Origin of the sequence: Rhizobium leguminosarum bv. viciae (assembly GCF_012276115.1) — a bacterium.
Classification (GTDB): domain Bacteria; phylum Pseudomonadota; class Alphaproteobacteria; order Rhizobiales; family Rhizobiaceae; genus Rhizobium; species Rhizobium leguminosarum_T.
Genome location: NZ_WIEU01000009.1, coordinates 1 through 57,671, shown reverse-complemented (window position 1 = coordinate 57,671; position 57,671 = coordinate 1). Strand labels below are relative to the sequence as shown.

The window sequence follows — 57,671 nt, the reverse complement described above, 5'->3', positions numbered from 1 at the left end:
TCAGCACCGTCGCCGACAACATCGCCAACGTTAACACCACCGGTTACAAGGCTGTGTCGACGAGCTTCTCGTCGCTGGTTCTGCCCTCCTCGGGCGGCAATTACAATTCCGGCGGTGTTCAGACCTCCGTCCGCCAGGCCGTCTCCGACCAGGGCGATATTTCCTACACCACGTCGAGCACCGACCTTGCAATCTCAGGCGACGGCTTCTTCATCGTCCAGGGGCCTGACGGCACCCCGGTTCTGACCCGCGCCGGCGACTTCACCAAGGACGACGAAGGCAATCTCGTCAACGCCGCCGGCTTCATGCTGATGGGCTATTCCTACGATTCCGGCGCTCCTGCCGTCGTCGTCAACGGCTTCGATGGCCTCGTTCCCGTCAATGTCAACCAGGATGGTCTGACCGCCATCGCCTCGACCTCAGGTATCTTCAAGGGCAACCTCGATTCCAACGCCAAGATCGCGCCGGTCGCTCCCGCGACGGCTCCAAGCGCCAACCTCGCCACGACGACGACCGATACCAAGAAGGTCTCGATGGTCGCCTACGACCGTCTCGGCAACAAGGTGATGTACGATTTCTACTTCACCAAGTCCTCAGTCGCGGCAGCGCCGCCGCCGGCACCTCCTGCTACCGCTGCCACCTGGGAAGTGGCGATGTTCCGCAACGCCGATGCTGCGGTCGGCGGCGCGACCTCCTTCCCTTACTCCACCGCCGCTGTCGGCACCGGAGCGCTCACCTTCGACCGCGATGGCAAAATGACCTCGACCGGCGCCGTTAACATCGTCGATCCGGTGACTGGCCAGACGATTGCCATGGATTTCTCCGCCTTCACACAGCTCGGTGCCGATTTCTCCGGTACCGGTACGCCGAACGGCCAGGCAGCGACCCCGGTCAAGGACGTTACGGTTGACGGCGACGGCATCGTCTACGCGAAATACGAAGACGGCAGCACTAAGCCGCTCTATCGCATTCCGCTGGCCAATGTCGCAAGCCCCGACAAGCTGACGCTGATGAGCGGCAACGTCTACAGCGCCAACGGCCAGTCTGGCGTCACCGTCACCGGCTTCCCGCAGACCAATGGTCTCGGCACGATCAAATCAGGCGCTCTCGAAGGCTCGAACGTCGACCTCGCCGGCGAGCTGACCGAGATGATTGAATCGCAGCGCAGCTATACCGCCAATTCCAAGGTGTTCCAGACGGGATCCGACATTATGGACGTTCTCGTCAACCTCAAGAGATAATCAAGGTACCGGGTAAGCCATGTCGCTCACGTCAGCACTTAATACCGCGCAGAACATATTCAACAATACGGGCACTCAAAGCAGTGTCGTATCGAACAATATCTCGAATGCGGGCAACAAAGATTACGTGCGCCGGCAGGCGATGCTCACCACGTCCTTGAATGGCGCGCAGGTCGTCAAGATAGATCGGGCGCAGGAAGAGGCGCTGCTGCGCCAATACCTGAAGACATCCTCTCAGGACAGTGCCCAGCAGGCATTGCTCGGCGGTCTTGAGGACCTCAAGTCGATCGTGGGTGGCAACGACTACGAAACGTCGCCATCCACCTATCTCGGTGTTTTCCAGCAGAAGCTTCAGGCATTCCGCACGACGCCGGGCAGCACCGTCGCCGCTCAGGGCGCCATCACCGCCGCGCAGGACGTCGCCAACTCGCTGAACAATGCCTCGCAATCCGTTCAGAACGTCCGCGCCACCGCCGACAAGCAGATCGCCACCGACGTCGATAAGCTGAATACGCTTCTCAGTGACTTCGAGAAGGCCAACAATGCGGTGAAGACCGCCACGGCCTCGGGTGCGGATGCATCCGGCGCCCTCGACGAGCGTGAAAAGGCTCTCAAGCAGATTTCGCAGATCGTCGGTGTCAACACAACGACGCGCGATAATAACGACATGGTGCTGAGCACGTCTGACGGGACGATCCTCTTCGAGACAATCCCGCGCAAGGTGACGTTCAAGTCTCAGGACGTCTATACCGCGACCATCGCCGGCAATTCGGTCTATGTTGACGGCGTGGCACTTCCGCGCGGCAGCGGATCGACGACGACGGGGCAGGGAAGCCTTCAGTCTCTCCTCCAAGTGCGCGACGAAATCGCCCCCAATTTCCAGAAGCAGCTTGACGAAGTCGCCCGCGGCCTGGTCTCTCTCTTCAAGGAGCAGAACACGGCAGTCGGCCCGGCCTATGTGCCTGGCCTCTTCACCTGGAGCGGCGGCACGGTCGATACCGGCGCCACCGCGGTTGCCGGCATGGCGGCGACCATCACGGTCAGCAGTCGCGTCATCACCTCGCAAGGCGGCGATCCGATGCGCCTGCGCGATGGTGGCATCAACTTGACCGGCCTCGTCCTGAACACGTCAGGCGCCAGCGGTTATACGACTGAACTCGATCGCCTCTATACCGCATTGGGCGCCGACATCGATTTCGACCCGGCAGCGCCGACGGTCGGTTTCGACGCCACGACAGGCATCGATTCGAACGTCAGCATCATGGAATTCGCCACAAATTCCCTCGGCTGGCTCGAGCAGTACCGCAGCAATGCCACGACGGCGGCGGAAAATACCTCGGCGGCGCTGTCACGCTCCGACGAAGCCTATTCCAACGAGACGGGCGTCAACCTCGACGAGGAGCTGACGCTGCTCCTCGACATAGAGCAGTCCTATAAGGCGGCGACCAAGATCCTGAACGCCGTTGACGAAATGTTGAAGTCATTGCTGGATATTGCGAGTTAAGCCATGAAGAGCTCATTTATTTCAAGTTCGGCCATTCAGAATGCGATGCGGTTGACGATCCGTCAGGCGCAGAACCAGATGACGAAGGCGACGATGGAAGCGACGACGGGAGTCTATGCCGATATCGGTGTCTCGCTCGGCGGCAACGCCGCCAGGAGCGTGGACTTCAGCCGCGAGGTCGACAGAATAGCCTCGATCAAATCTAGTAACTCGCTTGTCACTGCGCGCATGGAATCCTCGCAGCTCGGCCTTTCCAAGATGAAGGACGTCGGCGACGGCCTCGTTTCGAAGCTGACGGCGCTTCAGGGCAGCCACGACCCAGGCAGCATCACCGTCGCCATTCAATCGGCGACCAGCGCCCTCTCCACGATGATGGATACGGCCAACACCATGGTAAACGGCGAATATCTGTTCTCGGGCATCAACACCGATGTGCAGCCGCTGACCGACAAGACGGCCGCGACGAGTGCCGCCATCGTCACGCAGTTGAATGCCTACGCCGCAGCTCTTGTCCCACCGAAGGCGGTCAAGGACCTGACCGGCGCCGAAATGAGCACCTTCATCACCACGACGGTGGAGCCAATGTTCAACCAGGCAGCCTGGACCGACCCGACGACCGGTTGGTCGCAGGCATCGAACCAGAACATGACGAGCCGCATCAGCAACTCCGAAGTGATCGAATCCTCGACCAATGCCAATTCCGAGGGCATGCGTTACTTCGCGCTCGCCTCGGTGATGACCTCGGCACTGTTGGGCCAGGGCCTCAGCAGCGATGCGATGAGCACGGTCTCCAAGCAGGCGATCAGCTACACGACGAAGGCGACCAGCGGCCTCGTGACCCAAGCAAGCCAGCTCGGCCTTTCCCAAGAGCGCGTCAAGAAATCCAACGACGCTCTCGACGCTCAATCGAACATCATCAAGAACAAGCTCGTCGATCTGCAGGGTGTCGATCCTTACGAAGCCTCGACGCTCGTCAAGACTTTGGAAACGCAGCTTGAAACCGCTTACACGATCGTCTCGAAGATCCAGCAGTTGAGTCTAGTAAACTACCTTTGATGAGCAAAGGCGCGCAATAAAGAAGGATGCATGAATGTATCAGTTCTCATATGCCGAAGTCATGCAGGACTCGGTGGCCGACGCGAAAGAGCGGGAATGGCAGGTTCTTGACCGGTCCATAGATCTGCTGGCGGCGGCGCGCGAAAAGGAAAAATACGGCCGGGAAGCCATTGAAGCCCTGTTTTATACCCGCCGGGTCTGGATCAGCTTCATCGAGGATCTCAAACATCCCGACAACCAGCTGGAGATCGGGCTCAGGGCCAACCTCATCTCGATCGCGATCTGGATATTGAAGGAATGCGACAGGATCAGAAAACGTCAGTCTAATAACTACCAAGGCATTATCGACGTTACCACCATCATCAGGGATGGACTTAAATGAAAAGCACACTTCGCATTTCTCTGAAAGCCGGAGAAAGAATCTTCATCAACGGCGCCGTCCTGCGTGTCGACCGCAAGGTCGCGCTGGAATTCCTGAATGATGTGACGTTCCTTCTCGAAAACCACGTCCTCCAGCCGGAAGGCGCCACGACGCCGTTGCGTCAGCTCTATTTCATCGCACAGATGATCCTCATCAACCCTGAGGGCAAGGACCACTCGACGGCGTTGTTCCGCAAGTCGATCACCATGCTGCTCTCCTGCTTCAAGAACGAGGAAATCCTCGCCGAACTGAAGCGCATCGATGCGCTCGTCTCGACAGGCCGTGCCTTCGACGCACTCAAGGCGATCCGCGGCCTCTACGCGATCGAAGACAATATCCTCAACAACCACGAAATGCCGCCGACGATGGTCGAGCAGATTCGCAGGGAGATTGCACCATGGCGGTAGATGCAACATCGAACGTGGCCAAAACGAGTTCGACGACCACAACGAACACGGCCCAGCAGAAGGCGACGCTGAACTACGACAATTTCCTTCAGCTGCTCATCGCCCAGATGAAGAACCAGGATCCGACTGATCCTGTCGACGCCAGCGAGCAGATGTCGCAGCTGGCGAGCTTCTCGCAGGTCGAGCAGACGATCCAGACCAACACCAAGCTGGACACGCTGCTCGCAAGCTCGAGCCTCACCCAGGCCAGCAGCTACGTCGGCAAATACATGGAAAGCGCCGACGGCACCGTCAAAGGCACCATCGAATCCGTTAAGGTTTATTCCGACGGAATCATAGCGACGACCACGGCTGGCGGTAATATACTGGTGCAGGCGGGAATCACTATTGCCGACAAGGCGCCGACCAGCGATACCTGATACTCACGGCGCGCCGGTGCGCCGCATCACTCGGGTGATACCAATCAATGGCGGTCCGGCCACGGCGGGGCCGCTTCAAGGCGATATGAGGTTGCCTTCGGATGAATGAAGCTGATGCATTGGATCTGTTCCAGGCGGCGATCTGGACCGTCTTGATTGCCGCCGGCCCCGCCGTCATCGCGGCGATGGTGGTGGGCCTCGTCATTGCCTTGATCCAGGCGCTGACCCAGGTGCAGGAAGCGACACTGACCTTCGTGCCGAAGATCGTCGCGGTGCTGATCACCGTCGGGGTCACAGCACCCTTCGTCGGCTCGCAGATCTCGATTTTCACCAATCTGGTCTTCTCGCGCATCCAGTCCGGCTTCTAGAGCAATTCCAGCAAAAGTGCGCAGCGGTTTTGGCAGGCAAAGCGCGAAGCGCTTTTGCCGGGGGATTGCGTAGAAACAAAAGGTTAGAGCGGTTCTACGCTTCCATGAAAAGCTGAACCGCCCCGAGCCACCTTCGCGCAAGCTTCGCCATTTAACTCTCGATCCGAATTGGGCGGGCTGCATGTCCGCCTCCTCTCATGAAGAGACGGAATCGTCATGGCGCAACCACCTGCACTCCCCCTTCCAAAAGTCGCCCCCAACCTGCGCGATGTCGGATTTGCCCTCGGCATCATCGGCATTATCTGCATTCTCTTCCTGCCGATCCCGCCGTTCCTGATCGATATGGGACTGGCCTTCTCGATCGCCTTCTCGGTGCTGATCCTGATGGTCGCGCTGTGGATCCAGAAACCGCTCGATTTCTCGTCTTTCCCGACCATTCTGCTGATCGCGACGATGACCCGGCTGGCGCTGAACATCGCGACAACACGCGTCATCCTGTCCCACGGAAATGAAGGCCATGACGCAGCGGGCGGCGTCATCGCCGGTTTCGCGAGCCTGGTGATGTCCGGCGACTTCGTCATCGGTCTGATCGTCTTCCTGATCCTCATCACCATCAACTTCATCGTCATCACCAAGGGCGCCACCCGTATCGCCGAAGTCGGCGCGCGTTTCACCCTGGACGCCATTCCCGGTAAGCAGATGTCGATCGACGCCGATCTCTCGGCCGGCATCATCGACGAGAGGGAAGCCCAGCGCCGGCGCCGGGAACTCGAGGAGGAAAGCTCGTTCTTCGGTGCGATGGACGGTGCGTCGAAATTCGTGCGCGGCGATGCCGTCGCCGGCCTCATCATCACCTGCATCAACATCTTCGGCGGCATCATCATCGGCTACTTCCGCCACGGCATGCCGATCCGCGAAGCCGCTGACGTTTTCGTCAAGCTCTCCGTCGGCGACGGCCTCGTCTCGCAGATGCCGGCCCTCATCGTTTCGCTCGCCGCCGGCCTTCTCGTCTCCCGCGGCGGCACCACCGGCTCCACCGACCAGGCGGTCGTCAACCAGTTGAGCGGTTATCCCCGTGCGCTTTCCGTTTCGGCGGTGCTGATGTTCATCCTGGCTCTGATGCCGGGTCTGCCGTTTATCCCCTTCGTGGTCCTCGGCGGTCTTCTCGCCTTCGGCGCCTGGTTCATCCCACGTCAGGTCGAGGCAGAGAACATGCTTCGCCGCGAGCAGGAAGAAAAGAAGGTCGTCCAGAACAAGGAACTGGAAAAGGATTCGGTCAAGGCAGTGCTGCGGACCTCGGAGATCGAGCTCGCACTCGGCAAGATGGTCTCGACGCGCCTGCTCGGCGCCCACCAGGAGCTTGCCTTCCGCGTCGGCAAGATGCGCAAGAAGTTTGCCACGCAATACGGTTTCGTCGTACCCGAGATCAAGGTGACGGACGATATAGCCATTGCCGAGAAGTCCTACCAGATCCGCATCCATGGCACGACGGTCGCCTCCAACTTGCTGCGCGTCGGCGAAGTCCTCGTCGTTACCGGCGCCGGCCGCCGGCCGAGCATTCCTGGCGACGAAATCCGCGAACCCGCTTTCGGCATGCCTGCCGTCTCCATCCTCGAAAACTTCGCCGACGACCTGAAACGCGAGGGCTTCCAGCCGATCGACAATGTCTCCGTCGTGCTCACCCATATGAGCGAGGTCATCCGCAACAACCTGCCGCAGCTGCTGTCCTACAAGGACGTCAAGGTGCTGATCGATCGGCTCGACCCCGAATACAAGAAGCTCGCCGACGAGATCTGCTCGTCGCATATGTCCTATTCCGGCCTGCAGGCGGTGCTCAAGCTGCTGCTTGCCGAACGTGTCTCGATCCGCAACCTGCACCTCATTCTCGAGGCGGTGGCCGAGCTCGCCCCGCATGTCAGGAAAACCGAGCAGATCGTCGAGCATGTCCGCATCCGCATGGCCCAGCAGCTTTGCGGCGACCTCGCTGATAACGGCGTGCTGCGCGTGCTGCGGCTGGGCAGCAAATGGGATCTGGCTTTCCATCAGGCGCTGAAGCGCGACGCCAAGGGCGAGGTGATCGAATTCGACATCGATCCGCGCAGCCTGGAGGAGTTCAGCGAGCAGGCCACCAAAGTTATCCGTGAGTTCATGGATCGCGGCCTGCCATTCGCACTTGTCACGTCGCCGGAAACACGCTCCTATGTGCGCATGATCATCGAGAGGCTGTTCGCCACGCTCCCGGTCCTGTCGCATGTCGAACTGGCCAAGGGCATCGAGATAAAGATTTTGGGCTCTATTTCATGATAACAGACCCGCAAGGGACCGTTCTCGCGCTGTTTCTGGTTTTCTGCCGGATCGGTGGCTGTGTGCTGGCTCTTCCGGGTTTTTCCTCGGCGCGCGTGCCCCAACAGCTGCGCGTCTTCATCGCCGGCGCGCTCTCGATCGCCGTCATGCCGCTGCTCTGGGATACCGTCTATCCGGCCGTTCACACCGGTGCTGGAACCTATATCGGCCTGATCTTCAGCGAATCGCTGATCGGCGTAATGTATGGCATGCTGGCGAGGATCTACACGCTCGGCATGCAGTTCGCCGCTTCGATCACCGCCATGATGGTCGGCTACACCCAGCCGGGCTCCGCCGACGTCATCGAAGATACGCCGGAGACCAGCCTGTCGGCCTTTATCACCTTTGCCGGCATGATGATCCTCTTTATCATGGATTTTCATCACATCGTCTTCCGCGCGCTGATCGATTCCTACACGACGATGCCATTCGGCGGCATGATGCAGATGCGCGCAACGCTGATCTCCTTTACCGATACGCTGGAGCAGACCACCTACATCATGCTGCGGCTGGCGAGCCCCTTCCTGATCTACGGCCTGATCTTCAATGTTTCGATCGGTTTCATCAACAAGCTGGCGCCGCAGATCCCGGTCTACTTCATCTCCACGCCCTATCTGCTGATGGGCGGGCTCTTCCTGATCTATTTCTCGATTGCGGCGATGGTCAGCCAGTTCGGCCAGTCCTTCGGCTCGATCTATATCGGGCGATGAGGCTGATATGATCGAAAAGAAGCGCTCTCAGAAGCTCAAGCGGCTGCTCTCGGTGCAGCGGCATATCGAAAGAATAGCCGAGAACGACCTGGCCGAAACCAGCCGCCAGCGTGTCGAGGTCAATGTGGCGATGGACGACGTCATCCTCGCGCTCGGCTCGATGGACCCCGTCCACCACGCCTTCTCGCAGAATTACGCCGACCGATTCGGCAGGCTCACCATCAAGGACCAGCAGCTGACCGGCATGCAGCAGATCCACGAGATGCGGCTGACGCGCGAGCGCGCCAAGGGCGACCGCCTTGAAGACGGCATGAAGGAAGCCCTGGAAGTCGAGCGCCGCGAGGCCGATGACAATGCCGTCTACGATGTCATCGATCAGCAATTCGCAACGCCAGCCTCCAGCAAGCTTCAAAAACCATAGTCGTTACGATCTTAAATTCAGAGGATTGTAACGTGGCTATTTCGCCCCCCAGTGATCTGGTCCTGGACGTTGTCAAAGCTGCCGACCCCATGGAGGTTCAGGCGGCCCAGGAAAAGTTGAAGGCAAATCGTGCGGCCTTTGCCGCAACGAGTCTCGCTGAAAATGGCAAGGGCTTCTCCAACACGGTCGACGTTCTCGATCATGTCGGCCAGAAGAGCGGCCTCGCCAACATCCAGAACCGCACCAAGACTGAGGAAGCTCCGGAAAGCTACCGGAAGTTCGAGGCCATGGTCCTGCAGAATTTCGTCAAGTCCATGCTGCCGAGCGAAAGCGAAGAGGTCTACGGCAAGGGCGCGACCGGCGATATCTGGAAAGGCATGATGGCCGAACAGCTCGGCAACACCATGGCCAAGGGTGACGGCATCGGCATTGCCAAACAGATGTACAGCGAACTTCTGCGCCGGCAGGAAGGCAAGATCGTCAATGCCTCCACAGACGACGATGACCGCAACACCGCGCTCAGCATGATCGACGACTTCCAGCGTAAGACCTTTGGCACGCCGACCGCCGAAGCCAAGACCGATAGAACAGGATGATCCTAGGCCGGTTGGCCAAAAATCCGAATCCCGTTCCAGTTAACATTTAGAGCATGCTGTTGTCCGAAAACCGCGTACGTTTTTCGCATCATGCTCTAAGCGAAGCATAACCGAGGGTACCATGGAAATAATTTCGAACGAATACAGGATCAAATCCGTTCTCGGACGCCTCGAAATGATCATCGACAATGAGAACACCCGGATCGGCAACGACCCGCAGTTCGATCTCAAGGTCTCCAATGCCCATAAGAGCCGCTGCCTCTACGAGCTGTCGATGCTTTTCCGCGACACCGATCCGGCCGAGCTTGCCGCTGCCCATCTCGATCAGCTGCACGGCCTGAAGAAGAAGCTGGTTCTCAATGCCCGTCGCGTCGAGGCGCATCTCGAAGCGGTTCGCGCCGTCGCCGACCTGCTGAAGAACGCAGTTCAGGACGCCGACGCCGACGGCACCTATTCCCAGGAACAATTCGCCGCGCGTGGAAACTGATGATCAAGCTCGCCCTCACCGGTGTCTGGGTTTGCGCCATCACCTTGGCATCGGTCTATTTCTCGGTGTACCTGGCGACTGCGCCGGCGCCCGCAGCAACGGATTCCAAGCAGAGCGCGCTTGAACTGGTGAAAGGCGAAACGATCACGGTGCCGATCATCGGCAACGGTGCGATCACCGGTTATTTCCTCGGCCGCGTTTCGTTCATGATGAACAAGGACATGCTGAAAGGCGTGACACTGCCGCTGGCCGAGATGACGACGGACGAGCTTTTCAGCCTGCTCGTCGGCAACAAGATGGTCGATATCGCCCACATCAAATCCTTCGATCCGAAGGCTTTCCGCGAGGAGATCAAGAAGGGCATGAACGAGCGCCTCGGCGGCGAATACGTCGCCGACGTGATGCTGGAGCAGCTCGACTATCTCTCCAAGGAAGAGGTCAAGGAAAGCTCCGCCGGTCAGCCGAAGAAGGTGGGCGCACCCGTCAAGATCGTCGAGACCGCACCGGCCGCTGAAGCACCGGCGTCAGCGGCCCATTAACGACTATCATATCATTGACGGCAAACGGCGCCCTCGGGCGCCGTTTGCCGTTGGCGCGCGTGGTTAATAAACCACTTATGCGAGCATGGAAATTCAAGGAATTTTCCTAAGGGTTGTTTGAAACCGTCCTGTTATATGAGGTGTCACAGCTTGGCATGCGTCGCTTATCCGGGATCGGAGCGACGCCCACCCGGCGGGACGCGACCGGTCCTTTCGAGACCTCCGGTGCGGAAATTTGGGCTTGTTTTCCGGGATGTCGGGCGCATGCAGCACCCTCGGCAGGAGGTAGGAATGAATCTGATTGCAAACTTCGCGGTGCTCGCATCGCGGCGGACGATCTTCGATCTGCCGGTCTGCGATCTCGGCTGGGACGACGCCCTCGTTTTCATCAACGAGCTGGCCTCCATTCCCGTCGGCCAGACCGTGGTTTGCTTCGTCAACGCCCATAACATGCTGACGACGCTACGCGACGACGAATATTACCGGATCATGTCGCACAATTTGGTGCTGCCGGACGGTATCGGCCTCAACATCGCATCGCAGATCGCCCATGGCGCGCCGTTTCCCGCCAATCTGAACGGCACCGATTTCGTGCCGGCCTTCCTGACCTTCATGGAGGCTCCGCGCCGCATCGGTCTCATCGGTGGCAAGCGCTCGGTCGTCGAGGCGGCGGCGGAAAATTTCCGCAGACACACGCCCTGGCACGAATTCGTCGTCGTTTCCGACGGCTACTTCGACAAGGTCGATTCCACTGAGGTCATCGAGGAGCTCGAGCACCAGAAGCTCGATATCCTGATCGTCGGCATGGGAACGCCGCTGCAGGAGAAATGGGTTCACAACAATATCCGCGCCGATCATGCGCGCCTGGTGCTGACCGTGGGCGCGCTCTTCGATTTCGTCTCCGGTGCCGTCCCGCGTGCGCCGAAGACGGTGCGGATGATGCGCCTGGAATGGGCCTATCGCCTGCTGCAGGAGCCGACGCGCCTCTGGCGCCGTTACATCGTCGGCATCCCGGTCTTCCTCTTCCATGTCCTGCGCTACCGCTTCCGCCGGCGCGAAAGGATCCTCAGCTATCCGGAAGAGCACGGCAGCGCGCTGCAGGCGCGATCGGACCATAAGAAGGCGAGCTGAGCTTATAGCGCCGCGTGTCTGACAGGATGCGCGGCTTGGCAATTCTTGCCCGCTGCGGTTAACCATTTCTTTGCCATGAATATTTAGAGTCGTTTAATCATCTGCATTCGTGCGGATGAGCGAACTCGGCCATCATGTGCATGAGATGTGGCGCAAATGTACGATATCAGGGCCAGAAACAGCTTCCAGGATCGCGCAGCCGCAGGGCCGCGCCCCCATGACGATTCCTATGCTCCGCCCCGGTCGAGCCGGCCTGATATCGCGCCGCCCGAGGTCGAATTACTGCGCGCCATCGGCCGCGCGCTGGAAGAACAGCGCGCCAGAGCGGCGCGCACCGCACCACTGGTCGACCGCATCGAAACCATCCTCGGCAACCGCCTCCGGGCCGCCAACGACGTCGGCCATCCGCTTCCTCAGGAGCCGGCGGGCGATGAAGAGCTGGGCGTTCCGGCCGACGAGCCGATGATCTCACCCGAACCGCTGGCCGCGGTCCGTGAAGGACCCGCCGAGCCCCGGCCGGTAGCGCCGCGGCGTCGGGCGACCGGGATCGGCCTTGCGATGATTGTGGCCGCTGCGACGATCATCGGCGCGGGCCTACCGGCGCTGATGCCAGCTTCGACGGCCCTTTACCGTGCCGAGGCGACGCTTGCGGTGAAGAGTGATGCCGCAAGCCGCGCTGCCTTCACCCAGGCCGCGGCAAAAGGGCTGCTGGCGGCGCGGGTGGTTGCTTCGACGGTTGCCGCCCTGAAACTCGATCATGATCCCGAATTTGCCGGCGCCAGCGCCAATGCGCTCGGCGTCGCGCTCGATCTCCTCTCGGCGACCGGTGCTGCTGCCGATCCGGCCTCCCGCGCCGAGGCGACACTGAAACATGCGGTCGAGATACTACCCGATGCCGCCGCCGGCACCATCCTCGTCAGGGTGACGACCGGCGACAGCGGAAAATCCATGCGCATCGCCGCAAGGCTTGCCGAAGCGGTTTCCGCAGCAGACGGAGCCGGCGGCAACGTCGAGACCGATGCCGCCTTGCGTAAAACCTATGACGAGGTCAAGGCGGAGCTTGCCGCCTTCACAGCAAAGAGCGGCGAGGGCAACGTCAAGGTGGCGATCAATCTTCGCCGCCAGATCGACCGGCTCGATGCCGATCTGAAAGAGGCCGACCAGAACATCCTTGCCGCCAAGGCGCAGGCCGACCGGCTCAAGGCCGCAAAACTTGCCGAAGTGCTCGACGGTTCGCTCCCCTCCGATATGCTTTCGCCGGCGCTGCAGGACTGGCGCGAAAAATATGCCGTCGCCAAAACGACGCTTGCGCAGCTTTCGGCCGAGCTTGGCCCGCGCCATCCGCGCCTCTTGCAGCAGCAGGCCGAAACGGACGGTCTGAAGGAGAATATGGGCAAGGAGCTGACCCGTCTTGCCCAGACTGCCAACCTCACTACTAAGGCCGCCGTCGATGCGCGCAAGGGCCTGAACGATCGCCGCAACAGGCTGATCGCCCAGAGCCGGGACACCGGCGTCGATTTGTCACGCCTGACCGAACTCAGCGAAAAGGCGAATGCCGCCCGCTCGCGCCTCGACGAGGCGACGTCCGCAGCGGTGGAAACGGCCGCCGACGGTCGTATCGTTCTCCTGAAGCCGGCGTTGGCAACCGCAGTATCGGGAAGCGATGGTCTGATTGGCCGCGCGCTGGCCGGCGCCGCGGCGGGCTTTGCGATAGGCCTTGCTGCGGCTTTCCTGCTCCGGCTGCGTAGGCCTGTCGCCGATTCCGCAACCGAGAAAATGCGGGTATCCCGGCCGCAGGTCCCACTGCCATCGATGCCCGTGCCGGCCCCTGCGCCGGTCGACGAAATGGAGCTGCTGCGCTCCGAAATCTCCGGCCTGCGTGACCGGCTTCGTGTTCATGCGCTCGAAGCGCGGCAGCCGCTGCGTTGAGCGAACATTTCCTTGCATTTTTGATATTGCATTGCTGCTTTCCGACAGGATAGGGCGTTAGCGAGCATTTCAAGCTCGTCAACTATCCATAGATTGACGCGAAACAGGGCGGAGAGACGCGTGACGACAGTAATCGACGGAAAGTACGTAGCTGCATCGGTCATTCAGACAGTCAAGAGTGCGACGGCGGCGTTGGAAAAGAGCAGCGGCGTCACCACCGGCCTCGCGGTCGTCATCGTCGGCGATGACCCGGCAAGCCACGCCTATGTCGGCTCCAAGGGCCGCATGGCCAAGGAATGCGGCTTCAAATCCGTTCAGCACACGCTGCCGGCCGAAACGAAGCAGGAGGATCTGGCAGCTCTCGTCGCCACCCTCAACGCCGATCCGTCGATCCACGGCATTCTGGTGCAACTGCCCTTGCCGAAGCCGCTCGACAGCGAGGCGATCATCCAGTCGATCCTGCCGGAAAAGGATGTCGACGGCCTGAGCGTCGTCAATGCCGGCAAACTCGCCACCGGCGATCTGAAGACCGGACTGGTCTCCTGCACCCCGGCCGGCGCCATGGTTTTCGTCCGCCGCACTCATGGCGAGGATCTCTCCGGCCTCAACGCCGTCGTCATCGGCCGCTCCAACCTGTTCGGCAAGCCGATGGCGCAATTGCTGCTCAACGCCAATGCGACGGTGACGATTGCGCATTCCAGGACCAAGAACCTCGCCGAGGTCTGCCGCAACGCCGATATCCTAGTGGCCGCCGTCGGCCGGCCGGAGATGGTCAGGGCCGATTGGGTGAAGCCCGGTGCGACAGTCATCGACGTCGGCATCAATCGGGTGGCAGCCCCCGAAAGAGGCGAGGGCAAGACCCGGCTCGTCGGCGACGTCGCCTTCGAGGAGGTCTCGGCGGTCGCCAGCACCATCACCCCGGTTCCCGGCGGCGTCGGACCGATGACCATCGCCATGCTGATGGCCAACACGGTTATCGCCGCCCACCGCACGGCAGGGCAGACGCCGCCGCAGTTTTGATTAGAACTTCGGCGCAGGGCCGGTCGAGGCCCTGACGATCAGCTCGGTCTTCCAGAGCTCCTGGTCGGGGAAGGGGCCGGCCTGCTTCACGGTGCCGATCAGCCGCTGCGCGATGCGAACGCCCGCCGCCCGCAGTGAAGAGCGCGTCGTCGTCAGCGGCACGGAAAAGCTTTCCGGTTTCAGCAGCGGCAGCACGTCGTCATGGGCGATCAGCGAGATATCCTCACCGAGCCGCAATCCGGCCTGGTTGACCGCGCGGATCGCGCCGAGCGCCAGCACCGTGCTGGAGCAGAGGATCGCCGTCGGCCGCTCCGGCAATTGCAGGAAGTGTTCCATCGCCAGCAGGCCTTGCTCGTCCGTCATCAGCGCGTGGCTCATGCAACCCTCCTCGAGCGCGAGCCCGCGCTCGGCAAGGGCTGATATGACGCCGTTCTTCCTGCGGATGGCGAAATCGAGATGCATCGGTCCGTTCATCAGCGCAAAGCGCGTATGGCCGAGTTGAAGCAAGAGCCGCGTCGCATCGTAGAAGGCGCCTTCATTGTCGATGTCGAGATAGGGATAGTCCGGCTCCGAACCGAAGGAACGGCCGTGTACGACATAGGGCATGGAGAGCGATCTCAGCATAGCGAGCCGCGGATCGTGGCCGCGCATATAGGCAACGAACAGGGCATCGACATTGCCGCTGATTGCAAGGCGGCGCAGCGCCGCCACCTCGTCATCCGGGTCGGCCGGCATGATGACGAAGTGGAAGTCGTGGCGCACGGCCTCTTCGCCGAGCCCGGCCAGGAATTCACCGAAATGAACGTCGGACTGGTGGCCGGGCGCCGTCGGCATGACGAGGCCGATCGAGCCGGCCTTGCCGGTCGCAAGCCGCTGCGCCGCCTTGTTCGGCCTGTATCCGGTTTCCTTGACAGCCTGAAGCACGCGCTCCCGGGTCGCCTCGTTGACCTCGGGATAGCCGTTGAGCGCCCGGCTCACCGTCGTCTGAGACAGCCCCAGCAATTCCGATAGCTGTTTGAGATTCACCTGCTATGCTTCCTCCCAGCCCGCCCGTCAGCCGTCTTGAAAAGGCCTGCCGCCTCCCAGTGGCATCCAAAGCGCTTTCAATTATGTATCATCTGGCGCGCTTGACTCAAGAAAAATCGCTCCATATTTCCCGATAGGCGCTGTTGCGCCGCGATATGCCGCGATATCCGGCGTATTCACAGCGGGTTTTCGCGAATTGACTTGACTCCATTCCACCGAAAGTGGAATGAGTTGGGTGTCAAAGCGCTTTGAAATTTCTTTTATTGAGGGAATTCGGCGCGGTTGGGATTGTGATGGGAGGTTGATCACATGAAAAAGTCATTTTTGATGGGCGTTGCCGTGGCAGCGCTTTTTGCCGGTGCTGCGTCCGCGGCCGATTTGAAATTTGCCCCGGGACAGGATTCCAAGTTCAACTGGAAGAGCTATGACGAGTTCAAGGCTGCTCATGCCGATCTGAAGGGTCAGCCGCTGACGATCTTCGGGCCGTGGCGCGGCGAGGACGAGGCGTTCTTCATGAGCGTGCTTGCCTATTTCACCGAAGCGACCGGCATCGATGCCAAATACTCCTCTTCCGAAAATTACGAACAGCAGATCGTCATCGACACGCAGGCGGGCTCGCCGCCGAACATCGCCGTTCTGCCGCAGCCCGGCCTCCTGGCCGATCTCGCCAGCAAGGGCTTCCTGACGCCGCTCGGCGACGAGAATTCCAAGTGGATCAAGGACAATTACGGCGCCGGCGACAGCTGGGTCGGTTACGGCACCTACAAGGGCAAGGACGGCAAGGAAGCCTTCTACGCCTTCCCCTACAAGGCTGACGTAAAATCGCTGGTCTGGTATGTTCCGGAGAACTTCGAGGAAGCCGGTTACAAGATCCCGACGACCATGGAAGAGCTGCATGCCCTGACCGACCAGATCGTCAAGGACGGCGGCGTACCCTGGTGCATCGGTCTCGGTTCCGGCGGCGCCACCGGCTGGCCGGCGACCGACTGGGTCGAGGACATCATGCTGCGCATGCAGCCGCCGGAAGCTTACGACAAGTGGACGACCAACGAGCTGAAGTTCACCGATCCGGCCGTCGTTGCCGCGATCGACGAGTTCGGCAAGTTCGCCAAGAACGCGAAATACGTCGATGGCGGCGTCGCAGCCGTGGCCTCGACCGATTTCCGCGACAGCCCGAAGGGCCTCTTCGCGGTTCCGCCGAAGTGCTACATGCACCATCAGGCCTCGTTCATCCCGTCCTTCTTCCCTGAAGGCACGAAGCTCGGCCAGGATGCCGACTTCTTCTACATGCCGACCTTTGCTTCGCATCCCGAACTCGGCAAGCCGGTTCTGGGCGCCGGCACGCTCGTCTCGATCGCCAAGGACTCGAAGGCTGCTCGCGCTTTCATCGACTTCCTGAAGACCCCGATCGCCCATGAGGTCTGGATGGCGCAGTCGAGCTTCCTGACGCCGTATAAGGGGGTCAGCACCGAGGCCTATGCCAACCCGCAGATGAAGAAGGAAGGCGATATCCTGACCTCCGCCACCACCTTCCGCTTCGACGGTTCCGACCTGATGCCGGGCAAGATCGGCGCCGGCGCCTTCTGGACGGGCATGGTCGATTTCGTCGGCGGCAAGTCCGCTGAAGAGTCCGCTGGCGAAATCCAGAGCGCCTGGGACGGCATCAAGTAATCCTTCAAAATGATGCCGCGGGCTTGCCGGCGGCATGGCTTGCATGACTGGCCGGGCTCGCAAAGAGCCCGGCCATCGCAGCATATATTGTGATCAGGCAATCAAAGAGATTGACGGTGACCGGGGTCGACCCGTCAGAATTAAAAACCGGTCGGAATAAGATCAGGGGAAGCAGGGGAGGGACGAAATGCTGTCGCAGATAGTGTCCGCTTTGGGTGTCGTGGTCGCCGCCGTGATCGCGTGCTCGGCCTATTTCTATTTTTCGAACAAGATCCTGGATATGGCTCTGCCTGTGAAGGACGGCGACATCCGCGCCGCATCGCGGAACCTCAACCGCCGCGCATTGATCCGGCCATGGTTGTTCATCGGCCCGGCGCTGTTCCTGCTCATCGTCTACCTCGTCTATCCCGTCGTTGCGACCTTCATCCTCTCCTTCTACGACCGCGCCGGTCTGCAGTTCGTCGGCCTCGCCAACTACAAATGGGCGCTCGGCGACCGCGAATTCCGCCAGTCGATCTTCAACAACATCCTCTGGCTCGCGGTGGTGCCGGCTGCCTGCACCTTCTTCGGCCTCGTCATCGCCGTGATGACCGATCGCATCTGGTGGGGCAATATCGCCAAGAGCATCGTCTTCATGCCGATGGCGATCTCCTTCGTCGGTGCCTCGGTCATCTGGAAATTCATTTATGAATATCGCGGCGGCAACGACGTCCAGATCGGCCTGCTGAATGCCATCGCCCAGACCTTCGGCGGCACGCCGGAGGTGTGGATCTCCATTCCCTTCTGGAACAACTTCTTCTTGATGATCATTCTGATCTGGATCCAGACCGGTTTCGCCATGGTCATCCTGTCGGCGGCTCTTCGCGGCATTCCGGAAGAGACGATCGAAGCGGCCGTCATCGACGGCGCCAATGGCTGGCAGATCTTCTGGCGCATCATGGTGCCGCAGATCTGGGGCTCCATCGCAGTCGTCTGGACGACGATCACCATCCTCGTCCTCAAGGTCTTCGACATCGTGCTGACCATGACCAACGGCCAGTGGCAGACGATGGTGCTGGCGAACCTGATGTTCGACTGGATGTTCCGCGGCGGCGGCGATTCCGGCCGAAGCGCGGTCATCGCCATCATCATCATGCTCGCCGTCACGCCGATCATGGTCTGGAACGTGCGCCGCGCCAATCGCGAACTGAAGGGGCACTGAGATGACCGCTATCGGAAGCTACTTCAAGATCGGCCCCGCCCGGCTCTTCGTTCACGCAGCCGTTCTGTTGATCGTCATCATCTGGCTCATCCCGACGCTGGGCATCTTCGTCAGCGCCTTGCGCGACAAGGACCAGATCGTCGTCTCCGGCTGGTGGACGGCCTTCGTCGGCTCGACGCAGACCGTCGCCGTGCGCTTGGGCACGCCGGACCAGCAACGGCAGGAAGGCACCACCTACGTCATCTCAGGTAATGTCCTGGAAGGCCAGACCGGCCGCGCGGTGAAGGCCTTCGGCAACCGCGTGCAGCAGCCGGCCGCCTTCAAGGCCGGTGAGACCGCCGATCTCGGCGACGGTGAAACCCTCCAGATCAACAGCGACGGCAGTTATCGCTATGTGAAGAACGCCGCCTTTTCGCCCGACCAGCGCCCGCGGCGCATCTATGCATCCGTCTCGGCACCGCCGGAATTCACCATGCAGAACTACAACACGGTTCTGACCGGCGAGGGCATCGGCCAATCCTTCATCAACTCGCTGACCGTGACGATCCCGGCGACGATCATCCCGATCCTGATTGCCGCTTTCGCCGCTTATGCCCTGAGCTGGATGGAGTTTCCCGGCCGCGCGCTGCTGATCGCGCTCGTCGTCGGCCTCATCGTCGTGCCGCTGCAGATGTCTCTGATCCCGCTGCTGCGTCTCTACAACGAGATCGGCAACATGCTCGGCCAGCCGTCGAAGACCTATCCCGGCATCTGGCTGGCTCATACCGCCTTCGGCATGCCGCTCGCCATCTATCTCTTGCGGGCCTATATCGCCGGCCTGCCGAAAGAGATCATCGAATCCGCCCGCGTCGATGGCGCGAGTGATTTCGAGATCTTCGTCCGCATCGTTTTGCCTCTATCCTTCCCGGCACTCGCCTCCTTCGCCATTTTCCAGTTCCTGTGGGTATGGAACGACCTGCTCGTCGCCATGGTCTTCCTCGGCACCGACAAGGACCACATCGTGCTAACCGGCAGCCTGAACGCGCTGCTCGGCTCGCGCGGCGGCAATTGGGAGATTTTGACGGCGTCAGCCTTCGTCACCATCATCGTGCCGCTGCTCGTCTTCTTCGGGCTGCAGCGTTACCTGGTGCGCGGTCTGCTGGCGGGTTCGGTCAAGGGAGGCTGATCATTCCCGAACGTGACTTCAAACAGGATATTCCATGAACGTGGCTTCCCAATCGATCTCGACCCCTGACAAGGACTGGTGGCGCGGCGCGGTGATCTACCAGATCTACCCGCGCTCCTACCAGGATTCGAACGGCGACGGCATCGGCGACCTGAAGGGCATCACCGCCCGCCTGCCGCATGTGGCAAGCCTTGGGGTCGATGCGATCTGGATCTCGCCCTTCTTCACCTCGCCGATGCGTGATTTCGGTTATGACGTTTCCGACTACGAGAATGTCGATTCGATCTTCGGCACGCTGGTGGATTTCGACACGATGATATCAGAGGCCCATCGCCTCGGCATCCGCGTGATGATCGACCTCGTCATCTCCCACAGCTCGGATCAGCACCCCTGGTTCGTGCAAAGCCGCTCCAGCAAGACCAACGCCAAGGCCGACTGGTATGTCTGGGCCGACGCCAAGCCGGACGGCACGCCGCCGAACAACTGGCTGTCGATCTTCGGCGGCTCGGCATGGGCGTGGGATCCGACGCGCATGCAATATTACATGCACAATTTCCTGACCTCGCAGCCGGACATGAACCTGCATAACCCTGAGGTGCAGGACCGTCTGCTCGATGTCGTGCGCTTCTGGCTCAATCGCGGCGTCGACGGCTTCCGCCTGGACACCATCAATTTTTATTTTCATGACACGCAGCTGCGCGACAATCCGGCGCTTGCCCCCGAACGCCGCAACGCCTCGACGGCGCCGGCGGTCAATCCCTATAATTTCCAGGAGCATCTCTACGACAAGAACCGGCCCGAGAATCTTGCGTTCTTGAAGCGCTTCCGGGCCGTTCTCGAGGAGTTCCCGGCGATCGCCGCCGTCGGCGAAGTCGGCGACAGCCAGCGCGGCCTCGAAATCGTGGGTGAATACACCTCCGGCAACGACAAGATGCATATGTGTTATGCCTTCGAGTTCCTGGCGCCCGATCCGCTGACGCCGGAGCGGGTCGAGGAGGTGATGCAGGATTTCGAAGCTGCCGCACCCGATGGCTGGGCCTGCTGGGCCTTCTCCAATCACGACGTCATGCGCCATGTCAGCCGTTGGGGCGGGCTGGTCGCCGATCATGACGCCTTTGCCAAGCTTTATGCCTCGTTGCTGATGACCATGCGCGGCTCCGTCTGCCTCTATCAGGGCGAGGAGCTGGCATTGACGGAGGCCGATCTTGCCTATCAGGATCTCCAGGACCCCTATGGCATCCAGTTCTGGCCGGAATTCAAGGGCCGCGACGGCTGCCGCACGCCGATGGTCTGGGACAGCCAGGTCGCCCAGGGCGGCTTCTCGACGGTCAAGCCCTGGTTGCCGGTGCCGGTCGAGCATATCCTGCGTGCCGTCAGCGTCCAGTTGGGCGACGAAACTTCCGTGCTGGAGCACTATCGCCGCTTCATCGCCTTCCGAAAGCTGCACCCGGCTTTTGCCAAGGGCGAGATCGAATTCGAGGAAACACAGGGCGATACGCTGGTCTTCACTCGTGAATACGGCAATGAGAAGCTGCTCTGCATCTTCAATATGAGCCCTGCCGAGACCGGCGTCATCTTGCCGGCGGGAGAATGGCAGGCATTGACGGGCCACGGCTTTACCAGCAACAACTATGGCGACAAGATCGATATTCCGGCCTGGGGGGCGTATTTCGCCCGTCTCGCCTAACACAGGCCAAGGAACACAGGGGAGAGAGAAATGACTGGACTGACGCTGAAGGATATCCGCAAATCCTACGGTTCCGTGGACGTTCTCCACGGTATCGACCTCGATATCAAGCAGGGCGAATTCATCGTCTTCGTCGGTCCGTCCGGCTGTGGCAAATCCACGCTTCTGCGCATGATCGCCGGTCTGGAGGCGATCACCGGCGGTGAGATGTATATCGACGGCCATCTCGTCAATGACGTGCCGCCCTCCAAGCGCGGCATCGCCATGGTCTTCCAGTCCTATGCGCTCTATCCGCACATGACCGTGTTCGATAACATGGCGTTCGGCATGAAGATCGCCGGCGAAAGCAAGCAGGAAATCGATCGCCGCGTCAAGGCGGCGGCCGAGAGCCTGCAGCTGACACAATATCTCGGTCGCCTGCCGAAGGCGCTTTCCGGCGGCCAGCGCCAGCGCGTGGCGATCGGCCGCGCCATCTGCCGCGATCCGAAGGTCTTCCTGTTCGACGAACCGCTCTCCAACCTCGATGCCGCGCTGCGCGTCGCGACCCGCATCGAGATCGCCCGTCTGAACGAACAGATGGCCGATACGACGATGATCTACGTCACCCATGACCAGGTCGAGGCGATGACGCTCGCCGACCGCATCGTCGTACTCTCCGCCGGCAATATCGAGCAGGTCGGTGCGCCGCTGGACCTCTACGAGCGCCCGGCAAACCTCTTTGTTGCGAAATTCATCGGCTCGCCTGCGATGAACATCATCCCCGCGACGATATCAGGGACTGGAAGCCAGACGACGGTGACGCTGACCGGCGGCATGTCGGTGACGCTCGATATCGCGACCGATGCGTCCGAAATGGGCAAGCAGGCAAGCTTCGGCGTTCGTCCGGAGGATCTCGGGGTTGCCGACGGCGCCGACTACCTTTTCGAAGGTGAGGTGTCGATCGTCGAAGCGCTCGGCGAAGTGACGCTGCTTTATATCGAGGGCCTGGTTCCCGGCGAGCCGATCGTCGTCAAGCTGCCCGGCATCTACGATGTGAAGAAGGGCCAGAGGATGCGGTTTGCCGCCGACAGGCAGAAGTTGCATCTCTTTGACGCAACCGGTCATACCTACCGGAAATGAGGCGGCCATTTTTGGGGTGATCACCCCAGGAATTGTGCAGGACGGGCCGAATTCTCACTTTCTGTTAAAGATCGGCTGCTACCTTTTCCTCGTCAATTTATGAGGGGGATAAGCACGTGGCCGCTTCCAATCCGTCACAGCCAAAATCTCATTTCCTGAGCAAGGAAGAATCCTTCATGTACGACCGCGAGGTGCGGTTCAAGATGGAGGACACGATGAATGCCGCGCGCATCGAATATACGGAAAAGGGCGTCATGCATGCGGCTTCGCGCCGCTGCGACATTGTCCGGATCTCGATGAGCAGCGCGACACTCGCGATCCTGACCCAGTTCAGCCTGCCGAAGCAGTTCTATCTGGATATTCCGGATGCCCGCATCACCAAGGTCGGCTGCCTGCTGATGAAGGTCAACGCCAACAATACGATCGACGTCCGCTTCTTGCGCCTGCTGACGCAGAAGGAGCTGAACAAGATCTTCGTCTACAGCACCCATCCGGCCCACCGTGACTACGTTCTCGACGTCCGAGCCTGAGGGACCATCCGACTGAAATCAAAAACCCACGGGGTGCTGCGCGCGCCCCGTGGGTTTTTGTCTGTCTCCAGTGACCACGCTCAGTGGTGGAAGAGCACGCTCGCACCCTGGTCCGAAGGTCCGACGGCGCGGCGGAACGGTGCGAAGAGCTCGCGGCCCATCCCGAATTCATTGTCGGAGAGATCGACGACGACAGGTTCACGCTCGGCCATGTCGGCCGCATCGACGAGCAGCTCGAGCGTGCCCTTGATCGCGTCGAGGCGAATGATGTCGCCCTCGCGGATGCGGGCGATCGGACCGCCGTCGACCGCTTCCGGCGTGACGTGGATCGCCGCCGGCACCTTGCCGGATGCACCGGACATGCGCCCGTCGGTCAGCAGCGCCACGCGGAAGCCGCGATCCTGTAGCACGCCGAGCGGCGGCGTCAGCTTGTGCAGTTCTGGCATGCCGTTCGCCTTCGGGCCCTGGAAGCGCACGACGGCGATGAAATCGCGGTTGAGCTTGCCTTCCTTGAAGGCATCCTGCAGCTCCTGCTGGCTGTGGAAGATGATTGCCGGCGCCTCGATGATGTGGCGCTCCGGCTTGACGGCCGATATCTTGATGACCGCCTTGCCGAGATTGCCGCGCAGCATCTTCAACCCGCCATTCGCCTGGAACGGCGTCTCGATGCTGGAGAGAACTTTGGGATCGACGCTTTTTTCCGGCGACGGCTCGCGCAGGACGGCGCCCTTTTCGCCGAGACGGGCATCCACCGTATAGGCTGCAAGACCCTGGCCGAAGACGGTGCGCACGTCGTCATGCACCAGACCGTGCTTCAACAGTTCCTTGATCAGGAAACCCATGCCGCCAGCCGCCTGGAAATGGTTCACGTCGGCCAGTCCGTTCGGATAGACGCGGGCAAGCAACGGGACGATTTCCGAAAGCTCGGCGATGTCCTGCCAGGTGAGCTGGATGCCGGCTGCCCGCGCCATGGCGACGAGGTGCAGCGTATGATTGGTCGAGCCGCCGGTCGCATGCAGGCCGACGACGCCGTTGACGACCGAGCGTTCGTCGATCATCTCGCCCGCCGGCGTGAATTCGTTGCCGAGCGCGGTGATCGCCAGCGCCCGCTTGGCAGCTTCGCGCGTCAGCGCTTCGCGCAGCGGCGTGCCGGGATTGATGAAGGAGGAGCCCGGCATGTGGAAGCCCATGATCTCCATCAGCATCTGGTTGGAATTGGCGGTGCCGTAGAAGGTGCAGGTGCCGGGGCCGTGATAGGATTTCGATTCCGCTTCCAGCAGTTCGGCGCGTCCGACCTTGCCCTCGGCGAACAGCTGGCGCACGCGCGACTTCTCGTCGTTCGGCAGGCCTGTCGTCATCGGGCCGGCCGGAACGAAGATCGACGGCAGGTGCCCGAAGGACAGGGCTGCGATCACCAGGCCTGGCACGATCTTGTCGCAGACGCCGAGGAAGAGGGCGGCATCGAACATGTTGTGCGACAGGCCGACGCCCGCCGACATGGCGATCAGGTCGCGCGAGAACAGCGAGAGCTCCATGCCCGGCTGTCCCTGGGTGACGCCGTCACACATCGCCGGCACGCCGCCGGCCACCTGCGCCACGCCGCCTGCTTCGGCGGCTGCCTCGCGGATGATCGCCGGATAGGTCTCGAACGGCTGGTGGGCCGAAAGCATGTCGTTATAAGCGGTGATGATGCCGAGATTGGCGATGCGGTCGCCGGCAAGCGCATCCTTGTCGGCGGGGGAACAGACCGCGAAGCCATGGGCGAGGTTGGCGCAGCCAAGCACCGAGCGCTGCACGCCCTGCGAGGCGGCCGCGCGCAGGTGTTCGAGATAGCGTTCGCGGGTGGGTTTCGAGCGTTCGACGATGCGATCGGTGATCGCAGAAATGCGTACGTGAGCGGACATGGAAAATCCCTGCCTTGTTCGTTGTCTCTATCTGTTTCGGCGGCTCCGGCCTAAATCTGAATTTCAGATCTGCGGCGGATCAGGGAGCCCAGTAGATCTCGACCGGGGAAGTGGCCCGGCGCAGAATGGCGCGGATCGGCATTTCTGCCTCTTCACCGCTGCCTTCCGCCTTGGCGAGAACGTCTTTTTTGCCTTCGCCCTCGATATGGAGAACCAGGAGTGCGGCATCCTCAAGACTGGAGAAGGTGAAGGTCAGGCGCGGCTCGCCGGCCCCTTCCGCTTCCATGGTGATGATGCCGCGCGGCGTCGATGCGTCGAGCGCCTTGGCAAGATTGCTGCCACCGGGAAAGAACGAGGCGGTGTGGCCGTCGCCACCCATGCCGAGGATGACGATGTCGAAGGGGATGCCGATCTCGGCGCTTTTTGCCGTCGCAAGTCTTGCAGCTTCCTCGACGGAAGGTGCCGGCTGGTAAAGCGGCACGAAGCGCGCCGCCTTTGCCTTGTTTTGAAGAAGATTGGCGTCGACCAGCAGATGGTTCGAGCGCGGATTGTCGGCCGGCACGAAGCGTTCGTCGACAAGCGTGATCGTCACTTTTTCCCAGGCAATGTCGCGTGTCGAAAGCGCCTGGAAGAAGGCCTTCGGTGTGGAGCCGCCGGAAACGGCGATGGACGCCGTTCCGCGTGCGGCGATCGACGCCGAAAGCGTATTCGCGACCTTATCGGCGAGGCTGCCGGCGAGATCTGCGGCGCTAGCGAAGGAATGCAGGGTCGATGTCATCGATGTCGTCCTAGATATCGTCATGCCAGGTGCGGCCGTCGCGCTCGATCAGCGCGATGGCCTGGCTCGGGCCCCAGGTGCCGGCCGTATAGCCCTGCACCTGCTGGCCGGTCGTTTCCCATCCCTTGAGGATCGGGTCGACCCATTTCCATGCAGCTTCGACTTCGTCGCGGCGCATGAACAGCGTCTGGTTCGAGCGGATCACGTCCATCAGCAGGCGCTCGTAGGCGTCGGGATTGCGGACGTTGAAGGCCTGGGCGAAGCTCATGTCGAGCGAGACATTGCGCAGGCGCATGCCGCCCGGACCCGGATCCTTGATCATCAGCGACTGCTTGACGCCTTCGTCCGGCTGCAGGCGGATGATCAGCTGATTGGCAACGATGCGGCCGGCCGCCTGATCGAAGATCGCATGCGGGATCGGCTTGAAGGTAATGACGATCTCGGACATGCGCCCGGCAAGGCGCTTGCCGGTTCTTATATAGAAGGGAACGCCGGCCCAGCGCCAGTTATTGATCTCGGCCTTGATGGCGACGAAGGTCTCGGTGTTCGAGACGCCGCCTTCCAGCTCTTCGAGATAGCCCTTGACCGGGCCGCTGCCCGATGCGCCGGCGCGATACTGGCCGCGGACCGTCGCCTGCTCGACGTTGGAGGCATTGAGCGGCTTCAGCGCGCGCAGCACCTTCAGCTTCTCGTCGCGCACGGCTTCGGAGTCCATCGACGAGGGCACTTCCATCGCCGTCAGGCAGAGCAGCTGAAGAATGTGGTTCTGCACCATGTCGCGCAGCGCACCCGCCGTATCGTAATAGCCGGCGCGGCCTTCGAGGCCGACCGATTCAGCCACGGTGATCTGCACGTGGTCGATGTAGTTGGCATTCCAGAGCGGCTCATAGAGCGCATTGGCAAAGCGCAGCGCCATCAGGTTCTGCACCGTCTCCTTGCCGAGATAGTGGTCGATGCGGAAGATCTGCTCTTCCTTGAAGGCACGGCCGATCGTGTCGTTGAGCTGCAGCGCAGAAGCGAGATCGCGGCCGATCGGCTTTTCGACGACGATGCGGGTCGACTTGGTGATCAGCTTATGGTCTGCGATTTTCTGCGAAATATCGCCGAAGATGCCGGGCGCGACCGCGAGATAGAAGGCGCGCACACGGTCCTTGCCCTCGTCGAGCAGCTTCTTCAGCTGATCCCAGCCGGTATCCGTGCGGGCATCGACCGAGACGTAGTAGAGGCGGGCACAGAACTTCTCCACCTCAGCCTCGTCGTATTCGCCCTTCTTCAGGTGTTCCTTCAGCGCATCGCGGGCAAAATTGCGGTATTCCTCGTGGGTCAACGGGCTGCGCGAGGCGCCGATCACGCGGGTCGGTTCGCTGAACTGGCCTTCGATCTGGCGATGATAAAGGGCGGGCAGTAATTTGCGTTCGGCAAGGTCGCCGCTGCCGCCGAAAACGACGTAATCAAAAGGCTCAACGGGAATGATTTGGCTGCTCATGAGCTTGTCTCTCAATCAGGCTTGGTTGACGGCTCTTTTAATCTAATCGATTTAAAAAAGCCAGTGTGCAGTGCAATGAATCTCTCAGGCACCGGTTTTAGAGCGAATTTCCGGAAGATGAAATCCGCAATCGGACTAAAACTTGTCGCGAAGCGCAAACCACGACAAGGCGAGGAAAAGCAACGGCGCCCGCATGCGCGCACCACCGGGAAAGGCTGGAATATCAAGCGATGTGAAGAGGTCGAGATCGCGAGATTTTCCAAGCACCGTGTCCGCGTAGAGCTTGCCACAGTAGTTTGACAGCATGACGCCATGGCCGGAATAACCGCCGATCGAGATGACGCCGGGCATGACCTCGCGCACGAAGAGCTGGCGTGGCATGGTGATGCCGACGTTGCCGCCCCAGGCATGGGTGATCTCGATGTCCTTGAGGTCCGGGTAGATCTCGGCAATCTGCCGGCGGATGTGCAGCGAAATGTCCCGCGGATTGTCGGAGGTATAGGCCTCGCGTCCGCCGAACAGCAGACGGCCGTCGCCGAATTTGCGGAAGTAGCGCACGACGAAGCGCGAATCGGCCACAGCCTCGCCCCCGGGCAGCACATCCGGATGCCCGTCGAGCGGCGCGGTGGCACCGATGAAGGAGCGGATCGGCATGACGTGGCTTGCCGTCACCGGTTCGAGGCCGTCGATATGGCCGTCGCAGGCGATCAGCGCGCGCTCAGCGGTGATCGTTCCCCTTTCGGTTTCGATCGTCACCTTGCCGCCGCTTTGGCGGATCGCCGTTGCCGTGGTCATCTCGAAGATTTCAGCACCGGCATTGGCGGCGACCCGCGCCAGCCCGACCAGCAGCTTCAGCGGATGGATATGGCCGGTGCCGACATCGCGCACGCCGCAATGGAAACGCTTCGAGCCGAGCCTCTCTTGCGTTTCCTCCTCGTCCATGAAGCTGAGATGCGGATAGCCGTAGCGTAAGGCGGCGATTTCGGCATTCTCGTAATAGTCGCGTTTGTAGCTTGCCTTGTGTGCGACATTGAGCTGGCCGGGCACATAGTCGATCTCGATCTGATGCTCGCGGGCGAAATCGATGAGATGGCGCTTGGCCGCTTCGGCAAGATCGAACAGCGCCTTCGAGCGTTCGTAGCCGATCTTCTCCTCGAGTTCTTCCGGCCACCATCGCTGACCGGTGCCCAGTTGGCCGCCATTGCGTCCGGACGCCCCGTCGCCGAAGCGGCAGGCGTCGATCAGGACCACCGAAATGCCTGACTTGGCAAGATTATAGGCGGCCTGCAGGCCGGTATAGCCGCCGCCGACAATCGCGACGTCACATGTTCTCGATCCGTCAAGAGCGGGGTAGGTGGGCCGCTCCCCGACGGTTGCCTGATACCAGGACAGCCCGGGCGCGATCGGGCTCTGCCATGTCTCCTGCGATGCCATGATGGTCCCTCACACGTTGAGCAGAAGGAATTCCCGCTCCCAAGGGCTGATCACCTGCATGAAGGTTTCGAACTCGCCGCGCTTGACGCCGGCATAAAGGCCGATGAACTGCTTGCCGAACATCTCCTCGAAGGCGGGTTCGTCCTCGAGCAGCGCCACGGCCTCCAGCAGGCCGCGCGGCAGGTCGATCGAGCCCTCATTGGCCGAATCCTCCGTCGGCGCCGTCGGCTCGATCTCGTTCATGATTCCGAGCAGGCCGGAGGCGAGCGAGGCGGCGAGTGCGAGATAGGGGTTGGCGTCCGAGCTCGGCAGCCGGTTTTCCACGCGCCGCGCTTGCGGATCGGAAACTGGCACGCGGAACGCCGTCGTCCGGTTGTCGTAACCCCAGGCATTGTTGACCGGGCAGGACATATCGGGCTGCAGGCGCCGGTAGGAATTCACGTAGGGCGCCAGCATCGCCATCGCGCTCGGCACGAATTTCTGCATGCCGCCGATGAAATGGAAAAATTCCTTCGAAGCCGATCCGTCGGGATTGGAGAAGATGTTCTTGCCGGTCTCGATATCGACCACCGACTGATGGATATGCATCGCCGAACCCGGCTGGCCCTGCATCGGCTTGGCCATGAAGGTCGCGTAGATGTCGTGTTTCAGCGCCGCCTCGCGGATCGTTCGCTTGAACAGGAACACCTGGTCGGCAAGTTCGATCGGATTGCCGTGGCGCAGGTTGATCTCCATCTGCGCCGGTCCCTCTTCATGGATCAGCGTATCGATCTCCAGCCCCTGCTTCTCCGAGAAATGATAGACGTCGTCGATCAGCTCGTCGAACTCGTTGATGCCGGCGATCGAATAGCCCTGGCCGCCGAGGATCGAGCGGCCGGACCGGCCTTTCGGCGGGTGCAGCGGATAGTCGGGATCGTCGTTCTTGGCGACGAGGTAGAATTCGATCTCGGGCGCCACGATCGGCTTCCAGCCGCGCTCATGATAGAGGCTCATGATCCGCTTCAGAACGTTGCGCGGCGTATAGGGGACTTCCCCACCGTCCGAATCGACGATATCGCAGATCACCTGCGCCGTCGGGTCGGTCTCCCAGGGCACGACGGAAAGCGTCGAAAGGTCTGGCATCAGCTTCAGGTCGCTGTCGCGCGGCTCATAGCGGAAGCTCTCCGTCTCGTCGGGATATTCGCCCGAAATCGTGTGCCGGTAGATCGCCGAAGGCAGCGCCAGCGAGGTGTTGGAGGTGAATTTCGAACTCGGCATCATCTTGCCGCGCGCAACGCCGGCAAGGTCCGGCGTGATGCATTCGATGTCTTCGATGCCCCTGTCCCTCAGCCACCGCGCTGCTTCCTTCCAGTTCGCAACGCCGCGTAGGGATCCGGGCTCCGGGGGAGTTTTTTTCGAGGCGGGTACGTTTCTGGCAGGCTTCAGCGTCGTCTTTTTTGGGGACATGACACACCGGTTTGCGTTGATCGTGGCGCCATCATAACCAGACTTTGCCAATTGGCGAGGGGTTGAGAACGTTGACTTTCGCCCTTTGATGGAAAAAGAAGACGCGGGTTTGATCGGGGAAACGGGTTTGCAGCGCAAAAGCGACGTTATCGTCATCGGCGCCGGAGCGGCGGGCATGATGGCCGCCATCCGTGCCGGAAAACGCGGCCGCTCGGTCGTCATCCTCGACCATGCCAGGGCGCCTGGCGAGAAGATCCGCATATCAGGCGGCGGCCGCTGCAATTTCACCAATATCCATGCCGGACCGAAGAATTTCCTCTCCGCCAACCCGCATTTCTGCAAGTCGGCGCTCGCCCGTTTCACGCCCGCCGATTTCATCGCCATGGTCGACCGCCACGGCATTGCCTGGCACGAGAAGACGCTCGGCCAACTTTTCTGCGACGATAGCGCCAAAGACATCATCCGCATGCTGCTGGCGGAGATGCGCGCGGCCGGTGCAGCGCTGCATCTTGGCACCGAAATATCAGGTGTCGAAAAGACCGAAGCCGGCTTCCGGGTATCGACCGGCGAAGGTCACTGTGAAGCATCGTCGCTGATCGTTGCCACCGGCGGCAAATCGATCCCGAAGATGGGCGCCACCGGCTTTGCCTATCGCCTTGCCGAGCAGTTCGGCTTGGCCGTGCTCGAAACCCGACCCGGCCTCGTGCCGCTGACGCTCGATCCCGGCCTGCTGGAAAGCATCGCGCCGCTCGCCGGCATTGCCGCCCCGGCCGAAATCCGCCACGGCAGGACTGGCTTCCGCGAAGCGCTGCTCTTCACCCATCGCGGGCTGAGCGGCCCCGCCATCCTGCAGATCTCCTCCTACTGGCGCGAAGGCGACGAGATCGTGGTTGCGATCGAGCCGGATATCGACATTGCCGCGCATCTGACGACGGCAAAGCAGATCAATGGCCGTCAGTCGCCGCAGACGGCACTCGGCGATATCCTGCCGAAGCGGCTGGCACAATTTCTCGTCGAGCGCGAAAAGATCTCCGGCAACATGGCCGACCTGCCCGACAAGGCGCTGCTGCGTCTTGCCGCCGGCGCCCAGAACTGGGCGGTCAAACCGTCCGGCTCGGAAGGCTACCGCACCGCCGAAGTGACGCTTGGCGGCATCGACACGGCAGCGCTCGATTCCCGCAGCATGGAAGCAAAAGCCGTGCCCGGCCTCTATTTCATCGGCGAATGCGTCGACGTCACCGGCTGGCTCGGCGGCTATAATTTTCAGTGGGCCTGGGCTTCCGGTTTTGCCGCCGGCGAATGCGTCTAAAGCTCTTTGTTTTGATGCATGTCGTGGGCCCAAAACCGCTGCACATTTTTTGACATGCCTTGGAAATATCTGGAGATACCGATTCAAGACTTCTTAATAGAGGTGCGCCATCCTGTCTCAATTGGCGGTTTGTAAGGTCGTCCCTAAATTAAGCTTTACCGGCAAGCCGATTTGTTGGATTGTTGTTGTGTTAGAGAGAAGTGAGGTTTCGCCCATGAACAGAAACGCACGACGCGCCCGCGCCATCGCAATTGCCGAGGCAAAGCCGAACGCTCGAATGGTCGCCCTGCGCTATCTGATGCTTGCAGCCGGCGCCACCGCCGCCTGCCTCGCGCTGCTGCTCTCGCACTTCATCTGATCCTTTCAGCAGACCTGGAATCAACGTTGCGACATGCTAGTTGTCGCACCGCGGCATCGCGGTCCATAATTTGTAACTATTTCACTGCCTTGGCTTAACCCGCCATAACCGCTTATCCGAAAATTAATATCTAATCTGACACAATTGCTCGCGAATATTTGGGCATCTCCAAGTTGTTTGGACATGAACTGGCAATGACTGCCGCCTGGCCTCCGGGTTCCCCAATGTAAAATAAGAACAGCTCGATGTGCACCCGGCTGGCGCCATGTGGCCGCCTGCGGGAGGAGTGGTGTATGAAAGGCCCGGAACGCCATGTTGATTGACAAGATTCTTTCCCGCTTCAGGATCAAGACCAAGGTTCTGATCTTCGTTCTGCCTTTCGTCGTCACCATTTCGGCGGTGGGCCTGACGGGTCTCTATGCTTCCGGACTTCTGCAGGGCCGCATGGAAATATCCAACAGCGTGTTGCAGTCGCTGAGCGGCTTCAAAGATCTCTATGGCTCGATGGACGATTTCCTGCGCGTCACCAGCCCTGAGGCGCGCGACAAGCTGATCGCGGATCTGAAGACCCAGCAGGGTGTGCTCGACCAGACGCTGAACCAGGTTGGTGACGAGGCCGCCGGCCGTGACAGCCTTGCGGAGGCATCGCGCCGCACCAAGGAAATTTCGGGCGTCGTCGACAAGCTGTGGGCGCTGCACGAGCAGGAGAAGGCATTGCATGAGCAGATCGACGCAGCGCAAAAGAGCGTGATCAGCACCCGCTTCACCGTGTCCTATCAGGCCGAGGAATTGCAAAACACGGTCCAGAGCGACGAGAGCGCAGCCACCGCTACCCTTCGCACGGCCGACCGCCTGCTGAAGGGCGGTGATTTTCTCGGCACCGTCGCCAGCGGCTTCAGCAAGCCGCAGACACCGCAGGACAAGATCGCCTTCATCAACGAACAGATGCCGGAGATCATTAAATCGCAGCGTCTGATCGCCATCTCGGTTCCGACAAATCAGAAGAATGTCGTCGACGCGCTGGCTGCGACCATCGACGGCATCAAGACGATCGCCCAGACGCCCAATCCGACCGACGAGACCGCCATCGAACTCGGCCGTCTGGTTTCACGCTTCCGCCAGACCGCGACCTATACGCAGTTGACGGCGACGCAGAAGATGCGTGACGCGACCCAGGAATTCGCCGCGCTCGACGGCCGGATTGCCCAGGCCAATTCGGTCCTGCAGGATACGCGGCGTCTCGAAAATTCGGTCTATTCGCTGCAGATCGTCCTTTCCGACTTTCTAGCCGACTCCAGCAAGGAAAATCTCGTGCGCCTGCAGCAGCAGGCCGGCACGCTTGGCAAGGACATGCAGGTGCTGGTCACCAGCGCCAAGGGCATGGGCTTTGCCGAAGGCATATCCGGCGCGATCCAGCCGGCGCTCGACGTCATCTCCGGCGGCGGCTCGAAGATCGTCGACACGATCGGCGAGCGTGTCACGGCCTATGCCGCGGCCCGCCAGGAACTCGACCAGATCTGGAAAAAGCTGACCGATTTCGCCGAGCTGCAGAAGCAGACGGCCGGCACCGAGCGCACCCAGGCAAACAGCATCTCCGTCCTGACCACCGGTCTCGGCATCCTCCTGTCGATCCTCGGCGGCATTGCCCTGGTGCTGACGCTGCAGCGCCCGATCAGCCATATCACCGGCGCCATGCGCCGCATCGCCGAAGGGGCGCTGGATACCAGCATCTCCGGCGAGCAGCGCCACGATGAAATCGGCGACATGGCCCGCGCGCTCGGCATCTTCAAGGAAAATGCCATCTCGAAGATCCGCATCGAGGAGCAGAGCGACGAGGAACGCGCCGCCGCCGAACATGAGCGCCAGCGCAACGACGCCGAAAAGCGCGAGATGGATCGTCAGATCGAATTCGCGGTCAATGCGCTCGCCGCCGGCCTCGAACGCATGTCGCAGGGCGATATTTCGACAACGATCGAAACGCCCTTCATCGGCCGTCTCGAACAGCTGCGCCAGGATTTCAACGGCTCGATGATGCGCCTGCAGGCGACGATGAGCCAGATCCGCGACAATGTCGAACTGATCCAGGGCAATGGCAACCAGATGGCCCAGTCGGCCGAGGACCTCTCCAAGCGCACCGAACAGCAGGCTGCCTCGCTTGAAGAGACAGCTGCCGCCGTCGATGAGATCACCGTTACGGTCCGCTCTTCGGCCGAACGCGCCAAGGATGCCGACCAGATCGTCCGTCAGGCCAAGCGCAGCGCCGACGATTCCGCCGTCGTCGTCAGCAACGCGATCGACGCGATGAGCCGCATCGAAGGTGCTTCGCGCCAGATCGAGCAGATTATCGGCGTCATCGACGAGATCGCCTTCCAGACCAACCTCTTGGCGCTCAACGCCGGCATCGAGGCGGCGCGCGCCGGTGAAGCCGGCAAGGGCTTCGCGGTGGTCGCGATGGAAGTCCGCGAACTGGCCCAGCGCTCCGCCGCCGCGGCGCAGGAGATCAAGGGGCTGATCAACAAGTCGACCAACGAGGTCAATTCCGGCTCGCAATTCGTGCAGGAAACCGGCACGGTGCTCGCCAAGATCAGCGCCCAGATCGTCACGATCAGCCAGCATGTCGAGATGATCGCCCGCGCCAGCCACGACCAGTCCAACGCGCTGCAGAGCGTCAACGCGACGGTCAACCAGATGGACCAGATGACGCAGCAGAACGCCGCCATGGTGGAGGAGACGACTGCCGCCAGCCGCGAACTGGCTGACGAGGCCGATTCGCTACGCAGGCTCATCCAGCAGTTCAAGATCGATGGCGAAGCCACCGGTGCGCCGGTCTACCGCGCCGCCTGATCAGGGCTCGATTGCAAATTTTCGAACGGCCTCGGTTTTCCGGGGCCGTTTGCGTATTGCATAGAGAGCGACCGGAAACGGGGCGACGAATATCGCGGGCGGTCCAGATTTACAGAACATTTTCCTTAACGCTTTTCGTCTAATTTAGCCCTCATTGTTCTGTCGGGGGTTTTGATGCTGCGCCTTTTCTCTACGTCGATCGTCCGCCAGATCGTTGCGATCACACTGTTTCTGCTGGCCATCAGCACGGCCGCCATCGTCGGTGTGACCTATTACAATCTGAGCCATCATGTCATGGACGGCGCCGTCTCCGACGCCAGGGATGCCACCCGCGCCATGGCCGTCCTCTACGGCGCGGCCGATCAGGCTGCAAAGATCGAGCTGAAGGACAATCAGCTCTCCGCTGTCACGGAAGACGCTATTCCCGCCCTTGCCGACCATTCGCTCGTCGACCGCACGGCGCAATCGATCGCCGGCGTTGCAACCATCTTTCAAAAGCAGGGCAGCGACTACGTCCGCATATCCACCAACGTCAAGAAGGAAAACGGCGACCGGGCCGTCGGCACCAAGCTGGTCGCCGAGCACCCCGCCCAGCCGGTTCTCGCCAGGGGCGAGGCTTATTACGGTCCGGCGGAGCTTTTCGGCCGCAAGTTCATGACCGGTTATTTCCCGATCAAGAATGCCGCGAACGCCAATGTCGGCATTCTCTTCATCGGCATTCCGATGGAAGTCTATTACCAGCGCATGTATGAACTGCAGATGCTGGTTCTCGGTGTCGGCAGCATCGTGATGCTGCTCGTCGGTGTTCTTGCCTTCTATGCGATCCGCCTGTCGGTGAAGCCTTTGCAGGCGCTGACCGCGAGCGTTCACTCGATTTCTGCGGGCGATCTCGAAGAGACGATCCCCTGTGTCGAAAAGAGGAACGAGTTCGGCGACATCGGCCGGGCCTTGGCGCTTTTCCGCGACAGTGCCCGCGCAAGGCGCGACCTGGAAACCCAGGCTGGCGAACAGCGCGAATTGAGCGATGCCGAACGCGCCAGGAACGATGCCGACAAGCGCTCGCTCGACGGCCAGATCGACTTTGCCGTCAACCAGCTTGCCGCCGGCCTCGGGCGCCTGTCGCAGGGCGATGTCTCGCAGACGATCGGCACGCCCTTCGTCGGCCGGCTGGAGCAGCTGCGCGTCGATTTCAACGCTTCCCTCTTGCGGCTCCAGGATACGCTGTCCGGTATCCGTGACAGCGCCGCGACGATCCAGCGCAACAGCGGCGCCGTCTCCGCCTCTGCCGGCGAGCTTTCCAAACGCACCGAGGCGCAGGCGGCGAACCTCGAGGAGACTGCGGCCGCGGTGGAAGAGATCACCGTGACGGTTCGCTCTTCCGCCGAGCGTGCCCGTGAAGCCAACAATGTCGTGGCTGCGACCAAGAAGACGGCCGACAATTCGGGCGCCGTCGTCGGCGATGCCGTCGCCGCCATGGATCGCATCGAAGAGGCCTCGCAGCGTATCGAGCAGATCATCGAGGTGATCGACGACATCGCCTTCCAGACCAATCTTCTGGCGCTGAATGCCGGCATCGAGGCGGCGCGGGCCGGCGAGGCGGGCAAGGGTTTTGCCGTCGTCGCCCAGGAAGTCCGCGAACTCGCCCAGCGTTCGGCCGATGCGGCGCGCGAGATCAAGTCGCTGATCGAGACATCGAGCCGCGAAGTGACGGCAGGGTCCGAACTGGTCCAGAAGACCGGCAGCGTCCTTGCCTCGATCAGCCAGGAGATCATCGCGATCAGCGGCCATGTCGAGACCATCGCCACCGCCAGCCGCGATCAGTCGGCCGCGCTGCAGGAAGTCAACGGTTCCGTCAACGCCATGGACCAGATGACCCAGAAGAACGCGGCGATGGTTGCCGAGACGACGCAGGCAAGCCGCCTGCTTGCCGGCGAAGCCGATACGCTGATGGCGCTGATCGAGCGGTTCCGCATAGTCGCAGAATCGGCACCGGCTCATCTCGGAGCAAGAAGAGTCGCCTGAACTGCGCAGCCGCTGCCGCTGCGGGATTGCGCCGCGCCCTTGCGCCGCCTTCCGAGGTTGAGGTCGAGCGACGTCAGCCAGGCGGCAAAGCCAATAAGGCTATTGTTTCCGAACTCGGCATAGAACCTGTCCTCTTCCGCCTTGCCGCCGCTTCGCTGGGGATAATGCCGACGGCCGATGGTGCCTGCGATGGTGAGCATGTCGATCATGACAATGTCCTTTCCTGTGTAAGACATCACCTGATTTAGGCGTCGAATTTCTCTTTATAAACGGGAAAAATCCCGCTATGTTTTTCATCCATGAAAAATGCGAGTTGGGATTCCTATCAGCTTTTCCTGCAGGTGGCCCGGCTCGGCGGGCTGACGGGGGCAAGCACTGCAAGCGGGCTCAGTCCTGCGACCGTCGGCCGGCGCATGCTCGATCTCGAGCAGGAAATCGGCCGCGCATTGTTTTCGCGCAGCCAGACCGGATACCGTTTGACCCAGGATGGCCAGGCGCTGCTCGATCACCTGCAGGAAATGGAGGCCGCCGCCCGCAAGGTGGCGGCGTGGCGGCAATCCGGCGAGGGCGGCACCACCGTCAGGGTCACAGCCGGCACCTGGCTCGCCTGGCTGCTGACCGAGAATTTCGCCGCAATCCGCATGCCGGGCGATGCCTTCGCCATTTCGCTCACGATTGGCGAGGCGCGGGCGAGCCTTGCCTACCGCGAAAGCGATATCGGTATTCGCGCCTTCGAGCCTGAGGAGGCCAATCTCGCCGCACGTCAGCTCGGGGAGGTGGCCTATGCCGTCTATGTCAGGCGCAATGCCGCCGAGACCGACGAGCGTTGGATTGCAGTCGCCGAGGAGGAGGCCATATCGGGCTATCTGCGCTGGCCGCACGCCCATTCGGCAGCCGGGATCGTTGCCACCGTCAATCGGCCGCGCTCGCTGCCGGATCTGGTGCGCGCCGGCGCCGGCAAGACCGTACTTCCCTGTTTCGTCGGCGATCTCCATCCCGAATTGCAGCGCCAGGGCGGCGAGTTGCCGGAGTTGCGCCACCGGCAATGGATCGTCATGAATGCCGAGGACCGCCACCGCCCGGAGATCCGAACAGTCGCCGACCGCATGACCAAGCTGATCAAAAGTTATGCCGATCTCTTCGCCGGAAAACGACCGAGCCGCGGCTAATGCATGTCGCCCAAAACTGCGCGCGGCTGCATCCAAGAGGGACGTCGAGCGCCGCACGCCCGATAGGTCGCGCGGCGATTGAAGAAGCGGGCCGACGTCACCGGCCCGCCAACGGTCGGCTTTTCGTCAATGCCGGTTGGTGACGACGACGGGGATCAGCAGGTCGCCCCAGTGGCCGTCGCCGCCGTGATGACGGGCCGAGCGCACCAGTTCCACCGAGACGCCGGCCTCGACGGCTTTCATGACCGATTGGTTCAGCCGATGCAGGTCATTGGCGAGCATGCGGATCGTCGTCTGCTGATCCTCGCTCATGCTGCTTGCCTGTTCCTCGGCCCGTTCCCTGACGCGTGTGATGGATGCCATGATCTTTCCTCCTCTTCGAGTTATTCCGCAGCCGGCTTGAACTGCGCATGTTCGGTCGAGCCGTGCATCGCCGTGGTCGAAGACCTGCCACCGGTGATGGCGAGCGACACGGCGTCGAAATAGCCGGTGCCGACCTCGCGCTGATGTTTGGTGGCGGTATAGCCGTTGACCTCGGCGGCGAATTCCGCCTGCTGCAGCTCGGAATAGGCCGACATCTGCCGCTGCCGGTAGCCGCGCGCCAGTTCGTACATGCCGTAGTTCAGCTGATGGAAGCCGGCGAGCGTAATGAACTGGAACTTGTAGCCCATCGCCCCGAGTTCGCGCTGGAACCGCGCAATCGTCGCCTCGTCGAGGTTCTTCTTCCAGTTGAAGGAAGGCGAGCAATTATAGGCGAGCAGCTTGCCGGGATGGACCTTGTGCACGCCTTCGGCAAAACGCCGCGCCTGATCGAGGTCCGGCTTCGAGGTCTCGCACCAGATGAGATCGCAGTGCGGCGCATAGGCGACGGCGCGCGCGATGCACGGCTCGATGCCGTTTCGCACCTGATAGAAACCTTCGACCGTGCGGCCGGCATCATAGTCGACGAAGGGCTGGTCGCGCTCGTCGATGTCTGACGTGAGCAGTTTTGCCGCTTCCGCGTCGGTGCGGGCGATGACGAGCGTTGCAACGCCCATGACGTCGGCGGCAAGCCGCGCTGCGTCGAGATTGCGGATATGGGCGGCCGTCGGGATCAGCACTTTGCCGCCGAGATGGCCGCATTTCTTCTCCGAGGCGAGCTGGTCCTCGAAGTGGACGCCGGCAGCGCCCGCCTCGATATAGGCCTTCATGATTTCGAAAGCGTTGAGCGGTCCACCGAAGCCTGCTTCCGCATCGGCAACGATCGGCGCGAACCAGGTCTCGACGGAAATCCCCTGGGCTTCCGCGGTCTCGATCTGATCGGCGCGCTGCAGCGTGCGATTGATGCGTTTGGCCAGTTCCGGACCAGCATTGGCTGGATAGAGGGACTGGTCGGGATACATCGCCGATGCCGTATTGGCGTCGGCCGCCACCTGCCAGCCGGAGAGATAGATCGCCTTCAGCCCGGCGCGCACCATCTGCATGGCCTGGTTGCCGGAAAGTGCGCCGAGCGCATTGACGAAATCCTCCTGGTGAATGAGCCGCCACAACCGCTCCGCCCCCATTTCGGCCAGCGTATGGCTGAGCACCACCGAGCCTCTGAGCCGCTGCACGTCTTCGGCCGAGTACGGTCTCTCGATGCCGTCGAAGCGGCTGGCTGATGCATTTGGAATAAGCTTGTAAAAATCAGTCATGTGCTCTCCTCACTAGAAGCCGACAAAGGTGCTGCGTGACAAGATTGACAATATGACGCGTTATGACCAGAAAAACCTTTGATTTCTGGAGTGGAAAAAGGTTAAGATGAGGAGGATTGACAGAGTGGCGCTGTGAATTTGTAAAATTTTGTAAATATGAGCGCTCCTTCCTGTCAAAGGGTGTGACATGGCGGAACGAAAGATATTCGCAGGCCCGAAAGTCAGGCGCATCCGCAATGCGCTGGCGCTGACGCAGACCGCCATGGCCGAAGCGCTGGAAATATCGCCGTCCTATCTGAACCTGATCGAGCGCAACCAGCGGCCGTTGACGGTGCAGCTCCTTCTCAAGCTTGCAAGCGTCTACAGGGTCGATCTGGAAGAGTTGCGCGGACAGACCGGCGGCAGTCTCGGCCAGCTCAAGGAGGTCTTTGCCGATCCGCTGCTGTCGGGCGAGCTGCCGGGTGATCAGGAATTGGTCGAGGTGGCCGAGGCCGCACCCAATGCCGCAAGCGGCATGATCAAGCTCTACCGCGCCTATCGCGAGCAGGCGGCAAGGCTGTCCGATCTGACGGCGCTGATGGCCGCCGAAGGGCATGCGCCGGTCGCCGCCGGCCGCTTGCCGCTGGACGAGGTGCGTGAGATGCTGGAGCGCCGTTCCGGCTATTTCGGACAGATCGAGACGGCGGCCGAAGCCTTTGCTGCCACGCTGCCCTGGGGCGTCGATCTTGCCGCCGGGCTGAAGGACTGGCTGCGCTCCGAGCGCGGCATCGCGGTGCGTGTCTTGCCCGTCCACGTCATGCCGGATCTGCGCCGCCGTTTCGATCGCCATTCGATGCGGCTCTTCATCTCGGAGCGCCTGTCGCCGGCCGACCGTGCACACGAGATCGCCGTCGAGGCCGCGACTCTCGCTTTGCTGCCGGCAATCGATGCCGAGCTCGACGATCTCTCGCTCTCCTCCGCCGAGGCGCGCCGCATCGCCCGCTTCGAGCTTGCCCGCATCGCGGCCTTAGCGCTCGCAATGCCCTACGAGGCCTTTCTCTCGGCGGCGAAGGCGACGCGCTACGATATCGATATTTTGCGTGCGCGCTTCGGCGTCTCCTTCGGCCAGGCGGCTGCGAGGCTTGCCATGCTGCAGCGGCCTGGGGCGGCAGCCATTCCCTTCTTTCTGATCGAGATCGATGCCGCCGGCCACCGGCTGCGCAGGGCCGGCGCGCAGGGCTTCCCGCAGGCCCGTTTCGGCGGCGGCTGTCCGAAGCTCAATATCCATGCCGCCTTCCTGCAGCCGGGCCAGATCCTCGCCGAAACGGTCGTCATGCCTGATGGCGCATCCTTTCTGACGGTCGCCCGCACCCTGGAGGGACCAAGCGTCGAATTCGGCGAAAGGGTCAGGCGCACCGCGATACTCATCGGCTGCGACGCTGCCCTTGGCGAAGGCGTGGTCTACGGGCAGGCGACGGCGCTCGAGCCGGTCGCGATCGGTCCCGCCTGTCGCCTTTGCGAGCGGCGCGGCTGCCTTTCCCGCGCCGAGCCGCCGGTGACGAGACCGCTCGGGCTCGACGAGATGGTGGCAGGCCTCAGCGCCTTCGACTTCCAGTGATTGTGAAATCGTTGAGCGCGCAGGATTTTGCGCTTGTGGGCTTAGAAATTCCTTCTTAGTCTGCATCGAAAACCAGAGGGAAAAGATGCCCCGGGTGCGGAATCTTTTAAAAAAAACAGGAGAAGTCATGAGGTCAACCATTCTATGCGTGACGGCCGCCGCCGTTACCGCACTCCTTGCTGCCGCGCCGGCCCTTGCACAGGAGCGCGTGGTCAACGTCTACAACTGGTCGGATTATATCGACGACTCCATCCTGACCGACTTCACCAAGGAAACCGGCATCAAGGTCGTCTACGACACCTTCGATTCCAACGAGACCGTGGAAACCAAGCTGCTTGCCGGCGGCACGGGTTATGACGTCGTCGTTCCCACAGCCGACTTCCTGCAGCGTCAGATCCAGGCCGGCGTCTTCCAGAAGCTCGACAAGTCGAAACTGCCGAACCTTTCCAACATGTGGGATGTGATCCAGAAGCGCACAGCCGAATATGACGCGGGTAACGAACACGCGGTCGATTACATGTGGGGTACGGACGGCATCGGCTACAACGTCAAGAAGGTCGCTGAAATCCTCGGTCCCGATGTCAAGCCCGGCCTTGAAGTGATCTTCGATCCGAAGGTCGCCGAAAAGTTCAAGGACTGCGGCATCTACGTTCTCGACACGCCGAAGGACGTCATCTCCACGGCGTTCCGTTATCTCGGCCTCGACCCGAACTCCACAAAGGCTGAGGATTTCAAGAAGGCCGAAGAGCTGCTCACGGCCGTCCGTCCCAACATCCGCAAGTTCCACTCGTCCGAATATATCAACGCGCTTGCCAACGGCGACATCTGCATCGCCTTCGGCTATTCCGGCGACATGCTGCAGGCTCGCGACCGCGCGGCCGAAGCCAAGAACGGCGTCGAGGTCAATTATTCGATCCCCTCTCAGGGCGCCCAGATGTGGTTCGACATGATGGCGATCCCCGCCGATGCGCCCCATGTCGCGGAAGCCCACGAGTTCCTGAACTACATGATGAGACCTGAGGTCATCGCCAAGGCGAGCGACCACACCTTCTATGCCAATGGCAACAAGGCTTCGCAGCAGTTCGTCAGCAAGGAGATTCTGGAGGATCCGGCGATCTATCCGACCGAGGAGGTGATGAAGAACCTCTTCACGGTCAAGCCGTGGGATCCAAAAACGCAGCGCCTGGGGACGCGCCTCTGGACGAAGGTCGTCACCGGCCAGTAATTCAGCCTTGGGCCCGGACGGAAACGTCCGGGCCTTTCAATTACCGGCCGGGGTGGAGGCCGGCAGAACCTTGTATTTCGGGGAATAATATGAAGTCTCTCGGCAATATCCGCCGCGCTTTTGCGCCTTGGACCGATCCGTCTGCAAAACCCTTCATTGCTTTCAAGAATGTCACCAAGCGCTTTGGCGATTTTACCGCCGTCGACGATCTGTCGCTTGATATCTATCACCGCGAGTTCTTCGCGCTGCTCGGCGCTTCGGGTTGCGGCAAGTCGACGCTCCTGCGCATGCTTGCCGGCTTCGAGCAGCCGACCTCGGGCGAAATCGTGCTCGACGGCACCGATATGGCCGGCACGCCGCCCTACAGGCGGCCGGTCAACATGATGTTCCAATCCTATGCGCTTTTCCCGCATATGACGGTCGAGAAGAATATCGCCTTCGGCCTGAGGCAGGACGGCATGTCGAAGGACGAGATGACTGACCGCGTCTCGCAGATGCTGAAGCTGGTCAAGCTTGAGCAGTTCGCCTCCCGCAAGCCGAACCAGCTTTCCGGCGGCCAGCGCCAGCGCGTGGCCTTGGCCCGCTCGCTTGCCAAGCGCCCGAAGGTACTGCTGCTCGACGAACCGCTCGGCGCACTCGACAAGAAGCTGCGCGAGGAAACCCAGTTCGAGCTGATGGACCTGCAGCAGAACCTCGGCCTCACCTTCGTCGTCGTCACCCACGACCAGGAAGAGGCAATGACCATGGCCGACCGCATCGCCGTCATGAGCCATGGCAAAGTCGTGCAGGTGGCGACGCCGGCCGAAATCTACGAGGCGCCGAATTCCCGCTTCGTCGCGGATTTCATCGGCGACGTGAACATCTTCGACGGCAAGGTCGCCTCATCGGGCAATGGCACCGTCGAGATGGCCATCGACGGCGGCTTCAGCGTGCGCGTCGCCGCCTTCGAGACGCCATCGGCCGGCAGCGCGGTCGGCTTCGCCATCCGGCCGGAAAAGATGCGGGTCGGGCGCACGCCTCCCGCCAACGCTTCGGTCAACGCCGCCAGGGGTGAACTTTGGGATATCGCCTATCTCGGCGACATGACCGTCTTCCATGTGAAATTGCAGAGCGGCAATATCGTCAAGGCCTCGTCCCTCAATGCGCAGCGTTCCGTCGACGACCCCTTCACCTACGATCAGGAAGTCTGGGTCTCCTTCGATGAGAACGCCGGCATCTTGCTGAAGGATTGACATGATGGGCAAGCTCACCTCCGGCCTCTACAATCGCCTCGTCATCGCCATTCCCTATACTTGGCTGCTGCTCTTCTTTCTGGCGCCCTTCTTCATCGTCTTCCGCATTTCGCTGTCGACGACGGCGATCGCCATGCCGCCTTACGAGCCCGTCTTCTCACTTGCCGACGGTTGGGCCGGGCTCTGGAGCAAGATCGGAGAGCTCTCCTTCGACAATTACAGCTACCTCACCGAGGACTCGCTCTATTTCAACGCCTATGTCTCGAGCGTGGTGATTGCCGGGATCTCCACTTTCCTCACATTGCTGATCGCCTATCCGATTGCCTATGGCATGGCACAGGCGCCGCGCAGCATCCGTCCGACGCTGGTGATGCTGGTCATCCTGCCGTTCTGGACGAGCTTCCTGATTCGCGTTTACTCCTGGATCGCGATCCTGAAACCGGAGGGGCTTCTCAACCAGCTTCTCCTGTCGCTGCACATCATCGACAGCCCGCTGATCATCCTCAACACCAATACCGCCGTCTACATCGGCATCGTCTATTCCTATCTGCCCTTCATGGTGCTGCCGCTCTATTCGGCTCTGGAGAAGATGGACGGTACGCTGATCGAGGCGGCGCAGGATCTTGGTTGCACGCCGATCAAGGCCTTCTGGCGCGTCACCTTTCCGCTGTCGATCCCCGGTGTGGTGGCTGGCTGCATGCTGGTCTTCATTCCAGCCGTCGGTGAATTCGTCATTCCCGACCTGCTCGGCGGTTCGCAGACGCTGATGATCGGCAAGACGCTCTGGAACGAATTCAACGCCAACCGCGATTGGCCGGTCTCCTCGGCGGTCGCAACGATCCTGCTGATGATCCTGGTAATCCCGATCGTCTTCTTTCAGAACGCCCAGGCCAAGGCCGAAGAGCGGGGGAAATAAGTCATGCTGAAATGGACCCGTTTCAACATCATCTCCGTCACGCTCGGCTTTGCCTTTCTCTACCTGCCGATCGTGCTGCTGGTGATCTTCTCCTTCAACGAATCGAAGCTTGTCACCGTCTGGGGCGGCTTCTCCACCAAGTGGTATGTCTCGCTGCTCTCGAACCAGGGCCTGCTCGACGCCGTCTGGGTGACGATCCGTGTCGGCCTGCTGTCGGCGACGGTCGCAACCATCCTCGGCACCATGGCGGCGCTGACGCTGGTGCGCTACACCCGCTTTCGTGGCCGCATGCTGTTTTCGGGCATGATCTACGCGCCGCTCGTCATGCCCGACGTCATCACCGGCCTGTCGCTGTTGCTGCTCTTCGTCGCGATCGGTTTCGACCGCGGCTTCTGGACGATCACGCTCGCGCATACGACGCTGACCATGTGCTTCGTCGCCGTCGTCGTGCAGTCGCGCCTGTTGAGCTTCGATCAATCGATCGAGGAAGCGGCGCAGGATCTCGGCGCGCCGCCGGTGCGGACCTTCTTCGAGATCACCCTGCCGATCATCGCGCCGGCTGTTCTCTCTGGCTGGATCCTTGCCTTCACCCTGTCGCTTGACGATCTGGTGATCGCCAGTTTTACGTCGGGGCCGGGCGCCACCACGCTGCCGATGAGGATCTACAGTCAGGTGCGCCTCGGCGTGACGCCTGAGATCAATGCGGTGTGCACGATCCTGATCGCGATCGTGACCGTTGGTGTCATCTGCGCCTCGGTCGTCACCAAGCGCCGTGAAATCCAGCGCCAGCGGGACGAGCGTGCGGCAGCAGCCGGCGCCTGATGCCGTGCGACGCGCTTAGGTCTTACTTTTTACGCATGTCGTTATCGCAAAACCACGCACACTTTTGCGCGACATGCTCTATCTATTGCGCCTGGGGCGTATTGCCGAAAAGCGGAACCGGCGAGATCACCGGGTTCGGCCATGAGCCGCCGATGAAGAACGGCAGAAGCGGCAGCTCCGCCGCCTTGGCCGGATCGGTTGCATCAAGCGATGCGGAAAGCGCCAGCCCGTTCGACTGATAGGTGATGACGCCGGAAAGCGTCAGCGTCTGTGTGGCGCCGGCGATGCGGGCGTCGTGCATTTCGGCGGAGCCGTTGGCGAAGTCGGCCTGAAGGTTGAGCTGGTTGAAGGCGAAGGCGCCGCCTGCTGCCGCGCTCAGCGGAAAGAACGGTTTTTCGGCCGCCTGCGTCCGGAGTGCTGCGGCATCGATGCCGGGAATCGTGCCTTCCCCCGTCCAGAAGTGCAGCCTGCCGGTGACGTCGGCAAGGCCGGTTGTCCAGATCGCCTTCGGCGACTGCAGGTCGAGATCGAGCGATCCGGTTGCAAGCGGCAGCGGACCCTTCAGCTGCAGGCGCTCGGCAAGGGCTGCGAAGTCGGCATTGCGGATCGACAGCTGCAGCTTGCCGCCGCCGTCGAAGTCGCGCTGGGTCGCTTCCAGATGCGCGGTCATTTCACCGCCTTCGAACTGGCTGTCGCCAATATCGAATTTCGCCTCGCCGCCGGCAACGATCATGCTGGCGCCGACATCGGAGAGCTCGAAGAGACCCATCTGCGCGCGCCGCGCCGAAACCCTGACGTCGACATCGAGCACCCGCAGCGGTCCGCTTATGCCGGCGGAGATTTCCTCCGCCTCGCCGGCGGCGAGCCTGAGCGCGAAGGCGTCGAGGAAGGGCTTGAGGTTCATCTGGTCGAAGGCAAGCGTGCCGCCGATTTTCGGTCGTTTGCCGGGTTGGGTGAAAAGGTCCATCACCCCGGTGGCGCTCGCTTCGTTCAGCGAGAGGCTGAGATTGTTGAAACGCAGCCCGTTGCCCGACGACATGATGTCGGATTCCAGCGAGGCGCTCTTCAGCGTTGCGATGCCGGGGATCGATCTGCCCGACCATGTCAGAAGTGCGGGCACATCGGGAATGCTGGCGGTGATATTGCCGGAAAGGGCCGAAAGGCTGGCGATGCTGGCAATGCCCTGGAAGTGCGCGGTCAAAAGGTTTGATGTGAGCGACGTCCGTGTCTCGGCATTCCTGCCGGCAAAGGCGAGCAGCGGCTGGCGCGAGGCGAAATCGACCTTCAGGTCCTCGCCGTTGATACGGGCGATGATGACCGCCGAGATCGCGCCGGAGAGTCTCGGCCAGGCGATATCTGCGGTGACGCTGTCGAAATGATAGGCCTTGGCGGACTTGATGTCGGTGACCACAAGCGTGCCGTCCTCGACGGTCACTGCGCCGATCTCGGCATCGAGATCGGGATCGAGCACCTCAGCTCCGTTTTCGTAACGCACGCCGCCGATCGCGCGTGCGAGCAGGCCGGCATAACTCCAGTCGATCAGCCCTTTCTCGTCGCGCGTCAGCGCCAGGTTAGGGCGCACCAGATGGAATTCGTGGAAGCTCGTCCGGCCTCTCAACGCATCGATGAGGCTGAAATCGGCCGACAAGCTTTCAATGCTGCCGAGCAGCTTGTCGCCGCTTTCGCGCGGCTGGCGGATGGTGATCTGGTTCAACGTGATGCGCGGCGTCGGCCAGAATTCGAGAACCGGACTACCCTTGATCTCGGCATGGTAGCCAGTCCATTTCGACAGCGCGTCCTCGATGCCGGAGCGCACGAAGCCGGTCGAGATGAGATAGGGTGCGGCTACCCTGAGCGCCACGAAAAGCGCCAGCGCGATCAGCAGGAACACCGTCGACAGACGGGCGAAGGCCGGAAGCCAGCGCGAAACGGGTCCGATCTTCCTGCGCCACCTGCGATGTCTTGACGTGCTCATGATCTCCGCCGGCAAATTCAGCCGGTCATCCCGTTATGCGCTGATTTCGCCGGATATAGGAAATATCAGGCATATGCAAATCCCTACAGCGCCGCGCGTCTTTTCAGACGCGCAAAGGACGCTGTAGCACTTTCAATTAAATGGTTGGAGCATGGTATCGTCCGAAAACCGCTCACACTTTTCCAGGCGTCGGATCGCGTCGGTTCCACGCTTTATAATGCAATGCAGCATGATATAAGGACGGTATTGGGGAGGAGGATTGAATGCAGGATAACAGACCACTCTGGGTGCCCTCGGCGGATGCCGTTGCAAAAAGCCCGATCCATGCCTTCATGGAGCGCTGCAATGCCGATTTCGGGCTTTCTCTTTCGGGCTTTGAGGATCTGCATGCATGGTCGGTGGCCGAGCGGGAGAATTTCTGGTCGACCGTCTGGGATTTCTGCGGCGTCAAGGGAGAGCGTGGCGCAGAGGTGCTTGCCAATGGCGACCGCATGCTGGAAGCCCGCTTCTTTCCCGATGCGACGCTGAACTTCGCCGAAAACCTGCTGTCGGGCCGCGGCGAGGGCGATGCGATCATCTTCCGCGGCGAGGACAAGGCCGAGGATCGCTGGTCGTGGGACAGGCTGCGTGTGCTGGTCTCGAAGCTGCAGCAGGCCTTCGCAGCACGCGGCATCGGCAAGGGCGACCGCATCGCCGCGATGATGCCGAACATGCCGGAGACCGTCGCCGCCATGCTCGCCGCCGCCTCGATCGGCGCCATCTGGTCGTCCTGTTCTCCTGATTTCGGCGAGCAGGGTGTGCTCGACCGCTTCGGCCAAATTGAGCCAAGGCTGTTCATTGCCTGCGATGCCTATTGGTATTCCGGCAAGCTGCAGGATGTCGGCGCCAAGGTCGCCACGGTCGCAAAAAATCTGGGTGTCCCGACCGTCATCGTCCATTACGCCGGCGATGCGGAGGCCGTGGCGCGTAAGACGCCGGGGGCTTTAACGCTTGACGCTTTTGTCGCGCCCTGTGAGGCAACGGAGGTCGAGTTCACGCGGCTTGGCTTTTCGCACCCGCTCTACATCCTCTTTTCGTCGGGCACGACAGGCGTGCCGAAATGCATCGTGCATTCGGCCGGTGGCACGCTGCTGCAGCACCTCAAGGAGCATCGGCTGCATTGCGGCCTGCAGGCGGGCGAGAAGCTGTTCTATTTCACCACCTGCGGCTGGATGATGTGGAACTGGCTGGTCAGCGGTCTTGCCAGCGGTGCGACGCTCTGCCTGTTCGACGGTTCGCCCTTCGCGCCCGATGGCAACGTGCTGTTTAACTATGCCGAGGCCGAAAAATTCGCCATCTTCGGCACCTCGGCGAAATATATCGACGCGGTGCGCAAGGGCGGGCTGACGCCGCGCGTCAGCCACGATCTCTCCAGCCTGCGGCTGATGACCTCCACCGGTTCGCCGCTATCGCCGGAAGGGTTCACCTTCGTCTACGAGGGCATCAAGGAAGACGTACAGCTCGCCTCGATCTCAGGCGGTACCGATATCGTCTCCTGCTTCGTGCTCGGCAATCCGCTGCAGCCGGTCTGGCGCGGCGAAATCCAGGGGGCCGGCCTCGGCCTTGCGGTCGACGTCTGGAACGATGACGGCAAGCCGGTGCGTGGGGAGAAAGGTGAACTCGTCTGCACCAAGGCTTTTCCGTCGATGCCGGTGATGTTCTGGAACGACCCCGACGGCGCCAAATATCGCGCCGCCTATTTCGACCGGTTCGACAATATCTGGTGCCACGGCGATTTCGCCGAATGGACGGAGCATGGCGGCCTTGTCATCCACGGCCGTTCGGATGCGACGCTCAATCCCGGCGGCGTGCGCATCGGCACGGCCGAGATTTACAATCAGGTCGAGCAGATGGAGGAGGTGGCCGAGGCGCTCTGCATCGGTCAGGAGTGGGACGACGACGTGCGCGTCATCCTCTTCGTCCGCCTTGCCCCGGATGTGACGCTGACCGAGGATCTCGTCAAGGCGATCAAGACCCGCATCCGCACCGGCGCCTCGCCGCGGCACGTGCCGGCGAAGATCATCGCGGTCACCGATATTCCCCGCACCAAGTCCGGCAAGATCGTCGAGCTTGCCGTGCGCGAGGTCGTTCACGGCCGGCCGGTGAAGAACCAGGAAGCGCTTGCCAATCCAGAGGCGCTGGGGCTCTTCGCCGGGCTAAGCGAGCTGAAGGATTGACAGCGATCGTAGATTACAAGCTTTCACCCTTTATCAATCTCCTGTCATGGAAACCTTTCGTTAAGAAAGGTTTGTCAAAGGTGAAGCTAACTTGGGGGCCGCACATGAACGAGGCGGCCTGGGGCCTTCCGGCCTCCGAAACATGACGTTGATCGACTGAGCTCTTGTTGAACAGCACCAAATTCAAAGGCGGCCTCTTGGCTGCCTTTTCTTTATCAACCGGCCAGCACCCGCTGCGACGGAAAGGTGATCTCGACGAGCGTGCCCTCGTTCGGCGTCGAATTGATCGAGAAGGTCGCTCGGTTGGCATCCACCATCGCCTTGGTCAGCGGCAGGCCGAGCCCGGTGCCGTCGCCGCGATGACGCGATTGCGTCGAGGAGACCTGCCGGAACGGCTTCATCGCCTGGTCGAGCTCGCTGCGCGTCATGCCGATGCCGGTATCGCGGACCCTGAGGACGACGCTGCCATTCGCCTCATAGGACGTCGAAACGACAATCTGCCCGCCTGACGGGGTGAAACGGATGGCGTTCGACAGGATGTTGAGCGCGATCTGCTTGATCGAGCGCAGATCCGCCACGACCTCGGGCACTGCATGCGACAGCGCCGTGCGGATGATGACGCGCTGGCCGTTCGCCTGCGGCTGTACCAGAGCCACGGCCTCGGAGACCGCCTCGTTGAGGCCGACGGCGGCAAAATCGAGATCCATCTCGCCCGCCTCGATCTTCGAAATGTCGAGCAGGTCGTTGACGATATCGAGGACATGCCGGCCGGAGCGGCCGATGTCGTTGGCATATTCGATATAACGCGGATGGCCGATCGGCCCGAAGCGCTCGCCGGCCATCATGTCGGAAAAGCCGATGATGGCGTTGAGCGGTGTGCGGATCTCGTGACTGACGCGGGCGAGGAAATCGGTCTTGTGGGCATTGGCGGTTTCGGCCGCACCCTTGGCGTTGCGCAGCTCGTCCTCGGTACGCTTCCACTGGGTGATATCGCGGATGACGGCGCAATAACCGTTGGAGGAGGTGAGCTGGCCCATCGTCATGAACAGCGGCACGAAGCCGCCGGCGGCCTCGCGGCCGATCACTTCCCGCCCGTCGTTCAATACGCTTGCCACGCCATGGTCGGAGAGGCCGTTCAAATAGTCGATGACTGCCTTCTGGCTCTCATGGGCAAACAGCATGACGAAGGGTTTGCCGCGCGTCTCCTGTTCGTCGTAATTGAAAAGTGCGCTGGCCGACCGGTTCATCGAGCGAATGTCGCCCTCCGTGCCGATGACGACGACGCCGTCGGTCGCCGTTTCCAGGATCGAGCGCAACTCTTCCACTTCGACCTGGAGTTTAGCGACCTTCTCGACCATCCGCTCGGAACGGCCTTCGGAACGGCCCTCGGACCGGCCATCGGACCGGCTTGCGTCGCCGCGGCCATCTTCCTTGCCTTCCACCGGCATCAGCGCCAGCATCAGGGCGTTGGCGTCTTCCCAGCGCACCGATTGCAGCCGCGCGGTCACCGGCGCCAGCGTATCGTCGGCCTTGACGAGCATCATGGTGCCGGAGCCTGCGGCCTTCTCCTCGAGTTCGCGGCGCTGCAGCAGCGCTTCGATACCGCCCACTTCGCGCAATGCCTCGAGCGAACCGTAGCCCGTCAACCGCATGAATTCCGGATTGGCATGGATCAGCGCATCGCCGATATGAATGAGTACGGCAACAGGCAGTTGATCGACGGTTCCCACCGAAAGCCCGTCCGTCATCTTGATGCGCGGCGGGATGAAGCTGGTGAGAACCTCGATCTGGCTGGCGGTCTCCTCCAGCCCTTCCGTCGCCTCGTCGTCGGCGATGATCGAAGGTTCTTCGGTGGCGCCATCGTCTTCGCGCTCAGCCTCGACGGCATTCTCGAAGATTGCTTCCTGCGGCGCGATCTCCTCGACCGACGGTATGTCCGCCTGCTCAGTGGCGGGTGTTTCGGCCTCGAACGCTTCGGGTCCGGAGGCCTCTTCGAAGCCGGCCGTTTCCGCGGCGCTGGGTTCCATCGGCGCCGGGGCGGCAGGCTCTTCCTTGCGGGTGCCGAAGGCTTCGAGCCGCTTGGCGATCTCGCGGAAATTGGCCTGTTCGGCAGCCGTCAGTCCAGCGCCGGTGTTGTGGAGCTGAACGATCTTGTCGGAGAAACGGCGATTGGGCGTTTCCGAAATCCGAAGCGCCCGTGGCTCTTGCGAAAGTTCCGCTATCGGTTCGGCGGCGGAAACGTCGCCGGCATCGGCGCTGCCTTCCGCTTTTTCGGCTGCACTTTCCTGGGCAGGCGTCTCGATGGCCGCCTGCTCGGTGGCAATCTCATCCGGCGTTGGCTCCGTCTGTGTTTCGCTTGTCGTAGCCGCCTGATCCTCGACCTCCTGCGCCGGGGCGGGATCGATCAGGGGCTCTTCAAGCACTGTCTCCGCTTCGTGTATCACCTCGGCATTGGTCTCGGCGGGCGGGCCGAGGCTCGCTGCATCATGGCCGATACCATCAGGGCCGAGTGTCAGGCCGAGCGCCAGCGGATCTTCCTGTGCATCGGAAAGCCGGACGACGCCGAAGCCGCGGAAACCATCGAAGTCGCGGTTGCGGGTATAGGTCGGCAGCGCCGCCAGATCGACCGGAACGACGAGGCTGGTGCCTTCGACCGGCCAGAGGATCGTCTTGCCCGACCATGTGTCGCGGCGGGCGAGCGCCTCGGAAAGCTTGCCGTCAGGATCGAGATTGAAGAGGGCGGCGACGTCGCCGAAGGCAGAGCCGATGATGTCGGACGCATGCGGACCGACGGCCTCGGCAAATTCGTGGCTGACCTCGTTGAACCGGCCTTCGGCGTCGATCTTCCAGACGAAGCGCGTGGCGCGGCTGTTCGGTCTGAAGACGAAGCCGGGCTCAGCCTCAAGCTGAGGGGCAGGGGTAGCGTCCGGGACAGCAGGCGTTTCGATGGCGGGTTCTTGGTGGACCGCTTCCGGCGCGTCTTCGATAGGCGTTTCGGCAACAGGCGGTTCCGCCGTCGTCGCCGTTTCCACCGTCTCCGCAATGGAGGTCAAATCGTCCTCGATGACCGCGGCGGGCTCGGTGGCCTCATCCGCGCTGCTATCGATCATGCCGCCGTCGCTCTCCGGCTCAGCATCTGTGGCAGGATTCGTCTCTTCAATCGCCTCCTCTGCCGATGCCGCGGATGTCTCGGCCGGTTGTTCGCTTTCGCCGGCGATCTCCTCGAGCGTCTCCTCGACCTCTTCGATCCCCGAAACCGCGTCGATGATTTCGGTGAAGCCTGCGGCGGCGACAGGTTCGTCCTGAGGCGCTTCGGCCGGCGGCGGGCTTTCTTCCTGTGCGGGCGCATCGACCGAGTCGAGCGCGGGCGCGTCGAGATGACCGATCGCGGCCTCCACGGCAAAGAGCAGATTGAGCGCCGGATCGTCGCTGAGCTTGCCGACCGCGGCCGGAAGATTGCCTCTGCCGGTCGCGACAGGTCGCTTCACCAATCGGTCGGGATGCGCGCCGGCAAGGTTGATCAAGGTCTTTGCCGTCTGCTCGGAGATTCCGAGCGAGGCAAAGCCCGGCGAAGCCGCGATGACCTCGCCATTGGCGCCGATCACCGCCATATGCGTGTCGGGATCATCAAGTCCCTGCAGCATCTGGGCTGCCGATGCGCCGGCTGCGAGCGGCTTTGCCGAGACCGGCACCGAAAACAGGATGGCCTTTTCGCCCTGGGAAAGCCGGATCAGTTCGGCAGCCGCCTGTACCTGCGCACGCTGGAAGCCCTTGGCAACGCGGATCATCAGGCTGCGGCTGTCGCCGATATCGGTTAGCTGGCGCGCCGCCGTTTCCAGCTGGCGGAAGGTGATGTCGGCGCGGTCGACCCCCTGATCGAGCAAGTCATAGACTGCCGAATGGCCGAAAAGCTCCGCACCCGCACCGTTCGCCCAGAGCAGGCGCGCAAGATCGGCTGAAAACAGCACCATGGCCTCGCCGCGTGAAAAGCGTTCCCGCACCCGTGCATGCACGGCGATATCGATGAACGGATATTGGACTGCGGGCATGTTCGAACCTTGTCGCTGTCGGCCTTCTTAAATTAACGGCTTATTAATAACTGCGGGGCGCATGCCGGTCCAGAAGAGGAGGGTGTTTTCGGCCGGAAAGGTTAACGTCTTGTGCACTGCACAATAAATGTTGCAATGCACAATGGAATGTCTTATATAAGCATCATCCCAACTACCAGGCAGCGACTGCCTCAGCCCAAAGGATGCGACCCATGGCTACCATAAAGACCGACGACGTTTTTTCAATCGCTTCTTTCGACCCGTCCAAGTTCACGGAATCCTTCCGTGAATTCGCCGAAAAGGGCGCTCAGCAGTCGAAGGATGCCTATGCCAAGCTGAAGACCGCTGGCGAGGAAGCCGGCAAGACGCTCGAAGCCACCGTCCAGACGGCACAGGCCGGCTCGGTCGAGATCGGCCTGAAGGCGATCGACATCCTGCGCATCAATTCCGAGAACTCGCTGTCGCACTTCGAAGCGCTGCTCGGCGTCAAGTCCCCGGCTGAATTCTTCGAGCTGCAGACCTCGTTCATCCGCAAGCAGGCCGAACTCACCGTCGAGCAGGCGAAGTCGATCCAGGAAACCACCAAGCAGGTGGCCGAAAAGCTCGCAAAGCCTTCCAAGGACGCTGCCGAAAAGGCCATGGCTTCCTTCAAGGTTGCCTGATCGGTCTTTACCGATCGGAGATAAAGGGCTGGACCTCGCGTCCAGCCTTTTTGTATATTGACGAGGAATGGGACTTGAATTCCTCGCCAAGTCCTCGTATGTGACCCCCGTCGCGCCAAGCGCGATTTATGCGGTTGTAGCTCAGTTGGTTAGAGCGCAGGTTTGTGGCACCTGAGGTCGGAGGTTCGAGACCCCCCAACCGTACCATTTCCCACTTGTCCATATCGAAGACATAGGTAACAGATCGTCCCTAAGACATGGGTGACAACCTCGTGCCGAAACGGGTTGTCGATCGGTCGCAAAGTCACGGGACGCGCACATCGCTGGCTAGGCGCTTGACCAGCAGTTCTCTGATCTTCCTGGCACCCCAATGCGGCTTCTTTGCCAGATGATCATCGCCTCGACCGGCTGAGGTAGTTGGTTGGCACAACGCACCGGGCGCAAGACAGATCCGTCAGGGCCTCCAGGCCGTCATCTTTGTAGCAATTGAAGATTTTGTAGCCGGTCGTGCCCGAGATGGTTCGCGCAGTTGGTCAATCGCATGAAAGCGAATCTCGCTTGATTATGTCGCTGCCAACTTTTCCTCTAAGGGTCTCCAGGTGCCCTTCGCAAACCATCTTGACTAGTTCGAGCAGTAACGCAGTTTGCTCTGCGAGCCAGCCAAGCGCTTCCTCGCTGATTTCGAAATGTTTCGAATAGCGCGCCTTCACATATGCCTCGTTCAACGTGTTGAACCAGGCGCGTTCACGATGCTGATCGCGAGGAAATGCCTCAGCTAAGCGCCGATCCTGTTCTTCGGCAAGGGAGCGCAGAAACTTGATGTTGTGCGACGGTGGGCCGTAGTTGGTGAGGGTCAGCAGGACACAGGAATAGGTCTGCTCCAACGCTTGATGGATGAGAAAGGCGGCTCGTTTTCTGTAGTGTCTGGTACGAGCGTGTTCGGCCAATTCGAAGAACTCTTTGGCGGCCTCTAGTCGCTCCTCAAAATGCTCCTTTGTCACCCTCAGCCGCTCGGCCGGGGTGAGCGGCTGAGGTTCCGCAAGCGGCTCATCGTCGAGCTCGTAAAGAACGATGCCTTCCTTGCGAATGTCGGAGAAGAAATACTGTCCTTCCTTGAGGTAGGTATTCACCTCCCGTCTGGAATGGACGATGAAGCTCACCGGTGTTTCGATCGAAGCGTCGTGGATCAGCCGGTCGGCGGCCTTGTGCCAGTATTCGGCGAACTCGCAGAGCTTACGGTTGTTGACGATGATCAGCAGATCAAAATCCGACCGATATCCCTTCATGGTGAAAGGTTCATCGACCCATCCACCTTTGGCGTAGGAGCCGAACAGTATGATCTTCAAGATCCGACCGCGCTTCTTGAAATCGGCCGTGCCTTCCTTCAGCGCATCCTCGAATTCCTCGTGGAGGATTTCGAGAACCCGGCCGAGCTCTCGCTGTTTGCGAAGCGGCATATGTTCAAGCGACGATTTCATGAGCAATCGATAGGCGAAAGATCCAATATCGTCTACTGGCAATTTTTAGCATCGCTCAACTCCTGTTTTGCCCTTATGTCCCATCCGGTTGCCAACCCCACTCTAGGGATTGATGAAAAGCTTCAAGCGGTTAGGGACAAAGATCGTCTGATTCCGGCGTAGTTGGAACGCCGTGCCCTTGGGCGAACAAAGCGCGAAATAGGGCTTAGATTATACTATCTTGAATAAAACAGTTAAATCGCCTATTTGTCGCAGTTGATGGACCCGCGCGAAAACCGGAGACAAGCGCGGAGCGCGTCAGTCGTTCTCTCTGACTATTGTGAAAGAGCGATGTCGCTCGTTGGTGCAACTGCTCCGAATGTGCGAGGACAATCATGGCGATCATGTTCGTCAAGGCACGGGTGATCAGTAGGGGTGCTGGACGGAGTATCGTCCCGGCCGCTGCCTATCGCCATCGCGCCCGGATGATTGACAAACAGACTGGAACGTCCTTCAGCTACCGAGGCGGGAGGGCCGAACTGGTGCATGAGGAGCTGGCTTTGCCGACGCAGGTACCGGAATGGCTGCGCACGGCAATCGATGGCCGCACCGTTGCAGCGGCGAGCGAGGCGCTGTGGAATGCCGTGGAGGCGTTCGAGAAACGGCCGGACGCGCAGCTGGCGCGCGAGCTGATCATCGCCTTGCCGGAGGAGTTGACGCAAGCCGAGAACATCGCGCTGGTGCGCGAATTCGTCCATGACAACCTGACCTCGAGGGGGATGGTCGCGGACTGGGTTTATCACGACAAGAACGACAACCCACACATCCATTTGATGATGACATTGAGGCCGTTGACGGAGGAGCGTTTCGGCGCGAAGACGGTTCAAGTGCTCGACGAAGGCGGTAAGCCGTTGCGGGTCGTCACGCCGGACCGCCCAAAGGGCAGGATCGTTAGCAAGGCCTGGGCCGGCGACAAGGAAACCATGAAGGCATGGAAGGTCGCCTGGGCGGAAACGGCCAACCGGCACCTGGCGCTTGCCGGCCATGAGATCCGGCTCGATGGCCGCTCCTATGCCGAACTAGGTCTCGATGGCATCGCCCAAAGACATCTCGGTCCGGAGAAGGCAGCACTCTCCCGCAGGGGCAGCCAACCTTATTACGCGTCGGCCGGTCTTGCCCGGCGGCAAGGGGTGGTCGATCGGCTGCTCGCCGAGCCGGAGTTTCTGTTGAAGCGGCTCGGCAACGAGCGCTCCACCTTCGATGAGCGCGATATCGCCAAGGCTCTGCATCGATATGTCGACGATCCTTCGGACTTCGCCAATATCCGCGCGCGGCTGATGGCGTCGGACGATCTTGTCATGCTGAAGCCGCAGGAGGTCGATCCTGAAACGGGCAATGCCTCGGAACCCGCTGTCTTCACCACGCGCGAGATACTGCGCATCGAGTATGACATGGCGCGGTCGGCGCAGGTGTTGTCGGAGCAGAAGGGTTTTGCCGTTCCGTCACGACATGTCGCGGCCGCCGTCAAAAGCGTCGAAGCTGGCGATCCCGACAAACCCTTCAAGCTCGATGCGGAACAGATCAATGCCATCAGTCATATTACCGGGGACAGCGGCATCGCGGCCGTCGTTGGCCTTGCCGGTGCCGGCAAATCGACCCTGCTTGCAGCCGCACGCGTAGCCTGGGAAAGCGATGGCCGCAGGGTCATCGGTGCAGCACTTGCGGGCAAGGCCGCCGAAGGGCTGGAAGACAGCTCCGGCATCAGCTCGCGGACACTCGCCTCCTGGGAACTCATTTGGGCCAATGGACACGAGACGCTTCACCGCGGTGATGTGCTTGTCATCGACGAGGCCGGCATGGTGTCGTCGCAGCAGATGGCCCGCGTGTTGAAGATTGCTGAAGAAGCAGGCACGAAAGTCGTGCTGGTCGGCGATGCGATGCAGCTGCAGCCGATCCAGGCGGGTGCGGCGTTCCGGGCGATCACCGAACGGATCGGTTTTGCCGAACTTGCCGGCGTGCGCCGTCAGCGGGAAGACTGGGCGCGCGAGGCGTCGCGGCTCTTTGCTCGTGGCGAGATCGAGAAAGGTCTCGATGCCTATGCCGGGC

Annotated in this window: 47 protein-coding genes, 1 tRNA gene and 1 pseudogene (1 of these 49 running past the window's edge); 36 read left to right on the top strand and 13 right to left on the bottom strand. The window is 61.3% G+C overall.

Annotated features, from left to right (window positions below):
• From GFM02_RS17340 to folD, 16 genes are all read left to right on the top strand, one after another.
• Nucleotides 1–1,241, top strand: partial view of a flagellar hook protein FlgE gene (locus GFM02_RS17340; protein WP_027666401.1) — the 3' portion only. It extends 61 nt beyond the left edge of the window; only the last 1,241 of its 1,302 coding nucleotides appear in the window; the start codon falls outside the window, past its left edge; its stop codon occupies nucleotides 1,239–1,241.
• A 19-nt stretch (nucleotides 1,242–1,260) separates the two neighbouring features.
• Nucleotides 1,261–2,745, top strand: a complete 1,485-nt coding sequence (gene flgK / locus GFM02_RS17335) for a flagellar hook-associated protein FlgK (protein WP_168268993.1) — start codon at nucleotides 1,261–1,263, stop codon at nucleotides 2,743–2,745.
• A gap of 3 nt (nucleotides 2,746–2,748) precedes the next feature.
• On the top strand, nucleotides 2,749–3,801 hold the full coding sequence (locus GFM02_RS17330) for a flagellar hook-associated family protein (protein WP_168322272.1): 1,053 nt from the start codon (nucleotides 2,749–2,751) through the stop codon (nucleotides 3,799–3,801).
• 34 nt (nucleotides 3,802–3,835) lie between these two features.
• Nucleotides 3,836–4,183: a flagellar biosynthesis regulator FlaF gene (gene flaF / locus GFM02_RS17325; RefSeq protein WP_003556569.1), complete on the top strand. Its 348-nt coding sequence runs from the start codon at nucleotides 3,836–3,838 to the stop codon at nucleotides 4,181–4,183.
• Nucleotides 4,180–4,629 (top strand): flagellar biosynthesis repressor FlbT, encoded by a 450-nt coding sequence (gene flbT, locus GFM02_RS17320; RefSeq protein ID WP_003556571.1) that lies wholly within the window; start codon nucleotides 4,180–4,182, stop codon nucleotides 4,627–4,629. Before flaF ends, flbT begins: the two co-directional genes overlap by 4 nt.
• A complete protein-coding gene (gene flgD / locus GFM02_RS17315) occupies nucleotides 4,620–5,048 on the top strand; it encodes a flagellar hook assembly protein FlgD (RefSeq protein ID WP_131664730.1) in 429 nt (142 codons plus the stop codon). The genes flbT and flgD overlap by 10 nt, the downstream gene beginning before the upstream one ends.
• Nucleotides 5,049–5,149: 101 nt before the next feature.
• Complete coding sequence (gene fliQ, locus GFM02_RS17310; protein WP_009992823.1) at nucleotides 5,150–5,416, top strand: flagellar biosynthesis protein FliQ; 267 nt, start codon at nucleotides 5,150–5,152, stop codon at nucleotides 5,414–5,416.
• A 216-nt stretch (nucleotides 5,417–5,632) separates the two neighbouring features.
• Complete coding sequence (gene flhA / locus GFM02_RS17305; protein ID WP_168322271.1) at nucleotides 5,633–7,720, top strand: flagellar biosynthesis protein FlhA; 2,088 nt, start codon at nucleotides 5,633–5,635, stop codon at nucleotides 7,718–7,720.
• Nucleotides 7,717–8,469: a flagellar biosynthetic protein FliR gene (locus tag GFM02_RS17300; RefSeq protein ID WP_129417947.1), complete on the top strand. Its 753-nt coding sequence runs from the start codon at nucleotides 7,717–7,719 to the stop codon at nucleotides 8,467–8,469. Before flhA ends, GFM02_RS17300 begins: the two co-directional genes overlap by 4 nt.
• Nucleotides 8,470–8,476: 7 nt before the next feature.
• Nucleotides 8,477–8,890: a hypothetical protein gene (locus tag GFM02_RS17295; RefSeq protein ID WP_168268987.1), complete on the top strand. Its 414-nt coding sequence runs from the start codon at nucleotides 8,477–8,479 to the stop codon at nucleotides 8,888–8,890.
• A 32-nt stretch (nucleotides 8,891–8,922) separates the two neighbouring features.
• Nucleotides 8,923–9,486, top strand: a complete 564-nt coding sequence (locus GFM02_RS17290) for a rod-binding protein (protein WP_020048494.1) — start codon at nucleotides 8,923–8,925, stop codon at nucleotides 9,484–9,486.
• Nucleotides 9,487–9,607: 121 nt separating this feature from the next.
• On the top strand, nucleotides 9,608–9,973 hold the full coding sequence (locus GFM02_RS17285) for a hypothetical protein (RefSeq protein ID WP_003545575.1): 366 nt from the start codon (nucleotides 9,608–9,610) through the stop codon (nucleotides 9,971–9,973).
• The gene (locus tag GFM02_RS17280; protein ID WP_168322270.1) at nucleotides 9,973–10,512 is read left to right on the top strand and encodes a hypothetical protein; all 540 of its coding nucleotides are present in this window, start codon (nucleotides 9,973–9,975) and stop codon (nucleotides 10,510–10,512) included. Before GFM02_RS17285 ends, GFM02_RS17280 begins: the two co-directional genes overlap by 1 nt.
• A 291-nt stretch (nucleotides 10,513–10,803) precedes the next feature.
• Nucleotides 10,804–11,643, top strand: coding sequence for a WecB/TagA/CpsF family glycosyltransferase (locus GFM02_RS17275; RefSeq protein WP_168304758.1), 840 nt, complete (start codon nucleotides 10,804–10,806; stop codon nucleotides 11,641–11,643).
• 156 nt (nucleotides 11,644–11,799) lie between these two features.
• Nucleotides 11,800–13,572 (top strand): succinoglycan biosynthesis protein exop, encoded by a 1,773-nt coding sequence (locus GFM02_RS17270; RefSeq protein ID WP_168322269.1) that lies wholly within the window; start codon nucleotides 11,800–11,802, stop codon nucleotides 13,570–13,572.
• A gap of 120 nt (nucleotides 13,573–13,692) precedes the next feature.
• On the top strand, nucleotides 13,693–14,592 hold the full coding sequence (gene folD, locus GFM02_RS17265; RefSeq protein ID WP_168263276.1) for a bifunctional methylenetetrahydrofolate dehydrogenase/methenyltetrahydrofolate cyclohydrolase FolD: 900 nt from the start codon (nucleotides 13,693–13,695) through the stop codon (nucleotides 14,590–14,592).
• Here the strand turns inward: folD and GFM02_RS17260 are convergent, their stop codons facing one another.
• The gene (locus tag GFM02_RS17260) at nucleotides 14,593–15,618 is read right to left on the bottom strand and encodes a substrate-binding domain-containing protein (protein WP_168268982.1); all 1,026 of its coding nucleotides are present in this window, start codon (nucleotides 15,616–15,618) and stop codon (nucleotides 14,593–14,595) included.
• Nucleotides 15,619–15,927: 309 nt separating this feature from the next.
• Between GFM02_RS17260 and GFM02_RS17255 the strand changes: the two genes are divergently transcribed.
• The 6 genes from GFM02_RS17255 (at nucleotide 15,928) to GFM02_RS17230 (ending at nucleotide 22,991) form a co-directional block, all read left to right on the top strand.
• Nucleotides 15,928–17,289: an ABC transporter substrate-binding protein gene (locus GFM02_RS17255; RefSeq protein ID WP_168268980.1), complete on the top strand. Its 1,362-nt coding sequence runs from the start codon at nucleotides 15,928–15,930 to the stop codon at nucleotides 17,287–17,289.
• 187 nt (nucleotides 17,290–17,476) lie between these two features.
• A complete protein-coding gene (locus GFM02_RS17250; RefSeq protein ID WP_168264654.1) occupies nucleotides 17,477–18,490 on the top strand; it encodes a carbohydrate ABC transporter permease in 1,014 nt (337 codons plus the stop codon).
• 1 nt (nucleotide 18,491) lies between these two features.
• On the top strand, nucleotides 18,492–19,655 hold the full coding sequence (locus tag GFM02_RS17245; protein ID WP_168322268.1) for a carbohydrate ABC transporter permease: 1,164 nt from the start codon (nucleotides 18,492–18,494) through the stop codon (nucleotides 19,653–19,655).
• Nucleotides 19,656–19,689: 34 nt separating this feature from the next.
• The gene (locus GFM02_RS17240) at nucleotides 19,690–21,342 is read left to right on the top strand and encodes an alpha-glucosidase (RefSeq protein ID WP_168263291.1); all 1,653 of its coding nucleotides are present in this window, start codon (nucleotides 19,690–19,692) and stop codon (nucleotides 21,340–21,342) included.
• Between the two features lie 30 nt (nucleotides 21,343–21,372).
• The gene (locus GFM02_RS17235) at nucleotides 21,373–22,461 is read left to right on the top strand and encodes an ABC transporter ATP-binding protein (protein WP_077977651.1); all 1,089 of its coding nucleotides are present in this window, start codon (nucleotides 21,373–21,375) and stop codon (nucleotides 22,459–22,461) included.
• Nucleotides 22,462–22,637: 176 nt separating this feature from the next.
• Complete coding sequence (locus GFM02_RS17230; protein ID WP_168322267.1) at nucleotides 22,638–22,991, top strand: hypothetical protein; 354 nt, start codon at nucleotides 22,638–22,640, stop codon at nucleotides 22,989–22,991.
• 80 nt (nucleotides 22,992–23,071) lie between these two features.
• Here the strand turns inward: GFM02_RS17230 and edd are convergent, their stop codons facing one another.
• The 5 genes from edd to GFM02_RS17205 form a co-directional block, all read right to left on the bottom strand.
• Nucleotides 23,072–24,895, bottom strand: a complete 1,824-nt coding sequence (gene edd, locus GFM02_RS17225; protein WP_168322266.1) for a phosphogluconate dehydratase — start codon at nucleotides 24,893–24,895, stop codon at nucleotides 23,072–23,074.
• A gap of 79 nt (nucleotides 24,896–24,974) precedes the next feature.
• A complete protein-coding gene (gene pgl, locus GFM02_RS17220) occupies nucleotides 24,975–25,673 on the bottom strand; it encodes a 6-phosphogluconolactonase (protein ID WP_168322265.1) in 699 nt (232 codons plus the stop codon).
• A 10-nt stretch (nucleotides 25,674–25,683) separates the two neighbouring features.
• On the bottom strand, nucleotides 25,684–27,159 hold the full coding sequence (zwf, locus tag GFM02_RS17215; protein ID WP_168322264.1) for a glucose-6-phosphate dehydrogenase: 1,476 nt from the start codon (nucleotides 27,157–27,159) through the stop codon (nucleotides 25,684–25,686).
• Between the two features lie 135 nt (nucleotides 27,160–27,294).
• Nucleotides 27,295–28,593 (bottom strand): NAD(P)/FAD-dependent oxidoreductase, encoded by a 1,299-nt coding sequence (locus GFM02_RS17210; RefSeq protein WP_168322263.1) that lies wholly within the window; start codon nucleotides 28,591–28,593, stop codon nucleotides 27,295–27,297.
• A 9-nt stretch (nucleotides 28,594–28,602) separates the two neighbouring features.
• Nucleotides 28,603–30,039: a glutamine synthetase family protein gene (locus tag GFM02_RS17205; RefSeq protein ID WP_017967073.1), complete on the bottom strand. Its 1,437-nt coding sequence runs from the start codon at nucleotides 30,037–30,039 to the stop codon at nucleotides 28,603–28,605.
• Between the two features lie 88 nt (nucleotides 30,040–30,127).
• On the opposite strand from GFM02_RS17205, the gene GFM02_RS17200 reads away from it, so the two are divergent.
• The 4 genes from GFM02_RS17200 to GFM02_RS17185 all read left to right on the top strand — a co-directional run bounded on the left by GFM02_RS17200 (nucleotide 30,128) and on the right by GFM02_RS17185 (nucleotide 36,572).
• Nucleotides 30,128–31,348, top strand: a complete 1,221-nt coding sequence (locus tag GFM02_RS17200; RefSeq protein ID WP_168268971.1) for an NAD(P)/FAD-dependent oxidoreductase — start codon at nucleotides 30,128–30,130, stop codon at nucleotides 31,346–31,348.
• Between the two features lie 214 nt (nucleotides 31,349–31,562).
• Nucleotides 31,563–31,706: a hypothetical protein gene (locus GFM02_RS17195; RefSeq protein WP_165503813.1), complete on the top strand. Its 144-nt coding sequence runs from the start codon at nucleotides 31,563–31,565 to the stop codon at nucleotides 31,704–31,706.
• Between the two features lie 312 nt (nucleotides 31,707–32,018).
• A complete protein-coding gene (locus GFM02_RS17190) occupies nucleotides 32,019–34,550 on the top strand; it encodes a methyl-accepting chemotaxis protein (RefSeq protein ID WP_168322262.1) in 2,532 nt (843 codons plus the stop codon).
• 174 nt (nucleotides 34,551–34,724) lie between these two features.
• Nucleotides 34,725–36,572 (top strand): methyl-accepting chemotaxis protein, encoded by a 1,848-nt coding sequence (locus tag GFM02_RS17185; RefSeq protein ID WP_168283546.1) that lies wholly within the window; start codon nucleotides 34,725–34,727, stop codon nucleotides 36,570–36,572.
• On the opposite strand, the gene GFM02_RS17180 is transcribed toward GFM02_RS17185, so the two are convergent.
• Nucleotides 36,545–36,781: a hypothetical protein gene (locus tag GFM02_RS17180; protein WP_168283547.1), complete on the bottom strand. Its 237-nt coding sequence runs from the start codon at nucleotides 36,779–36,781 to the stop codon at nucleotides 36,545–36,547. The genes GFM02_RS17185 and GFM02_RS17180 overlap by 28 nt on opposite strands.
• Before the next feature lie 90 nt (nucleotides 36,782–36,871).
• On the opposite strand from GFM02_RS17180, the gene GFM02_RS17175 reads away from it, so the two are divergent.
• The gene (locus GFM02_RS17175; protein ID WP_020048519.1) at nucleotides 36,872–37,741 is read left to right on the top strand and encodes a LysR family transcriptional regulator; all 870 of its coding nucleotides are present in this window, start codon (nucleotides 36,872–36,874) and stop codon (nucleotides 37,739–37,741) included.
• A 126-nt stretch (nucleotides 37,742–37,867) separates the two neighbouring features.
• Here the strand turns inward: GFM02_RS17175 and GFM02_RS17170 are convergent, their stop codons facing one another.
• Both GFM02_RS17170 and aceA read right to left on the bottom strand, forming a co-directional pair.
• Nucleotides 37,868–38,104: an SMc00767 family acetate metabolism repressor gene (locus tag GFM02_RS17170; RefSeq protein WP_003545603.1), complete on the bottom strand. Its 237-nt coding sequence runs from the start codon at nucleotides 38,102–38,104 to the stop codon at nucleotides 37,868–37,870.
• 20 nt (nucleotides 38,105–38,124) lie between these two features.
• Nucleotides 38,125–39,414 (bottom strand): isocitrate lyase, encoded by a 1,290-nt coding sequence (gene aceA, locus GFM02_RS17165; protein WP_168322261.1) that lies wholly within the window; start codon nucleotides 39,412–39,414, stop codon nucleotides 38,125–38,127.
• Nucleotides 39,415–39,601: 187 nt separating this feature from the next.
• On the opposite strand from aceA, the gene GFM02_RS17160 reads away from it, so the two are divergent.
• The 5 genes from GFM02_RS17160 to GFM02_RS17140 all read left to right on the top strand — a co-directional run bounded on the left by GFM02_RS17160 (nucleotide 39,602) and on the right by GFM02_RS17140 (nucleotide 45,206).
• A complete protein-coding gene (locus GFM02_RS17160) occupies nucleotides 39,602–41,011 on the top strand; it encodes a helix-turn-helix domain-containing protein (RefSeq protein ID WP_168322260.1) in 1,410 nt (469 codons plus the stop codon).
• A gap of 127 nt (nucleotides 41,012–41,138) precedes the next feature.
• Nucleotides 41,139–42,236: a polyamine ABC transporter substrate-binding protein gene (locus GFM02_RS17155; RefSeq protein WP_168322259.1), complete on the top strand. Its 1,098-nt coding sequence runs from the start codon at nucleotides 41,139–41,141 to the stop codon at nucleotides 42,234–42,236.
• An 89-nt stretch (nucleotides 42,237–42,325) separates the two neighbouring features.
• Nucleotides 42,326–43,468, top strand: coding sequence for an ABC transporter ATP-binding protein (locus GFM02_RS17150; RefSeq protein WP_168322258.1), 1,143 nt, complete (start codon nucleotides 42,326–42,328; stop codon nucleotides 43,466–43,468).
• A gap of 4 nt (nucleotides 43,469–43,472) precedes the next feature.
• Complete coding sequence (locus GFM02_RS17145) at nucleotides 43,473–44,384, top strand: ABC transporter permease subunit (protein ID WP_003545610.1); 912 nt, start codon at nucleotides 43,473–43,475, stop codon at nucleotides 44,382–44,384.
• A gap of 3 nt (nucleotides 44,385–44,387) precedes the next feature.
• Nucleotides 44,388–45,206: an ABC transporter permease gene (locus GFM02_RS17140; protein WP_168322257.1), complete on the top strand. Its 819-nt coding sequence runs from the start codon at nucleotides 44,388–44,390 to the stop codon at nucleotides 45,204–45,206.
• Nucleotides 45,207–45,288: 82 nt separating this feature from the next.
• Here the strand turns inward: GFM02_RS17140 and GFM02_RS17135 are convergent, their stop codons facing one another.
• A complete protein-coding gene (locus GFM02_RS17135; protein ID WP_168322256.1) occupies nucleotides 45,289–47,181 on the bottom strand; it encodes an AsmA family protein in 1,893 nt (630 codons plus the stop codon).
• 263 nt (nucleotides 47,182–47,444) lie between these two features.
• Here GFM02_RS17135 and GFM02_RS17130 point away from each other — a divergent pair, with 263 nt between their 5' ends.
• Nucleotides 47,445–49,397: an acetoacetate--CoA ligase gene (locus GFM02_RS17130; RefSeq protein WP_168322255.1), complete on the top strand. Its 1,953-nt coding sequence runs from the start codon at nucleotides 47,445–47,447 to the stop codon at nucleotides 49,395–49,397.
• 215 nt (nucleotides 49,398–49,612) lie between these two features.
• Here GFM02_RS17130 and GFM02_RS17125 read toward each other — a convergent pair whose 3' ends face one another.
• Nucleotides 49,613–53,446 (bottom strand): ATP-binding protein, encoded by a 3,834-nt coding sequence (locus GFM02_RS17125; RefSeq protein WP_168322254.1) that lies wholly within the window; start codon nucleotides 53,444–53,446, stop codon nucleotides 49,613–49,615.
• Between the two features lie 212 nt (nucleotides 53,447–53,658).
• On the opposite strand from GFM02_RS17125, the gene GFM02_RS17120 reads away from it, so the two are divergent.
• The gene (locus GFM02_RS17120; protein WP_003545621.1) at nucleotides 53,659–54,108 is read left to right on the top strand and encodes a phasin; all 450 of its coding nucleotides are present in this window, start codon (nucleotides 53,659–53,661) and stop codon (nucleotides 54,106–54,108) included.
• Nucleotides 54,109–54,238: 130 nt separating this feature from the next.
• Nucleotides 54,239–54,315, top strand: a tRNA-His gene (locus tag GFM02_RS17115).
• A 100-nt stretch (nucleotides 54,316–54,415) separates the two neighbouring features.
• Here GFM02_RS17115 and GFM02_RS35585 read toward each other — a convergent pair.
• Nucleotides 54,416–54,626: pseudogene (locus GFM02_RS35585) on the bottom strand (helix-turn-helix domain-containing protein); the annotation flags it as partial.
• Between the two features lie 15 nt (nucleotides 54,627–54,641).
• The gene (locus GFM02_RS17105; RefSeq protein ID WP_168322363.1) at nucleotides 54,642–55,586 is read right to left on the bottom strand and encodes a nucleotidyltransferase and HEPN domain-containing protein; all 945 of its coding nucleotides are present in this window, start codon (nucleotides 55,584–55,586) and stop codon (nucleotides 54,642–54,644) included.
• A gap of 374 nt (nucleotides 55,587–55,960) precedes the next feature.
• On the opposite strand from GFM02_RS17105, the gene traA reads away from it, so the two are divergent.
• The coding region (gene traA, locus GFM02_RS17100; protein ID WP_168322253.1) for a Ti-type conjugative transfer relaxase TraA at nucleotides 55,961–57,671 on the top strand (1,711 nt) is incomplete at its 3' end.

Excerpts from the sequence above, each read along its gene's own strand:
- GFM02_RS17145 (WP_003545610.1), top strand. The coding sequence starts at position 43,473 with ATGGGCAAGCTCACCTCCGGCCTCTACAATCGCCTCGTCATCGCCATT.
- aceA (WP_168322261.1), bottom strand. The coding sequence starts at position 39,414 with ATGACTGATTTTTACAAGCTTATTCCAAATGCATCAGCCAGCCGCTTC.
- GFM02_RS17250 (WP_168264654.1), top strand. The coding sequence starts at position 17,477 with ATGCTGTCGCAGATAGTGTCCGCTTTGGGTGTCGTGGTCGCCGCCGTG.
- GFM02_RS17180 (WP_168283547.1), bottom strand. The coding sequence starts at position 36,781 with ATGATCGACATGCTCACCATCGCAGGCACCATCGGCCGTCGGCATTAT.
- GFM02_RS17170 (WP_003545603.1), bottom strand. The coding sequence starts at position 38,104 with ATGGCATCCATCACACGCGTCAGGGAACGGGCCGAGGAACAGGCAAGC.
- GFM02_RS17245 (WP_168322268.1), top strand. The coding sequence starts at position 18,492 with ATGACCGCTATCGGAAGCTACTTCAAGATCGGCCCCGCCCGGCTCTTC.
- GFM02_RS17130 (WP_168322255.1), top strand. The coding sequence starts at position 47,445 with ATGCAGGATAACAGACCACTCTGGGTGCCCTCGGCGGATGCCGTTGCA.
- GFM02_RS17205 (WP_017967073.1), bottom strand. The coding sequence starts at position 30,039 with ATGTCCCCAAAAAAGACGACGCTGAAGCCTGCCAGAAACGTACCCGCC.
- GFM02_RS17150 (WP_168322258.1), top strand. The coding sequence starts at position 42,326 with ATGAAGTCTCTCGGCAATATCCGCCGCGCTTTTGCGCCTTGGACCGAT.
- GFM02_RS17240 (WP_168263291.1), top strand. The coding sequence starts at position 19,690 with ATGAACGTGGCTTCCCAATCGATCTCGACCCCTGACAAGGACTGGTGG.
- GFM02_RS17235 (WP_077977651.1), top strand. The coding sequence starts at position 21,373 with ATGACTGGACTGACGCTGAAGGATATCCGCAAATCCTACGGTTCCGTG.
- flgK (WP_168268993.1), top strand. The coding sequence starts at position 1,261 with ATGTCGCTCACGTCAGCACTTAATACCGCGCAGAACATATTCAACAAT.
- GFM02_RS17140 (WP_168322257.1), top strand. The coding sequence starts at position 44,388 with ATGCTGAAATGGACCCGTTTCAACATCATCTCCGTCACGCTCGGCTTT.
- flbT (WP_003556571.1), top strand. The coding sequence starts at position 4,180 with ATGAAAAGCACACTTCGCATTTCTCTGAAAGCCGGAGAAAGAATCTTC.
- flgD (WP_131664730.1), top strand. The coding sequence starts at position 4,620 with ATGGCGGTAGATGCAACATCGAACGTGGCCAAAACGAGTTCGACGACC.
- flhA (WP_168322271.1), top strand. The coding sequence starts at position 5,633 with ATGGCGCAACCACCTGCACTCCCCCTTCCAAAAGTCGCCCCCAACCTG.
- edd (WP_168322266.1), bottom strand. The coding sequence starts at position 24,895 with ATGTCCGCTCACGTACGCATTTCTGCGATCACCGATCGCATCGTCGAA.
- GFM02_RS17185 (WP_168283546.1), top strand. The coding sequence starts at position 34,725 with ATGCTGCGCCTTTTCTCTACGTCGATCGTCCGCCAGATCGTTGCGATC.
- GFM02_RS17330 (WP_168322272.1), top strand. The coding sequence starts at position 2,749 with ATGAAGAGCTCATTTATTTCAAGTTCGGCCATTCAGAATGCGATGCGG.
- GFM02_RS17105 (WP_168322363.1), bottom strand. The coding sequence starts at position 55,586 with ATGAAATCGTCGCTTGAACATATGCCGCTTCGCAAACAGCGAGAGCTC.
- GFM02_RS17135 (WP_168322256.1), bottom strand. The coding sequence starts at position 47,181 with ATGAGCACGTCAAGACATCGCAGGTGGCGCAGGAAGATCGGACCCGTT.
- fliQ (WP_009992823.1), top strand. The coding sequence starts at position 5,150 with ATGAATGAAGCTGATGCATTGGATCTGTTCCAGGCGGCGATCTGGACC.
- GFM02_RS17120 (WP_003545621.1), top strand. The coding sequence starts at position 53,659 with ATGGCTACCATAAAGACCGACGACGTTTTTTCAATCGCTTCTTTCGAC.
- GFM02_RS17270 (WP_168322269.1), top strand. The coding sequence starts at position 11,800 with ATGTACGATATCAGGGCCAGAAACAGCTTCCAGGATCGCGCAGCCGCA.
- GFM02_RS17155 (WP_168322259.1), top strand. The coding sequence starts at position 41,139 with ATGAGGTCAACCATTCTATGCGTGACGGCCGCCGCCGTTACCGCACTC.
- GFM02_RS17295 (WP_168268987.1), top strand. The coding sequence starts at position 8,477 with ATGATCGAAAAGAAGCGCTCTCAGAAGCTCAAGCGGCTGCTCTCGGTG.
- GFM02_RS17255 (WP_168268980.1), top strand. The coding sequence starts at position 15,928 with ATGAAAAAGTCATTTTTGATGGGCGTTGCCGTGGCAGCGCTTTTTGCC.
- GFM02_RS17280 (WP_168322270.1), top strand. The coding sequence starts at position 9,973 with ATGATCAAGCTCGCCCTCACCGGTGTCTGGGTTTGCGCCATCACCTTG.
- GFM02_RS17125 (WP_168322254.1), bottom strand. The coding sequence starts at position 53,446 with ATGCCCGCAGTCCAATATCCGTTCATCGATATCGCCGTGCATGCACGG.
- GFM02_RS17195 (WP_165503813.1), top strand. The coding sequence starts at position 31,563 with ATGAACAGAAACGCACGACGCGCCCGCGCCATCGCAATTGCCGAGGCA.
- pgl (WP_168322265.1), bottom strand. The coding sequence starts at position 25,673 with ATGACATCGACCCTGCATTCCTTCGCTAGCGCCGCAGATCTCGCCGGC.
- GFM02_RS17200 (WP_168268971.1), top strand. The coding sequence starts at position 30,128 with ATGGAAAAAGAAGACGCGGGTTTGATCGGGGAAACGGGTTTGCAGCGC.
- GFM02_RS17160 (WP_168322260.1), top strand. The coding sequence starts at position 39,602 with ATGGCGGAACGAAAGATATTCGCAGGCCCGAAAGTCAGGCGCATCCGC.
- GFM02_RS17175 (WP_020048519.1), top strand. The coding sequence starts at position 36,872 with ATGAAAAATGCGAGTTGGGATTCCTATCAGCTTTTCCTGCAGGTGGCC.
- flaF (WP_003556569.1), top strand. The coding sequence starts at position 3,836 with ATGTATCAGTTCTCATATGCCGAAGTCATGCAGGACTCGGTGGCCGAC.
- GFM02_RS17190 (WP_168322262.1), top strand. The coding sequence starts at position 32,019 with ATGTTGATTGACAAGATTCTTTCCCGCTTCAGGATCAAGACCAAGGTT.
- GFM02_RS17210 (WP_168322263.1), bottom strand. The coding sequence starts at position 28,593 with ATGGCATCGCAGGAGACATGGCAGAGCCCGATCGCGCCCGGGCTGTCC.
- GFM02_RS17300 (WP_129417947.1), top strand. The coding sequence starts at position 7,717 with ATGATAACAGACCCGCAAGGGACCGTTCTCGCGCTGTTTCTGGTTTTC.
- GFM02_RS17230 (WP_168322267.1), top strand. The coding sequence starts at position 22,638 with ATGTACGACCGCGAGGTGCGGTTCAAGATGGAGGACACGATGAATGCC.
- GFM02_RS17285 (WP_003545575.1), top strand. The coding sequence starts at position 9,608 with ATGGAAATAATTTCGAACGAATACAGGATCAAATCCGTTCTCGGACGC.
- zwf (WP_168322264.1), bottom strand. The coding sequence starts at position 27,159 with ATGAGCAGCCAAATCATTCCCGTTGAGCCTTTTGATTACGTCGTTTTC.
- GFM02_RS17275 (WP_168304758.1), top strand. The coding sequence starts at position 10,804 with ATGAATCTGATTGCAAACTTCGCGGTGCTCGCATCGCGGCGGACGATC.